General features: G+C 50.2%; 44 protein-coding genes, 1 pseudogene and 1 other annotated feature. Of the genes and pseudogenes, 24 read left to right on the top strand and 21 right to left on the bottom strand.

The window, feature by feature from the left end:
* Window positions 1–168: 168 nt before the first annotated feature.
* Both purU and RYZ59_RS18565 read right to left on the bottom strand, forming a co-directional pair.
* Window positions 169–1011 carry a formyltetrahydrofolate deformylase gene (gene purU, locus RYZ59_RS18570; RefSeq protein WP_005126391.1) on the bottom strand — a complete coding sequence of 281 codons (843 nt, stop codon included), beginning with the start codon at window positions 1009–1011 and terminating at the stop codon, window positions 169–171.
* A 55-nt stretch (window positions 1012–1066) separates the two neighbouring features.
* Window positions 1067–1522: a YchJ family protein gene (locus RYZ59_RS18565; RefSeq protein ID WP_137381698.1), complete on the bottom strand. Its 456-nt coding sequence runs from the start codon at window positions 1520–1522 to the stop codon at window positions 1067–1069.
* Window positions 1523–1633: 111 nt separating this feature from the next.
* On the opposite strand from RYZ59_RS18565, the gene rssA reads away from it, so the two are divergent.
* The 3 genes from rssA to galU all read left to right on the top strand — a co-directional run bounded on the left by rssA (window position 1634) and on the right by galU (window position 4759).
* On the top strand, window positions 1634–2542 hold the full coding sequence (gene rssA, locus RYZ59_RS18560; RefSeq protein ID WP_137381699.1) for a patatin-like phospholipase RssA: 909 nt from the start codon (window positions 1634–1636) through the stop codon (window positions 2540–2542).
* Between the two features lie 90 nt (window positions 2543–2632).
* Entirely contained in the window at window positions 2633–3646 is a 1014-nt protein-coding gene (gene rssB, locus RYZ59_RS18555) for a two-component system response regulator RssB (RefSeq protein WP_202038500.1), read from the top strand.
* Between the two features lie 204 nt (window positions 3647–3850).
* Entirely contained in the window at window positions 3851–4759 is a 909-nt protein-coding gene (gene galU / locus RYZ59_RS18550) for a UTP--glucose-1-phosphate uridylyltransferase GalU (RefSeq protein ID WP_045443617.1), read from the top strand.
* Between the two features lie 136 nt (window positions 4760–4895).
* Here the strand turns inward: galU and hns are convergent, their stop codons facing one another.
* Entirely contained in the window at window positions 4896–5309 is a 414-nt protein-coding gene (gene hns, locus RYZ59_RS18545; protein ID WP_003020723.1) for a histone-like nucleoid-structuring protein H-NS, read from the bottom strand.
* A 645-nt stretch (window positions 5310–5954) separates the two neighbouring features.
* On the opposite strand from hns, the gene tdk reads away from it, so the two are divergent.
* Window positions 5955–6572, top strand: coding sequence for a thymidine kinase (gene tdk, locus RYZ59_RS18540; RefSeq protein ID WP_005126397.1), 618 nt, complete (start codon window positions 5955–5957; stop codon window positions 6570–6572).
* Between the two features lie 223 nt (window positions 6573–6795).
* Here tdk and adhE read toward each other — a convergent pair whose 3' ends face one another.
* Entirely contained in the window at window positions 6796–9474 is a 2679-nt protein-coding gene (gene adhE / locus RYZ59_RS18535) for a bifunctional acetaldehyde-CoA/alcohol dehydrogenase (RefSeq protein ID WP_202038501.1), read from the bottom strand.
* Window positions 9475–9961: 487 nt separating this feature from the next.
* On the opposite strand from adhE, the gene ychE reads away from it, so the two are divergent.
* The 7 genes from ychE to RYZ59_RS18500 all read left to right on the top strand — a co-directional run bounded on the left by ychE (window position 9962) and on the right by RYZ59_RS18500 (window position 18001).
* Window positions 9962–10609 carry an NAAT family transporter YchE gene (gene ychE, locus RYZ59_RS18530; RefSeq protein WP_137381703.1) on the top strand — a complete coding sequence of 216 codons (648 nt, stop codon included), beginning with the start codon at window positions 9962–9964 and terminating at the stop codon, window positions 10607–10609.
* Window positions 10610–11382: 773 nt separating this feature from the next.
* Window positions 11383–13014: an oligopeptide ABC transporter substrate-binding protein OppA gene (oppA, locus tag RYZ59_RS18525; RefSeq protein WP_137381704.1), complete on the top strand. Its 1632-nt coding sequence runs from the start codon at window positions 11383–11385 to the stop codon at window positions 13012–13014.
* A gap of 233 nt (window positions 13015–13247) precedes the next feature.
* A complete protein-coding gene (gene oppB, locus RYZ59_RS18520) occupies window positions 13248–14168 on the top strand; it encodes an oligopeptide ABC transporter permease OppB (protein WP_137381705.1) in 921 nt (306 codons plus the stop codon).
* 14 nt (window positions 14169–14182) lie between these two features.
* Window positions 14183–15091: an oligopeptide ABC transporter permease OppC gene (oppC, locus tag RYZ59_RS18515; protein WP_005126406.1), complete on the top strand. Its 909-nt coding sequence runs from the start codon at window positions 14183–14185 to the stop codon at window positions 15089–15091.
* Window positions 15092–15102: 11 nt separating this feature from the next.
* Window positions 15103–16116, top strand: coding sequence for a murein tripeptide/oligopeptide ABC transporter ATP-binding protein OppD (gene oppD, locus RYZ59_RS18510; protein WP_005126407.1), 1014 nt, complete (start codon window positions 15103–15105; stop codon window positions 16114–16116).
* Window positions 16113–17117: a murein tripeptide/oligopeptide ABC transporter ATP-binding protein OppF gene (oppF, locus tag RYZ59_RS18505; protein WP_048211482.1), complete on the top strand. Its 1005-nt coding sequence runs from the start codon at window positions 16113–16115 to the stop codon at window positions 17115–17117. The genes oppD and oppF overlap by 4 nt, the downstream gene beginning before the upstream one ends.
* A 47-nt stretch (window positions 17118–17164) precedes the next feature.
* Window positions 17165–18001, top strand: a complete 837-nt coding sequence (locus RYZ59_RS18500) for an ion transporter (RefSeq protein WP_318049974.1) — start codon at window positions 17165–17167, stop codon at window positions 17999–18001.
* A 37-nt stretch (window positions 18002–18038) separates the two neighbouring features.
* On the opposite strand, the gene RYZ59_RS18495 is transcribed toward RYZ59_RS18500, so the two are convergent.
* Entirely contained in the window at window positions 18039–18368 is a 330-nt protein-coding gene (locus RYZ59_RS18495; protein ID WP_137381707.1) for an HI1450 family dsDNA-mimic protein, read from the bottom strand.
* Between the two features lie 34 nt (window positions 18369–18402).
* Window positions 18403–19863 carry a cardiolipin synthase gene (cls, locus tag RYZ59_RS18490; protein ID WP_048211484.1) on the bottom strand — a complete coding sequence of 487 codons (1461 nt, stop codon included), beginning with the start codon at window positions 19861–19863 and terminating at the stop codon, window positions 18403–18405.
* 142 nt (window positions 19864–20005) lie between these two features.
* On the opposite strand from cls, the gene RYZ59_RS18485 reads away from it, so the two are divergent.
* Complete coding sequence (locus RYZ59_RS18485; RefSeq protein WP_005126414.1) at window positions 20006–20179, top strand: YciY family protein; 174 nt, start codon at window positions 20006–20008, stop codon at window positions 20177–20179.
* A gap of 264 nt (window positions 20180–20443) precedes the next feature.
* On the opposite strand, the gene RYZ59_RS18480 is transcribed toward RYZ59_RS18485, so the two are convergent.
* Window positions 20444–21001, bottom strand: a complete 558-nt coding sequence (locus tag RYZ59_RS18480) for a hypothetical protein (protein ID WP_318049968.1) — start codon at window positions 20999–21001, stop codon at window positions 20444–20446.
* 820 nt (window positions 21002–21821) lie between these two features.
* Window positions 21822–22118: a YciI family protein gene (locus RYZ59_RS18475; protein WP_048211485.1), complete on the bottom strand. Its 297-nt coding sequence runs from the start codon at window positions 22116–22118 to the stop codon at window positions 21822–21824.
* 215 nt (window positions 22119–22333) lie between these two features.
* Here RYZ59_RS18475 and tonB point away from each other — a divergent pair, with 215 nt between their 5' ends.
* A complete protein-coding gene (tonB, locus tag RYZ59_RS18470; RefSeq protein WP_318049966.1) occupies window positions 22334–23062 on the top strand; it encodes a TonB system transport protein TonB in 729 nt (242 codons plus the stop codon).
* Between the two features lie 68 nt (window positions 23063–23130).
* Here tonB and yciA read toward each other — a convergent pair whose 3' ends face one another.
* The 4 genes and pseudogenes from yciA to RYZ59_RS18450 all read right to left on the bottom strand — a co-directional run.
* Entirely contained in the window at window positions 23131–23532 is a 402-nt protein-coding gene (gene yciA, locus RYZ59_RS18465; RefSeq protein ID WP_048211486.1) for an acyl-CoA thioester hydrolase YciA, read from the bottom strand.
* Window positions 23533–23696: 164 nt separating this feature from the next.
* On the bottom strand, window positions 23697–24236 hold the full coding sequence (locus RYZ59_RS18460) for a septation protein A (protein ID WP_003020667.1): 540 nt from the start codon (window positions 24234–24236) through the stop codon (window positions 23697–23699).
* A 56-nt stretch (window positions 24237–24292) separates the two neighbouring features.
* Window positions 24293–25036, bottom strand: a complete 744-nt coding sequence (locus tag RYZ59_RS18455) for a YciC family protein (RefSeq protein WP_040233207.1) — start codon at window positions 25034–25036, stop codon at window positions 24293–24295.
* A 28-nt stretch (window positions 25037–25064) separates the two neighbouring features.
* Window positions 25065–25151: pseudogene (locus RYZ59_RS18450) on the bottom strand (YkgJ family cysteine cluster protein); the annotation flags it as partial.
* A gap of 281 nt (window positions 25152–25432) precedes the next feature.
* Here RYZ59_RS18450 and ompW point away from each other — a divergent pair.
* The 3 genes from ompW (at window position 25433) to RYZ59_RS18435 (ending at window position 28141) form a co-directional block, all read left to right on the top strand.
* On the top strand, window positions 25433–26071 hold the full coding sequence (ompW, locus tag RYZ59_RS18445) for an outer membrane protein OmpW (protein WP_040233206.1): 639 nt from the start codon (window positions 25433–25435) through the stop codon (window positions 26069–26071).
* Window positions 26072–26201: 130 nt separating this feature from the next.
* The gene (locus tag RYZ59_RS18440) at window positions 26202–26477 is read left to right on the top strand and encodes a hypothetical protein (RefSeq protein WP_202039696.1); all 276 of its coding nucleotides are present in this window, start codon (window positions 26202–26204) and stop codon (window positions 26475–26477) included.
* 191 nt (window positions 26478–26668) lie between these two features.
* Window positions 26669–28141, top strand: coding sequence for a GGDEF domain-containing protein (locus tag RYZ59_RS18435; protein WP_318049961.1), 1473 nt, complete (start codon window positions 26669–26671; stop codon window positions 28139–28141).
* A gap of 32 nt (window positions 28142–28173) precedes the next feature.
* Here the strand turns inward: RYZ59_RS18435 and trpA are convergent, their stop codons facing one another.
* From trpA to trpL, 6 genes are all read right to left on the bottom strand, one after another.
* Window positions 28174–28980 carry a tryptophan synthase subunit alpha gene (gene trpA / locus RYZ59_RS18430; protein WP_318049959.1) on the bottom strand — a complete coding sequence of 269 codons (807 nt, stop codon included), beginning with the start codon at window positions 28978–28980 and terminating at the stop codon, window positions 28174–28176.
* The gene (trpB, locus tag RYZ59_RS18425; RefSeq protein ID WP_202038508.1) at window positions 28980–30173 is read right to left on the bottom strand and encodes a tryptophan synthase subunit beta; all 1194 of its coding nucleotides are present in this window, start codon (window positions 30171–30173) and stop codon (window positions 28980–28982) included. Before trpB ends, trpA begins: the two co-directional genes overlap by 1 nt.
* Before the next feature lie 10 nt (window positions 30174–30183).
* Complete coding sequence (trpCF, locus tag RYZ59_RS18420; RefSeq protein WP_318050096.1) at window positions 30184–31542, bottom strand: bifunctional indole-3-glycerol-phosphate synthase TrpC/phosphoribosylanthranilate isomerase TrpF; 1359 nt, start codon at window positions 31540–31542, stop codon at window positions 30184–30186.
* 3 nt (window positions 31543–31545) lie between these two features.
* The gene (gene trpD / locus RYZ59_RS18415; protein ID WP_318049956.1) at window positions 31546–33141 is read right to left on the bottom strand and encodes a bifunctional anthranilate synthase glutamate amidotransferase component TrpG/anthranilate phosphoribosyltransferase TrpD; all 1596 of its coding nucleotides are present in this window, start codon (window positions 33139–33141) and stop codon (window positions 31546–31548) included.
* Window positions 33141–34703, bottom strand: coding sequence for an anthranilate synthase component 1 (locus RYZ59_RS18410; RefSeq protein WP_318049954.1), 1563 nt, complete (start codon window positions 34701–34703; stop codon window positions 33141–33143). Before RYZ59_RS18410 ends, trpD begins: the two co-directional genes overlap by 1 nt.
* Before the next feature lie 23 nt (window positions 34704–34726).
* Window positions 34727–34821 (bottom strand) — a sequence feature (Trp leader region).
* Entirely contained in the window at window positions 34798–34842 is a 45-nt protein-coding gene (gene trpL / locus RYZ59_RS18405; protein ID WP_212734703.1) for a trp operon leader peptide, read from the bottom strand. Its footprint overlaps the feature before it by 24 nt.
* Window positions 34843–34977: 135 nt before the next feature.
* Here trpL and rnm point away from each other — a divergent pair, with 135 nt between their 5' ends.
* From rnm to rluB, 3 genes are all read left to right on the top strand, one after another.
* Window positions 34978–35856 carry an RNase RNM gene (gene rnm / locus RYZ59_RS18400; RefSeq protein WP_318049953.1) on the top strand — a complete coding sequence of 293 codons (879 nt, stop codon included), beginning with the start codon at window positions 34978–34980 and terminating at the stop codon, window positions 35854–35856.
* Entirely contained in the window at window positions 35853–36473 is a 621-nt protein-coding gene (locus RYZ59_RS18395; RefSeq protein ID WP_003833336.1) for an L-threonylcarbamoyladenylate synthase, read from the top strand. Before rnm ends, RYZ59_RS18395 begins: the two co-directional genes overlap by 4 nt.
* A 100-nt stretch (window positions 36474–36573) precedes the next feature.
* Window positions 36574–37449, top strand: a complete 876-nt coding sequence (gene rluB / locus RYZ59_RS18390) for a 23S rRNA pseudouridine(2605) synthase RluB (protein WP_003020625.1) — start codon at window positions 36574–36576, stop codon at window positions 37447–37449.
* An 81-nt stretch (window positions 37450–37530) separates the two neighbouring features.
* Here the strand turns inward: rluB and cobO are convergent, their stop codons facing one another.
* Together cobO and RYZ59_RS18380 are read right to left on the bottom strand one after the other, a co-directional pair.
* Window positions 37531–38121, bottom strand: coding sequence for a cob(I)yrinic acid a,c-diamide adenosyltransferase (gene cobO / locus RYZ59_RS18385; RefSeq protein ID WP_137381716.1), 591 nt, complete (start codon window positions 38119–38121; stop codon window positions 37531–37533).
* On the bottom strand, window positions 38118–38879 hold the full coding sequence (locus RYZ59_RS18380; protein ID WP_202038514.1) for a YciK family oxidoreductase: 762 nt from the start codon (window positions 38877–38879) through the stop codon (window positions 38118–38120). Before RYZ59_RS18380 ends, cobO begins: the two co-directional genes overlap by 4 nt.
* 221 nt (window positions 38880–39100) lie before the next feature.
* Here RYZ59_RS18380 and sohB point away from each other — a divergent pair, with 221 nt between their 5' ends.
* Window positions 39101–40147 carry a protease SohB gene (gene sohB / locus RYZ59_RS18375; protein ID WP_318049948.1) on the top strand — a complete coding sequence of 349 codons (1047 nt, stop codon included), beginning with the start codon at window positions 39101–39103 and terminating at the stop codon, window positions 40145–40147.
* A 108-nt stretch (window positions 40148–40255) separates the two neighbouring features.
* Here the strand turns inward: sohB and RYZ59_RS18370 are convergent, their stop codons facing one another.
* The gene (locus RYZ59_RS18370; protein ID WP_318049945.1) at window positions 40256–40507 is read right to left on the bottom strand and encodes a YciN family protein; all 252 of its coding nucleotides are present in this window, start codon (window positions 40505–40507) and stop codon (window positions 40256–40258) included.
* Between the two features lie 398 nt (window positions 40508–40905).
* Between RYZ59_RS18370 and topA the strand changes: the two genes are divergently transcribed.
* From topA to RYZ59_RS18350, 4 genes are all read left to right on the top strand, one after another.
* A complete protein-coding gene (topA, locus tag RYZ59_RS18365) occupies window positions 40906–43503 on the top strand; it encodes a type I DNA topoisomerase (RefSeq protein WP_318049944.1) in 2598 nt (865 codons plus the stop codon).
* Between the two features lie 208 nt (window positions 43504–43711).
* Window positions 43712–44686, top strand: a complete 975-nt coding sequence (gene cysB / locus RYZ59_RS18360; protein WP_318049941.1) for an HTH-type transcriptional regulator CysB — start codon at window positions 43712–43714, stop codon at window positions 44684–44686.
* A 311-nt stretch (window positions 44687–44997) separates the two neighbouring features.
* A complete protein-coding gene (locus tag RYZ59_RS18355) occupies window positions 44998–45138 on the top strand; it encodes a YmiA family putative membrane protein (RefSeq protein WP_220472506.1) in 141 nt (46 codons plus the stop codon).
* Between the two features lie 3 nt (window positions 45139–45141).
* Window positions 45142–45312, top strand: coding sequence for a hypothetical protein (locus tag RYZ59_RS18350; RefSeq protein ID WP_318049935.1), 171 nt, complete (start codon window positions 45142–45144; stop codon window positions 45310–45312).
* The last annotated feature ends 91 nt before the right edge of the window (window positions 45313–45403 follow it).

The raw sequence follows: 45403 nt of genomic DNA, 5'->3' as shown, positions 1-45403 counted from the left end.
GGAACCCCACCACGGGGTAATGCTATGTTACTGGCCTGCTTCCTTGGGAAGCGGGGCGCATCATATCAAATGACGCGCCGCTGTAAAGCATTCCTTTGCTTAACGTGGATCGTTTGCGTACTTTTCATCCGTAACGCAGTAAAGCTAATCAATTCATATTATTGGTGATTACAGAATAATCGTTCGGTTACCGTAAACGAAAACTCGCTGGGCCAGAACCTGATACAGCGCACGGCTTAATACGTTTTTCTCAACGTCACGGCCGGCACGCATCATATCCTCTGCGGTATAGGTATGATCCACATGAATCACGTCCTGCATGATGATCGGACCTTCGTCGAGATTGTCATTTACATAGTGGGCTGTCGCTCCGATGATCTTCACGCCGCGCTCATACGCCTGATGGTACGGGCGTGCGCCAATAAAGGCGGGCAGGAATGAGTGGTGAATGTTGATGATCTTATTTGGGAAGCGAGAAACAAATGTCGGTGTCAGGACACGCATATATTTTGCCAGTACGACATAGTCTGGCTGATGTGCGTCGATAGCGTCCGCCATTTTTTGGTCATGCTCGTCACGCGTTAATCCTTCGTGGCTGACCAGCTCAAAAGGAATGTCAAAACGCTCAACCAGGGAACGTAGCGTGTCGTGGTTGCCGATAACTGCGGCAATTTCAACATCCAGTCCGCCGTAATTGGCCTTCATTAACAGATCGCCCAAACAGTGGGCTTCTTTGGTGACTAAAATAACGATGCGGCGACGTCCCGCTGGCGTAAGCTCGCGAATGGAACCTTCTGGTAGCGCGCTGTCCAGATCGGTCAGCAGTGTGACATCGTTAAAAATGCCTTCCAGCTCGGTACGCATGAAAAAACGCCCGGTACGGTGGTCCACGAACTCATTGTTCTGCACGATGTTCAGTTCGTGCTTATAACAGATGTTAGTAATGCGTGCGATCAGACCTTTTTGGTCCGGGCAAATAGTACGCAGCACTTTTCGTTGTAATGAATGCATTTGCAGCGGAGATCCTGTTGAGAATGTTTGCATAATTGATACTGTCGGGCGTTGATTAGCCGCAGCACTTTTTAAATTTTTTACCGGAGCCACAAGGGCAGGTATCGTTTCGTCCAATTTGCGGGCGTGTACCATCGATATAGTACCACTGACCGTTTTCTTTTAAAAAACGAGAGCGTTCGATAATTGCGCCTGTTTTTCCCTGTTCAGAAAACCGTGCGACAAAACTGACATAACCGATAGTGTCGGTTTCTGCCGTCTGCTGTTCAAAAACGGTCAGCCCCAGCCATTCGGTATGGGTAAATCCTGCAATAATGTCATCCCGGAAATCGGCGGCATGGCAATCTGGATGCCAGGTTTTGACGAGGTAATCTGCGTCTTTCATCACAAAAGCACAGTAACGAGAACGCATGAGATGTGACGGCGTAGGTGCTACTTGTGCACCGGACACATAACGGTAGCAACATAGGCTATACTCGACAGCGCTACCACAGGGACAAAGCTGAGACACAAAGTACTCCCTGGAATAAAAAAACGGCGTAAAAACGCCTGGGTGGCACTATGTTAACTGAGCCGTGGCGATGTTGCTACGTCTGCAAGCCAGGGGAAGTCTGTAGGTATAATGAGAAAAATAAAAATTGGGCTGGCGCTAGGTTCCGGCGCAGCACGCGGCTGGTCGCATATTGGTGTGATCAAAGCCCTGAAACACATGGGCATTGATATTGATATTGTGGCAGGGTGTTCCATTGGCTCACTGGTCGGCGCCGCCTACGCATGTAACAAACTCCCCGCGCTTGAACAGTGGGTTTGCTCCTTCAGTTACTGGGATGTTTTACGTCTGATGGATCTCTCGTGGCGCAGGGGCGGATTATTGCGCGGCGAACGGGTATTCAATCAGTATCGGAATGTCATGCCGGTAGAATCTATCGAACAATGCTCACGTCGTTTTGCCACTGTCGCAACCAATCTCAGTACGGGCCGTGAACTCTGGTTTACCGAAGGTGATTTGCACCTTGCCGTCCGTGCCTCCTGCAGTATTCCTGGCCTGATGTCACCTGTGGCGCATAATGGTTATTGGTTGGTTGATGGTGCGGTGGTGAACCCTGTACCCGTCTCTCTGACGCGTGCGTTGGGGGCCGATATCGTTATTGCGGTCGACCTGCAACATGATGCGCACCTGATGCAACAGGACCTGCTCTCCTTCAACGTCAATAGTGAAACCGAAGCGAACGATGATGATGAGCTGTCATGGCATGCCCGCCTGAAAGAGCGCTTGAGCAACATTACGGCCCGGCGTGCAGTCACGGCACCTACGGCGATGGAGATCATGACGACCTCGATTCAGGTTCTGGAAAACCGTCTCAAGCGCAACCGTATGGCTGGGGACCCACCTGATATTCTGATTCAGCCGTTTTGTCCGCAAATATCCACGCTGGATTTCCATCGCGCCAGTGCAGCAATTGCTGCCGGGCAGTTAGCGGTCGAGAAGAAAATGGATGAGCTTCTGCCCCTGGTAAAAACCAACGTTTAACGCATTTTTTATCAACACTTAAGCAAATTCTGACAGGCGTGAGTTGCAATAGCATGCCACTATTTACTAAAGCCAGTCAGGGGGGAGAATATGACGCAGCCATTGGTCGGAAAACAGATTCTTATCGTTGAAGATGAGCCAGTATTTCGCTCGCTTCTGGATTCATGGTTTTCCTCTTTGGGAGCGACAACAGCAGTAGCGGAAGACGGGCTTGATGCGCTGGAGTTACTGGGGCGCTTCACCCCCGACCTGATGATTTGCGATCTCGCTATGCCGCGAATGAACGGCCTTAAACTGGTTGAGTATCTGCGTAATCGTGGCGATCAGACACCTATTCTGGTGATCTCCGCAACGGAAAATATGGCCGATATTGCCAAAGCATTACGACTCGGTGTGGATGATGTTCTTTTAAAGCCTGTGAAGGACCTTAACCGCCTGCGAGAAACCGTTTTTGCGTGTCTTTATCCCAATATGTTTAACTCTCGCGTGGAAGAAGAAGAGCGCCTGTTTCGTGACTGGGATGCGATGGTGGGCGATCCTGCAGCTGCTGCAAAACTGTTGCAAGAATTGCAGCCCCCCGTGTCGCAGGTCATCTCGCATTGTCGGGTCAACTACCGCCAGTTGGTCGCCGCTGATCAACCTGGGCTGGTACTGGATATTGCCCCATTATCGGACCACGATCTCGCCTTCTATTGTCTGGATGTTACTCGAGCAGGGGATAATGGTGTCCTGGCTGCATTATTACTGCGCGCGCTGTTTAATGGTTTGCTGCAAGAACAGCTCACCCATCAAAATCAACGTTTGCCTGAGCTCGGTGCGCTATTGAAACAGGTGAATCATTTACTGCGTCAGGCTAATTTACCCGGACAGTTTCCACTGCTGGTGGGGTATTACCATAGCGGATTAAAAAATCTGATTCTGGTATCGGCTGGGCTGAATGCGACATTAAATACCGGTTCACATCACGTACAAATCAGTAATGGTGTTCCGCTGGGCACGTTAGGTAATACGTATTTGAATCAGCTAAGTCAGCGCTGTGAATCCTGGCAGTGCCAAATTTGGGGGGCAGGCGGTCGCCTGCGCCTGATGTTGTCTGCGGAATGAACAATCGAGAGGGGAGTGAATGAAATTGGTTTACCTCCCTTACGCTGTGAGTGCTACTATCAGCGGCAGATTTATTCGTATTTATCTTAATTATACCGACGTGCGTCCTTTTCAGACCAGAAGCTTACTGCGGTACTGATATACTCGGATGCGAAACAGATTGATGAACACGTTCAATATATGAACAGTCCAGGAGAGTTTTAAATGGCTGCCCTTAATTCAAAAGTCAAAAAGGCCGTTATCCCGGTTGCGGGATTAGGAACCAGGATGTTACCGGCTACGAAGGCAATCCCGAAAGAGATGCTACCGTTGGTTGATAAGCCATTAATTCAGTACGTCGTAAACGAATGTATTGCTGCGGGCATCACTGAAATTGTACTCGTGACTCACTCGTCTAAAAATTCAATTGAAAACCACTTTGATACCAGCTTTGAACTTGAAGCGATGCTGGAAAAACGCGTAAAACGTCAGCTTCTGGAAGAAGTGCAATCTATTTGTCCTCCGCATGTCACTATTATGCAGGTGCGTCAGGGGCTGGCAAAAGGTCTGGGGCACGCGGTATTGTGTGCCCATCCGGTTGTTGGCGATGAACCCGTTGCGGTCATCCTGCCGGACGTTATTCTTGACGAATACGAATCTGATTTATCCCGTGACAACCTTGCTGAAATGATCCACCGTTTTGATGAAACAGGCAGCAGCCAGATTATGGTTGAGCCTGTAGCAGACGTAACGGCTTATGGTGTTGTTGATTGCAAGGGCGTTGAATTAACGCCTGGTGAAAGCGTACCGATGGTTGGCGTGGTAGAAAAACCGAAAGCAGACGTTGCGCCCTCTAATCTGGCCGTTGTGGGGCGTTATGTTCTCAGTGCGGATATCTGGCCTCTGCTGGCAAAAACACCTCCGGGAGCAGGTGATGAAATTCAGCTGACCGACGCTATCGATATGCTGATCGAAAAAGAAACGGTAGAAGCCTATCACATGAAGGGCAAAAGCCATGACTGTGGCAATAAGCTGGGCTATATGCAGGCGTTCGTTGAATATGGTATTCGCCATAATACGCTTGGCGCTGAATTTAAAGCATGGCTTGAAGATGAGATGGGTATTAAGAAGTAACCTCGCGGTATTATAAGGACAGAACGGCGCTGCTAATCCAGCGCCGTTTTTTATACCTAATTTGGGTAGGCGATGGGCGAAGTACGGGTAAAAAAAATCCCGCCAGTGGCGGGATTTTAAGCAAATTATTTCTGAATTATTCCTTGATCAGGAAATCGTCCAGTTGTTTACCTTGTTCTTCCATCGCTTTTTTGATCACAGCCGGTGTACGACCCTGGCCAGTCCAGGTTTTAGTTTCACCGTTTTCGTCAACGTAGCTATATTTAGCCGGACGCGCTGCGCGTTTAGCTTTGGTGCCGGACTTAACCGCTGCCATGCTATTCAGCAGTTCGTTCGGATCAATACCATCAGCAATCAACATTTCACGATATTGTTGCAGTTTACGAGTACGCTCTTCAACTTCAGCAGCAGCAGCGCTTTCTTCTTCGCGACGCTCGCTAACTACAACTTCTAATTTTTCCAGCATTTCTTCAAGCGTTTCCAGAGTACATTCTCTCGCCTGCGCACGAAGAGTACGGATGTTGTTCAGAATTTTAAGTGCTTCGCTCATTGTAGTAATCTCAAACTTATATTGGGGGTGGTTTGTTGAGCTAATAATAGAGCGATAAATTCAGTTGTGCAATAGCCAGGAATGTAAGGAATTCAAAATTGCTCTTTATTTAGTGTCTGTATTAATTGTTCTGTCTTAATTTTACGACGCGGTCGGGCATAAAAAAGGCTTATTGGTATGCGAGCTTCCCGGCTGCAGCGAGTAAAAATTCAAGATTCAGGTCACATTTCATAGTGTACAAATAGTATCTCTTTGCAGTGATTTCAACCTTTTGTATTAGTTTTGCTTACGGGAATCCCCTATTACAAGGTGGCTATCGTTAGAGGCAATAACAATAAGGGCAGGGTTTCTTTATTGCACGGTGTTGATAAGTGACGTTGATGAATTTCAGGAGCACTATTTGTGAAAGAATGTGTATATACACATCATACTTCAGGTTGTGTGTGCTTTGGCTGCGTGCTTTCACTCTATCGTGCCCATGAGAAAGTACTCAAGGGCACTTCCGCGCGGCGAGGTATTTAGACGAAACAGGGCGATGTTCGCACGTTCTTTTATACATCCCGGATGTCACGCTGCACCGACATGTTTGTGAAATATGATACAATCCTGTCCATATTTATTTTCCCCGGTGAGGGCCGATACACAATGGCACAGCTTTATTTTTACTATTCTGCAATGAATGCAGGCAAGTCGACGGCATTGCTGCAATCTTCATACAATTATCAGGAACGTGGGATGCGTGCCGTTGTATATACAGCGGAAATTGATGACCGTTTTGGCGCGGGAAAAGTAAGTTCACGTATAGGCCTGTCATCACCAGCAAAATTGTTTAACCAAAATTCATCATTGTTCGAGGAGATTCGTGCGGAGAACGCGCAGCAACGAATTCACTGCGTGCTGGTTGATGAGTCTCAGTTTCTGACGCGACAGCAGGTTTATGAATTATCAGAGGTTGTTGATCAACTGGATATTCCCGTGTTGTGTTACGGCTTACGCACCGATTTTCGTGGTGAGCTATTCGGCGGTAGTGAATACCTGCTTGCATGGTCAGATAAGCTGGTTGAATTAAAAACGATTTGTTTCTGTGGCCGTAAGGCCAGCATGGTATTACGTCTTGATCAGGCCGGAAGACCTTATAACGAAGGTGAGCAGGTCGTTATCGGCGGAAATGAACGTTATGTATCGGTGTGCCGCAAGCATTATAAGGAAGCACAGTCTGAAGGCTCTCTGACGGCCATTCAGGAACGTCACAGCCACGACTAGCTCTCTTGTTCTCCTGCTGAGTTAAAATCGCAGGGTAGGTCTCTGCTTTAGCCAGAAGCACTACCCTGCGGCATTGCCTTCTGGTGCCACTCTCACACCTATTTCCCTTGCGCCTTTTCACCACAATGGCTGACGTCTGCATAGCCTGGTTTTGGCTGAGTATGGCAAAAAAAAACGGCCCAAAAGGGCCGTTTATGAAGATACTAAAACTTATGTGAGTGCATTAAGCGGATTTTTTCGCTTTTTTCTCAGCTTTAGGCGCGGCTGCTGGCTCAGTTTTAGCAGCAGTTTCACCTTCGCTGTACTCACGACCGTAGTAAGTATCCAGCAGGATCTGTTTCAGTTCAGAAATCAGCGGGTAACGCGGGTTCGCACCGGTGCACTGGTCGTCAAACGCATCTTCGGACAGTTTGTCGACGTGTGCCAGGAAGTCAGCTTCCTGAACGCCAGCTTCACGGATAGATTTAGGAATACCCAGTTCAGCTTTGATTTCTTCCAGCCATGCCAGCAGTTTCTGGATTTTAGCCGCAGTACGGTCGCCCGGTGCGCTTAAACCCAGATGGTCTGCGATTTCAGCGTAGCGACGACGAGCCTGAGGGCGATCATACTGGCTGAATGCAGTCTGTTTAGTCGGGTTGTCGTTCGCGTTATAACGAATGACGTTGCTGATCAGCAGGGCGTTCGCCAGACCATGAGGAATGTGGAACTGAGAACCCAGCTTGTGCGCCATTGAGTGACATACACCCAGGAAGGCGTTAGCAAACGCGATACCGGCGATGGTTGCTGCACTGTGAACACGCTCACGCGCTACCGGGTTCTTAGAACCTTCATGGTAGGATGCAGGCAGGTTTTCTTTCAGCAGTTTCAGCGCTTGCAGAGCCTGACCATCAGAGAATTCAGAAGCCAGCACGGAAACGTAAGCTTCCAGGGCGTGAGTCACCGCATCCAGACCACCGAATGCACACAATGATTTCGGCATATCCATAACCAGGTTGGCATCGACAATTGCCATGTCTGGGGTCAGCGCGTAGTCAGCCAGCGGATATTTCTGACCCGTTGCATCGTCGGTAACAACCGCAAACGGAGTCACTTCAGAACCGGTACCGGAAGTGGTGGTGACGGCGATCATTTTCGCTTTCACGCCCATTTTCGGGAACTTGTAGATACGTTTACGGATGTCCATAAAGCGCAGTGCCAGCTCTTCGAAATGGGTTTCCGGATGTTCGTACATCACCCACATGATTTTCGCGGCGTCCATCGGGGAACCACCGCCCAGTGCGATGATAACGTCAGGTTTGAAGGAGTTAGCCAGCTCAGCACCTTTACGAACAACGCTAAGAGTCGGGTCAGCTTCAACTTCAAAGAACACTTCGGTTTCAACGCCGGATGCTTTCAGCACGGAGGTGATCTGGTCAGCATAACCGTTATTGAACAGGAAGCGGTCGGTCACGATCAGAGCACGTTTGTGACCATCGGTAATCACTTCATCCAGCGCGATTGGCAGTGAGCCACGACGGAAGTAGATAGATTTCGGAAGTTTGTGCCACAACATGTTTTCAGCTCGCTTAGCAACGGTTTTCTTGTTGATCAGGTGCTTAGGACCAACGTTTTCAGAGATGGAGTTACCACCCCAGGAACCACAACCCAGAGTCAGGGAAGGTGCGAGTTTGAAGTTGTACAGGTCGCCGATACCACCCTGTGAAGCCGGGGTGTTAATCAGGATACGCGCGGTTTTCATCATCTGACCGAAGTAAGCAACGCGTTCTGGTTGGTTGTCCTGGTCAGTGTACAGGCAAGAAGTGTGGCCGATACCACCCATCGCAACCAGTTTCTCTGCTTTGTCTACCGCATCTTCGAAATCTTTCGCACGGTACATCGCCAGCGTCGGGGACAGTTTTTCGTGAGCAAACGGCTCGCTTTCATCAACAACTTTCACTTCACCGATCAGGATCTTAGTTGTTTCCGGAACCGAGAAGCCTGCCAGTTCAGCAATTTTATAGGCCGGCTGACCAACGATAGCGGCGTTCAGTGCGCCATTTTTCAGGATAACGTCCTGAACAGCTTTCAGCTCTTTACCCTGCAGCATGTAGCCGCCGTGACTAGCGAAACGTTCACGAACTGCATCGTATACAGAGTCAACAACCACAACGGACTGTTCAGAAGCACAGATTACGCCGTTATCGAAGGTTTTAGACATCAGCACAGAAGCAACAGCACGCTTAATATCCGCAGTTTCGTCGATAACCACAGGGGTGTTACCTGCGCCTACGCCGATTGCTGGTTTACCGGAGCTGTATGCTGCTTTAACCATGCCTGGACCGCCGGTCGCAAGGATCAGGTTGATGTCCGGGTGATGCATCAGAGCATTAGACAGTTCAACGGAAGGTTGATCGATCCAGCCGATCAGATCTTTCGGTGCACCCGCAGCGATAGCAGCCTGCAGAACGATGTCAGCCGCTTTGTTAGTGGCATCTTTAGCACGCGGATGTGGAGAGAAGATGATTGCGTTACGCGTCTTCAGGCTGATCAGCGATTTGAAGATAGCGGTAGATGTCGGGTTAGTGGTTGGAACGATACCGCAGATGATACCAATCGGTTCAGCGATGGTGATAGTGCCGAAAGTGTCGTCTTCAGACAGAACACCACAGGTCTTTTCATCTTTATAAGCGTTGTAAATGTATTCGGAAGCAAAGTGGTTTTTGATCACTTTGTCTTCGACGATGCCCATGCCGGATTCGGCAACGGCCATTTTCGCGAGAGGGATTCGAGCGTCTGCGGCTGCCAGAGCGGCGGCGCGGAAGATTTTGTCAACCTGTTCTTGAGTGAAACTGGCATATTCACGCTGGGCTTTTTTTACGCGCTCTACAAGTGCGTTAAGTTCAGCGACATTAGTAACAGCCATAATGCTCTCCTGATAATGTTAAACTTTTTTAGTAAATCATCTGCTCGATACGAGAGTATAGACAGACTGACGAAAAATTGTATAACGTTTTGAAAATCAAACGGTTAATTAACGTCCACTTTACTTTGATTTACTAAAAGAGCTTATGCGTTAGCGTCATTTAACTCTAACGCGTTACCTCCAGGTGGCGTAAGCAAGATTACTCACTTCTGAGTAGTAATTGCGTGATCTGGATCAAGTTTCCGCGAAGCTGACACCTTTCAGCAGGCCCTTTTAGCGTTTCTTGGTAAGTGTTAAAAAATTGATGTAATGAATGAGGTTAACATTAGCATATTTAATACATATTAATAACACCGAGTAATGGTAGCGTATTTACGTAGATATACGCAGATAGCAGGTGAAGTATGCTGACAAAAGGCGTATCTTCAGCGCGGATTTCATCAATTTTTATGACTCATTTTATCCGGCTAACGCTTCGGAGCTAACCGTGATCCATACGCTATTCGATTTTCCTGTCTATTTTAAATTTTTCATTGGGTTATTTGCCTTGGTCAACCCGGTAGGGATCATCCCTGTCTTTATCAGCATGACCAGCTACCAGACCGCTGCCGCACGTAATAAAACCAACCTTACGGCAAACCTATCGGTTGCTATCATTCTGTGGACCTCTCTGTTTCTGGGGGATGGAATTCTGCAATTGTTTGGTATCTCAATTGATTCGTTCAGGATTGCCGGTGGTATCCTGGTCGTCACTATCGCGATGTCGATGATCAGCGGAAAACTGGGGGAAGATAAGCAAAACAAGCAGGAAAAGTCGGAGACGGCAATACGCGAAAGTATTGGCGTAGTCCCGTTAGCGCTGCCGTTAATGGCGGGGCCGGGGGCGATAAGCTCGACCATCGTCTGGGGCACGCGTTATCATAGTGCCATTAATCTGTTTGGTTTTTTCGTGGCAATTGCGCTGTTTGCGCTGTGCTGTTGGGGATTGTTTCGAATGGCGCCGTGGCTGGTTCGCCTGTTGGGACAAACCGGCATCAACGTCATCACACGTATTATGGGGTTGTTACTCATGGCGTTGGGCATTGAGTTCATTGTGACCGGAATCAAATCCATTTTCCCGGGTTTACTTGCCTGAATCCACCCAATCAATATAAACGGAGCTGCTCTCTGGCTCCGTTTCCCTCCATTATCAGTAAAACTTCTCACTAAAGTTGAAATGCGCCATAGCAATAATAAAAAATGCTGATAGCCAGCTGCATTTTTATGTATTGATTTTAAAGACAATTGTCTTTTCAGCAGAACAGATGAACCAGGGCAGCATTGTTATTTTATTAACATCATACTCTTGGGCTTGCTGAAGGATTATCGAAATGTTATTAGTTATTTCAGCACCTAATTTAGATGAATGTGCTAATTAATAACCAATTGTTAAATTTATGTGCATTATGACGTCTCTTCGATGTCGAACAGGGTGATGAGCCGTGCGTCTCACGCAATGTATTGAATTAATTAATATTTTTGTTAAAAAATCGCTTTTTTTCTGCTTTTGTTGTGCGGTTTTTTTTCAATAAAAGAGAATTGGTTAACAAATCTGTAAAATGTATTGGCGGTGAAGAAACGCATTTGATACTTTCCGGCCAGGTATTTGGCAGAAGATTTCACGTTGATGAGAATCATTTTCAGTTAGTTTCTCTCAACAAGGTAATAGCGTGCTTCCGGCAGGGGAGGTACGTAGATAATCGACGCAAGGCGATCAAACGAATCGCCAGAATAAATAAAGTCGGTGATAGCGAGCAGTAAACAAAAAAACACCTGACGGCAGAAAATCTCCGGTGCCGTACAGGGATCCTGACAGGATTAACAGTCTGGTTATAAAACCAGCCATAATAATGAGGGAGTACAAACACAATGACTAACATCACTAAAAAAAGTTTAGTAGCTGCGGGGATCCTAACTGCGCTAATCGCTGGAAATGTTGCTACAGCAGCAGTGGTACCAGCAGGCGTACAGTTGGCAGAGAAGCAGACTCTGGTGCGTAATAATGGTTCGGAAGTTCAGTCACTCGATCCGCATAAAATCGAAGGTGTACCGGAATCCAACATTAGCCGTGATTTATTTGAAGGTTTATTAATCAGTGACGTTGATGGCAAACCATCGCCGGGCGTGGCTGATAAATGGGAAAATAAAGATTTTAAAGTCTGGACATTCCATCTGCGTAAAGATGCCAAATGGTCTGATGGCACGCCCGTTACCGCACAAGATTTCGTCTATAGCTGGCAACGTCTGGCGAACCCCAATACCGCTTCACCGTACGCCAGCTATTTACAATACGGGCATATTGTCAATATTGATGACATCATCGCCGGTAAGAAGCCAGTTACCGATCTCGGTGTAAAAGCGATTGACGACCATACCTTTGAAGTCACTCTGAGCGAACCTGTTCCTTATTTCTACAAACTCCTTGTGCACTCCTCTCTTTCCCCTGTGCCTAAAGCCGTGGTGGAAAAATTCGGTGAAAAATGGACCCAGCCGGCTAACATCGTTTCTAACGGCTCTTATAAACTGAAAGACTGGGTTGTCAACGAGCGTATTGTACTTGAGCGTAATACCCAATACTGGGACAACGCGAAAACCATTATTAACCAGGTCACATACCTGCCAATTTCTTCTGAAGTGACTGACGTGAACCGTTATCGCAGCGGTGAAATCGACATGACCTATAACAACATGCCGATTGAGTTATTCCAGAAACTGAAAAAAGAGATCCCGAACGAAGTCCACGTTGATCCTTATCTGTGCACCTATTATTACGAAATTAACAACCAAAAAGCACCGTTCAACGATGTTCGTGTTCGTACCGCCCTGAAGCTGGCGCTGGATCGTGACATTATCGTCAACAAAGTGAAAAACCAGGGCGATCTGCCTGCCTATAGCTTTACCCCGCCATATACCGATGGCGCTAAACTGGTTGAGCCAGAGTGGTTCAAGTGGTCACAGGAAAAACGTAACGAAGAAGCGAAAAAACTGCTGGCCGAAGCTGGTTTTACCGCGGATAAACCGTTGACCTTTGATCTGCTGTATAACACATCCGATCTGCATAAAAAGCTGGCTATCGCTGCTGCATCCATCTGGAAGAAAAATCTGGGTGCGAATGTGAAGCTGGAAAATCAGGAGTGGAAGACGTTCCTCGATACGCGTCATCAGGGCAACTATGATGTTTCACGCGCAGGCTGGTGTGCGGATTATAACGAACCAACGTCTTTCCTGAATATGGTGCTGTCTGACAGCTCCAACAACACCGTCCACTATAAGAGCCCTGCATTTGACAAGTTGATTGCTGATACCCTGAAAGCAACTGATGACGCTCAGCGCAGTGAACTGTATTCGCAAGCAGAACAGCTGCTGGATAAAGACTCTGCGATTGTACCGGTGTTCTACTACGTTAACGCCCGCCTGGTGAAACCTTGGGTAGGCGGATACTCCGGTAAAGACCCGATGGATAATATCCACGTTAAAGACTTGTATATTATCAAGCATTAATGGCAAGACGTGGGGCAATCATTTTTGCCCCACAGTGTCTTTTTCTTCGAACTTTAAATACCTCCTTAGACAAAGAGAGGTATACCCTAAATAATTCACGTTGCAGGAAGGCGGCAACGCAGCGAATCGCCAGGAGCTTACTTAAGTAAGTGACTGGCGTGAGCGAGTAAAGCCAACGCACCTGCAGCTTGAAGTATGACGGGTATAAAGGCACACGCCAGAAGGTACGGGCAATGTTAAAATTCATATTACGCCGCTGTCTGGAAGCGATTCCGACGCTATTTATTCTTATTACGATTTCATTCTTTATGATGCGTCTGGCGCCGGGGAGCCCATTCACCGGGGAACGCGCGTTACCGCCAGAGGTGCTGGCGAATATTGAAGCGAAATATCATCTTAACGATCCTATCTCGACGCAGTATTTCAGCTATCTGAAACAGCTGGCGCACGGTGATTTTGGGCCATCCTTTAAATATAAAGACTACACCGTTAATGACCTGGTCGCGTCAAGCTTTCCGGTTTCTGCGAAGTTGGGTGCGGCAGCCTTTATTCTGGCGGTACTCGTCGGCGTTAGCGCCGGAGTGATAGCCGCGCTGAAGCAAAATACACGTTGGGACTACACGGTGATGGGGGTGGCAATGACCGGGGTAGTTATCCCCAGTTTCGTGGTCGCTCCCTTATTGGTCATGATATTTGCCATAACCTTGAAATGGCTACCCGGCGGGGGCTGGAACGGCGGGGCGCTGAAATTTATGATCCTGCCCATGGTGGCGTTATCCCTGGCCTATATTGCCAGTATTGCGCGTATTACCCGCGGCTCGATGATTGAAGTACTGCACTCTAACTTTATTCGTACCGCGCGCGCTAAAGGGCTGCCGATGCGACGGATTATTTTCCGCCATGCGTTAAAACCTGCGCTGTTGCCGGTGTTGTCCTATATGGGCCCCGCGTTTGTCGGCATCATTACCGGTTCGATGGTTATTGAAACCATCTATGGTTTGCCGGGCATTGGCCAGTTGTTCGTCAATGGCGCATTAAACCGCGATTACTCGCTGGTACTGAGCCTGACTATTCTGGTCGGTGCGCTGACCATCGTGTTTAACGCGATTGTCGATGTGCTGTACGCCGTAATCGACCCGAAAATCCGTTACTGATACTGGAGCTCGCTATGATGTTAAGTAAGAAAAACAGCGAAGCGCTGGAAAATTTCAGTGAGAAGCTGGAGGTCGAAGGCCGTAGCCTGTGGCAGGACGCGCGTCGACGCTTTATGCATAACCGGGCGGCAGTAGCCAGCCTCGTGGTTTTGGTGATTATTGCGCTGTTTGTGACCCTGGCGCCAATGTTGTCGCAGTTTACCTACTTCGATACCGACTGGGGCATGATGTCCAGCGCGCCGGATACGGAATCAGGCCACTATTTCGGTACTGACTCGTCGGGACGCGACCTGTTGGTGCGCGTGGCGATTGGCGGGCGCATCTCGCTGATGGTCGGCATTGCTGCGGCGTTGGTCGCGGTGGTTGTGGGTACACTGTATGGTTCTCTGTCGGGCTACCTCGGCGGAAAAATCGACTCGGTGATGATGCGTCTGCTGGAAATCCTCAACTCCTTCCCGTTCATGTTCTTCGTGATCCTTCTGGTCACCTTCTTTGGTCAAAATATCCTGCTGATTTTTGTCGCGATCGGGATGGTCTCCTGGCTGGATATGGCGCGTATCGTGCGTGGACAAACGCTGAGCCTGAAGCGCAAAGAGTTTATTGAAGCAGCCCAGGTCGGTGGGGTGTCTACCGTGCGTATTGTTGTGCGCCACATTGTGCCAAACGTATTGGGTGTGGTGGTGGTCTACGCCTCATTGCTGGTGCCCAGCATGATCCTGTTTGAATCTTTCCTGAGCTTCCTGGGACTTGGCACACAAGAGCCGCTAAGTAGCTGGGGCGCACTGCTCAGCGATGGTGCCAACTCGATGGAAGTATCGCCATGGTTACTGCTGTTCCCGGCAGGGTTCCTGGTGGTGACGCTATTCTGTTTTAACTTTATTGGCGATGGCTTGCGTGATGCCCTCGACCCGAAAGACCGTTAAGGAGTGCCGCCATGAGCGTAATTGAGACCTCAACCGCGCCGCTCGCGCAACAACAGGCTAACGCACTGCTTAACGTGACCGATCTGCGTGTGACGTTTGCCACCCCAGATGGTGATGTTACTGCAGTAAACGATTTAAACTTTTCACTACGTGCCGGTGAAACGCTGGGTATTGTTGGTGAGTCTGGTTCAGGTAAGTCGCAGACTGCATTTGCCTTGATGGGCCTGCTGGCCGCAAATGGCCGTATTGGCGGTTCTGCTACATTCAACGGTCGTGAGATCCTGAACTTACCGGAGCGTGAGCTGAACAAACTGCGCGCCGAGCAAATCTCGATGATCTTCCAGGACCCCATGACCTCTCTGAATCCGTATATGCGGGTCGGCGAACAGTTAATGGAAGTGCTGATGCTACACAAAGGTATGAGCAAAGCAGAAGCCTTTGAAGAGTCAGTCAGAATGCTGGATGCGGTGAAAATGCCGGAAGCGCGTAAGCGAATGAAAATGTACCCGCATGAATTCTCCGGCGGTATGCGTCAACGTGTGATGATCGCCATGGCGCTACTGTGCAGGCCAAAGTTACTGATTGCCGATGAACCCACTACGGCGCTGGATGTCACGGTTCAGGCGCAAATCATGACGCTGCTGAATGAGCTGAAAAGTGAATTCAATACCGCAATTATCATGATTACCCACGACCTCGGGGTTGTTGCCGGTATTTGCGACAAGGTGCTGGTAATGTATGCCGGACGCACGATGGAATATGGTAGTGCGCGTGATGTCTTTTATAAGCCGGTTCACCCGTATTCGATTGGCCTGCTTAATGCCGTCCCGCGTCTGGATGCCGAAGGGGAAGAAATGCTGACTATCCCGGGTAATCCGCCGAACCTGTTGCGTTTACCGAAAGGCTGCCCGTTCCAGCCCCGTTGCCCGCATGCCATGGAAATCTGTAACAGTGCTCCGCCACTGGAAGAGTTTAGTCCGGGCCGTCTGCGCGCCTGCTTTAAACCGGTGGAGGAACTGGTATGAATGCGGTAACCGAACAACGAAAAGTACTCCTCGAAATTGCCGATCTGAAAGTCCATTTCGATATCAAAGATGGTAAACAGTGGTTCTGGCAACCGTCGAAAACGCTGAAAGCCGTTGATGGCGTGACCCTGCGTCTGTATGAGGGCGAAACATTAGGCGTGGTGGGGGAATCCGGTTGCGGGAAATCGACGTTTGCGCGTGCGATTATCGGTCTGGTAAAAGCGACCGATGGTAAAGTTGCCTGGCTCGGCAAAGATTTGCTTGGCATGAAACCCGATGAGTGGCGGGCGGTGCGCAGTGACATCCAGATGATTTTCCAGGACCCGCTGGCATCGTTAAACCCGCGTATGACCATCGGTGAAATCATTGCTGAACCGCTGCGGACTTATCACCCGAATCTGCCTGGGCAGGAAGTTCGTGACCGCGTAAAGGCGATGATGATGAAAGTGGGGTTACTGCCTAACCTGATTAACCGCTATCCGCATGAGTTTTCCGGTGGGCAATGCCAGCGTATTGGTATTGCCCGCGCGTTGATCCTTGAACCGAAACTGATCATTTGTGATGAGCCCGTATCCGCGCTGGATGTGTCGATTCAGGCGCAGGTCGTTAACCTGTTGCAGCAATTACAGCGTGAGATGGGCTTATCATTAATCTTCATTGCCCATGACCTGGCCGTGGTTAAGCATATTTCCGATCGCGTGCTGGTGATGTATCTCGGACATGCGGTGGAGTTGGGGACCTATGACGAGGTGTACCATAATCCGCTGCATCCCTATACCAAAGCGCTAATGTCAGCGGTGCCAATTCCCGATCCTGATATGGAGAGGAACAAGGTTATCCAACTGCTGGAAGGTGAGTTACCCTCCCCGATTAATCCGCCTTCGGGGTGTGTGTTCCGCACGCGTTGTCCGATCGCCGGACCAGAATGCGCGAAAACGCGTCCTGTACTTGAAGGGAGTTTCCGACACGCGGTTTCCTGCTTAAAAGTAGACCCGCTATAATCGAGAGGGCTGACACACTGTCAGCCCTTCTTTTTGGTGAGGTAAATGTGTCAGGCTTAGTCTCTTCTGTTCGCCGTACTCTCTATCGTACATTATTTGATTTAGACACCCGTTCGGGGCGCCGTTTTGAAGGCATGTGTGCACTGTTCGCATTGCTGAGCGTGATTGTTATCTTCATTGAGTCTGGGGTCGGGACGCAATACCATTTAACCTATGATGAATGGCATATTTTTGTCTGGCTGGAAGTCTTTATTACGCTGGTCTTTACCCTCGAATATCTGCTCAGATTGTGCTGCTGGGCCAATCCTGCAAAATATGTGTTTAGCTTTTGGGGAATTATCGATCTCGCGACGATTCTGCCACTGTATGTGATGTGGCTATGGCCGGAAATTAGTCTCAGTTATGTTTTCGCCTGGCGAGCGATGCGCGTGCTGCGTGTACTGCGGATACTCAAACTGCTGCGATTTATGCCGTCGCTGCGTGTGTTCTGGAGCGCAATTAAAAGTGCCCGTCATCAGTTGATGCTGTTTTACTCGTTTATTGCCATTCTGATGATTGTCTTTGGCGCACTGATGTACCTGATTGAAGGCCCGAAATATGGTTTTACTACGCTGAATGCGTCGGTATATTGGGCAATCGTTACGGTGACAACGGTTGGCTATGGTGATATTACCCCGCATACACCGCTTGGCCGCATGGTGGCGTCAGTGCTGATCCTGATTGGTTATTCGGTTATTGCAATCCCGACTGGATTGATAACAACACACATGAGTAGTGCGTTTCAGCACCGGCAAAATCAGCGCAAATGTCCACAGTGCCAACAAAGCCAGCATGAGTACAGCGCGCAATTTTGTAATCGCTGCGGAAGTAAATTGCCTGACTAGAAATAAAAAAAGCTGCGAGAGCAGCTTTTTGTTTTCATTATTCGCGCCAGAGAATGTGGCAGAGTTTGTGATCTTTTTCGCGACACAACAGAACACGTGCAAAAATATCGTTAATCTCGCCGTCTTCTGAGTCTGCCAGACCAATCACCACTTCGGCGAAGAAGTCAGGATTCAGGTCAAAATCAACGTGCTCCTGCCAGTCATCCGCAGGGTCGAATAACTCTGCTCCGCCACGCTCTTCAAACTGCAAATTGAACAGAAGGATGTCGGCCGGGTCGAGATTGTCCGCCGCCAGTTCGAGAAAAATGTCATAAGCCTGCTCGAGCGTTTCGTCTTCGGTCAGGCGGTTGTTCAAATCCATATCCATAATGACTACCTGTTTACTGTCTGATGGGCACGTTTTACAGCAACGGGCTAAAGAAGTAAAACAGTCGCTCAGCGATACGCTGCCAGAGTGGTCGTTTTACCCACAAACGAGCATCTAGCAGGCGGGAACGCGAAATATAATCATCCTGTACCGCGGCGAGGTCACCGCCGAATCCAGCATCGTCAATAACCAGTGTTATCTCAAAATTCAGCCACAGGCTGCGCATATCCAGGTTTACGGTACCGACCAGACTCAGTTCACCATCGACCAGCACGCTTTTGGTATGTAACAACCCACCTTCGAACTGGTAGATTTTCACGCCTGCCGCCAGCAACTCGGTGAAAAAAGCCCGGCTTGCCCAGCCAACCAGCATTGAGTCATTCTTGCGTGGAAGAATGATGCTGACATCTACACCGCGCTGCGCCGCTGTACAGATGGCGTGCAGCAGATCGTCACTGGGGACGAAGTAGGGGGTGGTCATGATCAAATATTCACGAGCAGAATATGCGGCGGTCAATAAGGCCTGATGGATTAAGTCTTCAGGGAAGCCAGGACCAGAGGCAATAGTGTGAATGGTGTGCCCGCTGGCCTGCTCAAACGGCATGATGTTGACATCGGGAGGTGGCGGTAAAATGCGTTTACCGGTTTCAATTTCCCAGTCGCAGGAGTAGACGATCCCCATGGCAGTGGCCACCGGGCCTTCCATTCTCGCCATCAGGTCAACCCATTGTCCGACACCGGCATCCTGTTTAAAGAACCGCGGATCGACCATATTCATGCTACCGGTGTAGGCGATGTAGTTGTCGATCATGATCATTTTACGATGCTGGCGCAGGTCCATACGACGTAAAAATACACGCATCAGGTTAACCTTCAGCGCTTCGACCACCTCGATACCCGCGTTGCGCATCATCGCCGCCCACGGACTGCGGAAGAATGCCACGCTGCCGGCGGAGTCCAGCATCAAACGACAGTGAATCCCCCGTCTGGCTGCGGCCATTAATGATTCCGCGACCTGATCGGCCATACCGCCAGGTTGCCAGATGTAGAACACCATCTCAATGTTATGACGCGCCAACTGAATATCGCGGATTAACGCCTGCATCACGTCGTCAGAGCTGGTAAGTAGCTGTAGCTGATTGCCTTTAACGCCGGCAATGCCCTGGCGACGCTCGCATAACTTAAATAATGAGGAGGCAACGCTGCTGTTTTCTTGCGCGAAAATATGTTTGCAGGCTTTGAGATCGTTCAGCCATTTAGCTGTTGATGGCCACATCGCTCTGGCACGCTCGGCGCGGCGTTTGCCCAGGTGAAGTTCACCAAAGGACAGATAAGCAATGATCCCTACCAATGGCAGTATATAGATGATCAAAAGCCAGGCCATTGCGGAGGGTACTGCGCGTCGTTTCATCAGAATGCGTAACGTTACGCCAGCAATGAGTACCCAGTAACCCAGAATGACCAGCCAACTCACCACGGTGTAGAAGGTTGTCATAAATTTAAAAATCCTTTTGAAAGCGTATTGTTAAGAGTTTACGCATCAGGAGTCATCTGGCAAATAAAAACACGGGAAAACCACTGGTCTGCATTCGGTCTGGGGGTATAATGCCCGCTCTGTGACTGGAAGAGTAGTTAACATGAAGCGTAGTAGAACGGAAGTGGGACGCTGGCGAATGCTGCGTCAGGCTAGCCGCCGTAAAGCACGTTGGCTTGAAGGGCAATCGCGCCGTAACATGCGTATCCACTCCATCAGAAAATGCATTCTCAATCATCAACGAAATTCGTTGCTGTTTGCGATCTACAGCATTTGATCCAAAAAGGGCACCGCTGGCGGTGCCCAATGTATTCCTGTCCGTTCTGTTTCTTAAAATACTTTTTGTATTGTCATTAGGCTTCCTTCGAAGAATTCCGCATAGTCAGACTGACCCCAACAAATGGACACGGCCTATCTTTGGCAGTCGGCTGTTTTAGGCTGGTTACTCGCGTAGGTAAAGAAGAGACGCTTTGCCGAAACGGTGTATTAATCTTCTCCTTATATTAATTCTTATCTATATGATTTTGTTTATTAAATCAACTTAGTGGTTGTTCGACATTCTTTCTTTTGTTTGCGGTTGGTCTTGCGCTCCTAATACAGGAAATGCGGTGTTTGATTTTTTAAGCAGCATAGATCGTTTTGGGAAGAATTTTTGTGCTGTTTCATCAGCTTCAACAATCAAAAAGTCACCTTTTTTGTAGATAGTAAAAGAGCCAAAGTATATTTTTTTGCCGGAGACCTTATCGAACGCAAAAGCATCAAGTGTGTCGCGCAGACCTCTTTCCTCACCTGAGAGGAATACGTAATCAAAAGGCATTTTGTTGGAGAGTTTTCCCGAGGTTATTGCTCCATCAATGACTGAGTTTTTAATGGTGATACAAACTTGGGAATATTCCGCTTGTTTTGTAAGCCACGTAGGAGGATTGACATCATTTTTAGTTGAGTTATCCCACTTTCCCTCTACTGCTGTAGAACCGCCGAGATAGGATTGCAATGACCTTACATTTTCCAGGACTTTATCCCCATTGACAAACGCCCAGGATAGGCAGACCACAATTATTGCTATGAATGGCCAAGCTGTGCTTTTTAAAAAACGCATATAAGTTCTCTTTATTACGTGTACCAGGTACCTGATATGTATATTTCATCGAATACCGCAGCACTAAGCGTTTTTGTCGTAACGGTATGATTACACTGCCTGATATCAAACTACATTGCATTCAATATGCTAGCTTTGCGCAGTGATTATGGTCGCGGCGCTATGTGTTTTACTGGCAAACAGCCGATCTGAAATTGCTCTGTTTCAGAGTGAAAACGATGTTTTACGTAATGATAACACATTGCACAGGCAGGTTATTGCCACCAAAACTTTCAACTTCAGCCGGTTCAACCAGGTAGCAGAGAGCACCACAGCATCAGGATAGTTGAAGAGTCTCGGCCCTCACAGTAGTCAGTACAAAACTCATCGTCATGCGTGAATAGCTGAAGTGTATGGTGAAGTCGATGCTTTGTGTCGGGATTTTATCCCTGATTGTTTCTCGTTCAGAAAAAAGACATAAAACACCAGACGCAGCAGGCTGGTGTTTAGAGAGATTTTTGGTTGGCGCGAGAGGATTTGAACCTCAGTCCCCCGATACCTATGATGCTGTGTGGCCAGTACAGATAAGGTCAGTGTTCGAGTCTTTCTAAAAGTAGATGGATCGTTTTGCAGGGATATCTACACAGCGAGCAGGGCGAGATAGTGCTCTTGTGTCATTGATTGTGCAAAGCGTCTACACAGAGAATTTTCCAGCCAAATGTCAGACTGAAAGTATAGGCGGTAGATAAAAGAGAGGACGCTTAAGCAAATGCGCCCTCAATTTGATAAGTGGATGAGTTTTTATTTCTAATGCTTTGAATAGTAAAGGTATACCTTAAATTTAAAAAACCTTTTTGTACGGTTTGACCGAAACCTGCGCATAAACGCCTGCAGCCACATACGGGTCGGCATCTGCCCACGCCTGCGCTGCTTCTAAAGATTCAAATTCCGCAATCACCGTCGAGCCGGTAAATCCCGCCGCACCCGGATCGTTACTGTCGACCGCGGGCATGGGACCTGCGGTCAGTAGACGACCTTCATCATGGAGGAGTTGCAGACGGGCCAGGTGAGCAGGGCGCACGGAAAGACGTTTTTCGAGAGAATCTGCGATATCTTGAGCATAAATAACATACAGCACGGGTAGAGCTCCTTGATCGGTATAAAGTCGCGTTTACGTTATTGGAAAGCCCTGGTAACTGCAACGTAAAGATAATAGCTTTGTTAAGGCCATATTAAGATAATGGTTTTTTTACATGAAATTGCGTTTTAAATGCGGCTTACTGTCATGGGCTTATTGAATATGATTGCTATTTGCATTTAAAATCGAGGCCTGGTTTTATAACTGAAACGATTATGACTGCAATGACCCTTGATTTACCTCGTCGCTTTCCCTGGCCGACGTTACTTTCCGTCGGCATTCACGGCGCTGTAGTGGCGGGTCTGCTGTATACCTCGGTACATCAGGTTATTGAACTGCCTGCACCCGCGCAGCCGATCTCTATCACGATGGTCGCACCTGCTGATCTTGAGCCACCTCAGGCAGTTCAACCACCGCCGGAGCCTGTCGTTGAGCCTGAACCGGAACCTGAACCTATACCGGAACCGCCAAAAGAGGCGCCGGTGGTGATTGAGAAACCGAAACCTAAGCCAAAACCGAAGCCGAAACCGATGAAAAAGGTTGAAGAGCAGCCCAAACGAGACGTGAAACCGGTTGAGTCGCGTCCAGCATCGCCGTTTGAGAACACGGCGCCGGCTCGTCCGGCAACGACCAGTAACGCGCCGGCAACCAGTAAACCTGCGGTTAGCGCACCGTCTGGGCCACGTGCTTTAAGTCGTAATCAGCCACAGTATCCGGCGCGCGCGCAGGCTCTGCGCATTGAAGGTCGGGTGAAGGTCAAGTTTGATGTGACATCAGATGGCCGTGTGGAGAATGTTGAAGTACTTTCCGCACAGCCTGCCAATATGTTTGAGCGTGAAGTGAAAAATGCGATGCGCAGATGGCGTTATGAGGCGGGCAAACCGGGATCTGGCCTGGTGGTTAATATCGTTTTCCGTCTGAACGGTACGGCGCAGATTGAGTAACTGACGTGCCGGAGTTGGCGTCAGGCCTTCTCCGGCAAGCAGGTTTGATAACGGTGTCAACGTGGTTATCAGACCTGTGTTGGTATCGGACGGGGTTTTCCATCTTTATCAACAGCGACGTAGATAAACAGGGCTTCAGTGGCTTTGTAACGCTGGCCGATGGGTTCCGAAGCGACTTTCTTCACCCAGACTTCAATATTAATGCTGATTGACGTCGTCCCGCGTTTTACGCAGCGTGCGTAGCAACAGACCACATCACCCACGGCAACCGGGCGCAAAAAGCTCATTCCTTCAACTCGCACCGTCACCACACGACCGTGTGCGATCTCTTTGGCCTGAATAGCGCCACCAATATCCATCTGTGACATCAGCCAGCCGCCAAAAATATCACCGTTTGCATTGGTATCGGCAGGCATGGCCAGAGTGCGTAAAACCAGTTCACCCTGGGGGGTGTTATTCGTTGTTGTCATTGTAGAACCGACTGTAGAGAAAGATTACAGGCGGGATGCTACTAGAATTTACGGGCGGAGAACAGGGGGGATGCAGTACGCGGTGGGAAGTAAGCGAGCTTGTCTGCCACGAAGAACGCAGGTGGATAAAAATTCGCCAGATCCGCAGATCTGGCGAACACATATTACGATTTATCTTCCTGCGGCAGATGGCGGTAGATGTAGACGCCGCTCAGCAACGTGAAGAATAAGGTCAGGGCGGTTAATCCGAACACTTTGAAGTTGACCCAAATGTTCTGCGGCAGCCAAAACGCAATATAGATATTGGCCAGTCCACACAGGATGAAGAAGACGGCCCAGGCCAGATTCAGCTTCGACCATACCGGCTGCGGCAGCGTCAGCTCTTTTCCTAACATGCGCTGAATCAACGGCTTTTTCATCACCCACTGGCTAACCAGCAGTGCACCGGCAAACAGTCCGTAAATCACCGTAACCTTCCACTTAATGAATTCATCGTTGTGGAAGAAAATCGTCAGGCCACCGAAGACGGCAACCAGAACAAAGGTGATTAACGCCATCTTCTCGACCTTGCGATAGCGAACCCAACTGTAAATCAGTACCACAGCCGTTGCGACAATAAGCGCCGAGGTTGCCGCGTAGATGTCATAGAGCTTATAAAAAGCAAAAAAGACAACCAGCGGTAAAAAATCAAGAAACTGCTTCATTCTTCGAGTCCGTAATCAAAAAGCATCGGGTAACACGCCCGGGATGCGTTCAGGGTTTATTGACGAATCAGCATATACAGGCGGAACAAATAGATCAGCAGCACAGCAGAGATCATATTGCTCAGCGTATTCGCCAATACCGCGCCTACGTTTGGCGTTAGTACTGCAAAACTTGGCGCAAAAAGCAACAGCAGCGTTTTTGCCAGTAGCCAACCGATCACTGCCGGCGCTACCAGTCGCATATTAGACCACGCCAGACGCATACTGTTGCGCATAGCGGCAAAGACGCCCATTTTATCCTGCACGACCATCACCGGCGCGAGGGCCAGCAAGATAGCCAGCAGAATACCAGGCACGACAACCAGCATAATACCGACCTGTACCAGCAGGGTAGTCAGAAAAATCAGAATAAACAATTTAGGTAATACCGGCGCGCTGGCGCCAATGGCGCGTAATGCGCTAACCCGATGACCCGCCGAAATCAGTTGAATCATCAGGATGATGCCTCCTGCAAGGATGGCATTACCAATCAGCCCTGAAAACGTCGATGCTGCAGAAGCGCGGAGCAAAATTTGCTGCTGCTCCGGCGTCATATTCTGCACCAGATCGAACAGGCCCACACTGCTGGTTAGCTGATCCCCTTCGCTCAGTTGCGCGATTTGCGCGTCGCTGGGAGAAAAGGCATGCCCTAGCACCACTGTGATAAACGCGCACAATAACGATACCAGCAAGATGGTAATAAATTGATTACGGAAAAAGTTTCCCGTGTCACGGTAAACGGATTTCGCCGTGATAGACATGCACTCTCCTTGAGTTTTGCAGGTGTTCATTTGCGCGCAATTGTACCCTGGATAACTCTACAGTGGCAGCATCGTGCGATGTATGGAAAAGCATATCTTTGTAAAGCTCCGGTAATTTTTGGCCAGGACTTCAGCAACTTGCAACATTGTTGTTTGTTCTCTGTACATCACGTTCAAATAACCAACATTTCGTGTCGGAGTCAAAGGTACTTGCATAGTGAAAATATATCAAAATTGATCTGAATTAATTTAACCAGGATTTTGAATGCAAGTTCTAACTTAATCTGGATCAATAAATGTTAAATTATCAAACTCAATGTGATCTAAGTTAGATCACTTATTACTCCATTGTGGGTATATTCGTTCCGCTTTTATAACCATAACGATGGAGCGGACATGAAAAAATTAACAGTTGCAGCATTGGCTTTAACAACTCTTCTCTCTGGGAACGCATTTGCGCATGAGGCCGGAGAGTTCTTTATTCGTGCAGGTTCGGCAACCGTCAGACCGACGGAAGGCGCGGGTGGTACGCTGGGAAGCCTGGGTGGCTTTGATGTCAGCAACAATACGCAGCTGGGCCTGACATTCACGTATATGGCAACCGACAATATTGGCGTTGAATTACTGGCAGCCACACCGTTCCGCCATAAGATCGGCACCGGGGCAACCGGTGATATTGCCACCGTTCATCATTTACCGCCGACGTTAATGGCGCAGTGGTACTTTGGCGACTCCAGCAGCAAACTGCGTCCTTACGTTGGCGTGGGTGTGAACTACACGACTTTCTTCGATGAAGGTTTTAACAACAACGGGAAAGAGGCGGGTTTATCCGATCTGAGCCTGAAAGACTCCTGGGGTGCAGCTGGACAAGTCGGTATGGACTATCTGATCAACCGCGACTGGCTGATTAACATGTCAGTCTGGTACATGGATATCGACACCACCGCGAGCTATAAAATGGGTGGCGTCCAGCAGCGCGACAGCGTACGCCTTGATCCGTGGGTGTTTATGTTCTCTGCGGGTTATCGTTTTTAAGTCAGTGATTCCAGTCTGAAAGGCTGGTCGTTTCGCGGCCAGCTTTTTCCCCTCTGTTTTTCCCTTCCCGACTTTCTCCCCTTTGATGTAATGCTACTCTTTAAGCAATCTGGCTTTGAGGGTATTGATGATGATATTGACCCGTCAGTTACTACAACAAAAAATTTCCCTTATGGAAGCATCCATAGACGATGATACGACAGAGTTTGCCGTGTATGCTGCGCGCGAATTATTGAATTACATGAGCAGGGTGGAAGCCCTGGAAAAGGTCATCGCCACACAAATCACACTACCTTATTGCAGCGCCAGTCCGGTTTGTGAAATCGAAGCTGGGTATGCCGCAGGAGTGAGCGACTGTCGGGAAGCGATTCGGCGTGCCGGCTATCCGATTGCCGGGGATGACTAGTTTGCATTTTTGTTAACAAAAATGTTCTTTTGTTGTATAAATCTGTAACTTAGGTACACGGGAGAGACGTTATTTTCATCGATTATCAGGGCCACAGGACGATCAATATTATTTTTAATACTCAGCGCTGTTATGCAACAACATAAACGGGTAACCGGTTTGGCATCACCGTTAACTATCAGGGTGGACTCGTGAAGATTGTGCAAGATAAGCTCAGGAACAGGCAGGCACTGCTGGTATCGGGGCTGATTACGCTGATATTTACCTCATTGTTTCTGTTTATCATCTACGAACAGCGTATGGCCACGGCCAGCGAAGGGATTAACCGCCTGCAGGCCCGTATGCTGGATATCTTTAACGATAATGAACTCATCGCCGATGCAATTGGTGAGCGCTACCATCACATTAAAAATGACGATCAATGTGATAATGCAGCGCAGTTTGTTCCGCGAAATGCCGGTGAATGGGGAATTAATGCCGACCCAAAGCGGGTGCATTCAGCGACAGGGACGATTATCGCCCGAGAAGCCAACCTTAAAGCTATATGTATGTATACGGCAGCGGAGTTTATTCGCGGCATGGTTAATGAGTTAAATCCTGGCAGTTTTGATGCGCATCGTTACATCATTGCCAAGAATGCGGATTATTTTTACTGGTTTATGCCTTCTGATTCGCGCAATTTTACGTTCTCTGATTCTGAAATGGCACAGGACATTACCGGATTTTTCTATCCGCCAGTCGATTTTTATACCCGTCTGCTGCAAAAAAACATTAAGAATAAAGCGCTCAGCTCAACGAATTTTTATACCGACAAAATTACCGGTGAAAAAGCCTACAGCGTGGTGAGCTATATCTATGACCTTTCCGGGAAAGAGATATCGGATCAAATCGTCGCCTATCTGGTCTATGACCATTCAAAGCCGGAGTTGCAGGAGGCGCTGGCAAATGCTTTTGACTATCAAATGCCACCGGGCCTGAATGTGGCTCTGGTGAATTTATCCAATAATGAGCGCCTCTGTTTAGCTGGCAAATGTACGGGTAAAACGCGCATTATGGTGCGGAAGTTGTCAGAAAAATATGCGCTGTACTATTCGATAGCATTAGGCCGGTTTATGGTGCGCGATACGCACGCCGGAATTGTGATACTGCTGGCACCGTTCTTCTTTATTATGATCAGTATCTCGCTGAAGTCGTGGCTGAATCAAAGCGACCTCAAGGTCTATATTGATTCGCTGACGGGCTGCTTTAATCGGCGAATTCTCGACATTATTAAGCGTCGGGACTTATCACATTGTTCTGTGGTGCTGCTGGATTGCAATAAGTTTAAGGCAGTCAACGACACCTGGGGGCATGCCGCAGGCGATCGTGCGCTGCAAACTATTGCCAACAGAATGTTGTCAAACACCCGTACCAGTCACGATCTCGTGATTCGTACCGGTGGGGATGAATTTATGATCCTGCTGTTTCGCTCCCAGACAAGTGATGCTATCGCGATTGCGCAGCGTATCAGTGGTCAGGTCAACAATCACGTTTTTGTGGTGGATGGCCACACCGTACCGCTGTCGGTGTCATGGGGAGTCGCAGAGGTGAAGGGCGACCTGGATGTGGCAATCCAGAATGCGGATAACGCCATGTACAAAATGAAGCAGGCAAAGGACGGGTAAAACCGCCAGAAGTCTCTGGCGGTTATTTCAGCTTACTGATGGGTCGCGGTTTTCATTGCACTGACAAAGGCTTTCAGCTCAGCCAGCATTTGCTCTGGTGCTGCAACATTCTTCTCAATGATTTTGACAATCGCCGATCCGGAAATAGCCCCCGCAGCACCTGCTTCAATGGCGCCTGTCACCTGGTCCGGTGCAGAGATACCAAAGCCCTGCAAAGAAGGCGGGGCATTGAATTCTTTCAGCTTTTCGACCAGATGATGCAACGGTAACGCTGCACGATTTTCGGCGCCTGTAACACCTGCGCGTGACAATAGATAGGTATAACCGCGGCCATGAGCGGCAATCTGGCGCAGCAGTTCCTCGTCAGCGTTAGGCGGGCAAATGAAAATTGGCGCGACATTATGGCGTAATGCCGCCGTTCTGAATGGCGCAGATTCTTCAACCGGCACATCGGCGACTAATACCGAATCTACGCCGACCTTCTCGCACTGCGCGTAAAATTCGTCAATACCTTTACTGAACACCAGGTTGGCATACATCAGTAAACCAATTGGAATGGTTGGGTGTTTTTGCCGAATCAGCGCCAACATTTCAAAGCATTGTGACGGTGTGACGCCTGCCGCGAACGCACGTAATGTCGCTTCCTGAATGGTTGGGCCGTCGGCCAGCGGATCGGAGAACGGAATGCCCAGCTCAAGCGCATCGGCACCCGCTTCGATCAGCGTATCAATGATTTTCAGTGACTGTTCAACAGAAGGATCGCCCAGGGTCACGAAAGGGACAAAAGCGCCTTCTTTGCGGTCCTTCAGTTGTGCAAACAGGTTTTCATAACGTTCCATCAGATTTCCCCTCGCGCTTTCAGAATATCGTGTACGGTGAAAATGTCTTTGTCGCCGCGACCAGAGAGGTTGACCACCAGTAATTGTTCTTTCTCCGGGTTTTCCCGCATCATTTTCAACGCATGTGCCAGGGCGTGGGAAGACTCCAGCGCCGGGATAATCCCCTCATGCAGACACAGCGTTTTGAAGGCTTCCAGCGCTTCATCATCAGTAATCGAAACATAGTCAGCGCGTCCGATACTGTTCAGATAAGCGTGCTGTGGCCCGACTGACGGGAAGTCCAGTCCCGCAGAAATGGAGTAGGACTCTTCGATTTGCCCTTCAGTTGTCTGCATCATTGGCGACTTCATGCCGAAGTAAATCCCAACACGACCATGCTTCAACGGTGCGCCGTGCTCGCCGGATTCGATCCCGTGACCACCTGGCTCAACGCCAATCAGACCAACGCTGGTTTCATTTATAAAATCGGCGAACATACCGATCGCGTTCGAGCCGCCACCCACGCAGGCGATCACGGCATCCGGCAGACGACCTTCTTTTTCCAGAATCTGCGCCTTGGTTTCTTCACCGATCATGCGCTGGAACTCACGCACAATAGTCGGGAAGGGGTGCGGACCAGCCGCCGTACCCAGCATATAGTGCGCGGTATCGTAACTGCCAGACCAGTCGCGCAACGCCTCGTTACAGGCATCTTTCAACGTGGCAGAGCCGCTGTGTACCGGAATAACCTCAGCACCCATCAGACGCATACGGAAAACGTTCGGGGACTGACGCTCGACGTCTTTCGCACCCATATAAATGCGGCACTTTAAGCCCAGCAAGGCGCTGGCAAGGGCAGACGCCACCCCGTGCTGACCCGCGCCGGTTTCTGCGATGATTTCTGTTTTCCCCATGCGTTTCGCCAGTAACGCTTGTCCCAGTACCTGGTTCGTTTTGTGCGCGCCGCCGTGCAGCAGATCTTCACGCTTGAGATACAGCGTCGTCCTGGTGCCGTTAGTGATGTTCTGACATTTGGTCAACGCGGTAGGGCGCCCGGCATAGTTTTTCAGCAGGTCAGTAAACTGGGCCTGAAACTCAGGGTCTTTTTGTGCACTGACGAACGCTTCTTCCAGTTGGCGCAGCGCAGGCATCAGAATCTGTGGCACATACATACCGCCAAATTCACCAAAATATGGATTGAGTAATGTTGTCATGTCCTTTTCCTTAATATGCGCGCAGCGTCTGAAAGACTGAAGCCAGCAGACGTGCATCTTTGATGCCCGGCTGTGACTCTACGCCAGAATTGAAATCGAGCCCGGCGCAGCCGGTTTTAGCCGCGTCGACGCAGTTATCTGCACCGAGTCCGCCGGCCAGTAAAACGTTATCCAGCGATTGTCCGCTTAGCAGCGACCAGTCAAAGCGCTTACCGCTGCCGCCCTGGCCGTTATCAAAAACGTATTTATCAATATGTTGATAGCGACGAGCGGGCAGTGATTCGCCAACGCTCAGTGCCTTCCAGATTTGCACCTGCGCGGGCAGCACCTTGCGCAGAGCATCGACATAGGCCTGATCTTCGCTGCCGTGTAGTTGTACGGCGGTCAGCGACAGTGCGGTGACTTTTTCGTGGACGTCGGCGATGTCGGTGTTACGGAACACGCCGACATACTGTAACGGTGCACCTGTCATAACGTCTCGCGCCTGCTCAACGTTGACAGCGCGCGGGGAGGTCGGGACAAAAATTACGCCGCCATAAATGGCCCCGGATTCGTACGCTGCTTTTGCATCCTGTGCACGGGTCAGTCCGCAGACTTTATTTTCGCCAAGCAAAACACGACGCACGGCGGTATGCAGGTCATCATGGGACATCAGCGCAGAGCCTATCAGAAATCCGTTGGCGAAATGGCTGAGTTCGCGAACCTGACCATAGGTGTTGATCCCGGATTCACTGATGACGGTGACGCCATGGCCCAGACGTGGTGCAAGCAGGCGGGTACGATTGAGGTCAATCGACAGGTCCCGTAAATCACGGTTGTTAATGCCGACGACTTTCGCACCCAGCGCAATGGCGCGCTCCAGCTCTGCTTCATTGCTGACCTCGGTCAGCACGCCCATTTTCAAACTGTGGGCGACGGCAGCGAGCTGACGATACTGTTCATCATCCAAAACCGACAACATCAGCAGGCAGGCGTCCGCCTGGTAGAAACGTGCCAGATAAATCTGGTAAGGATCGATAATAAAGTCTTTACACAGAATCGGCTGTGGTGCGATGCGACTGACGATGGGCAGGAAATCAAAGCTACCCTGAAAATATTTCTCGTCCGTCAGCACGGAAATTGCTGACGCGTAATGTTTGTATACTCCCGCAATCTGTGCCGGGTCGAAGTTATCACGGATCACGCCTTTTGACGGAGAGGCTTTTTTACACTCCAGAATAAAAGCGGTTCGTGTCCCTTGCAGCGCATCGTAGAAATCACGTGTGCTGGGTTGAACATCATTTTGAAAGCTGGCCAGCGGTTGTTGCTGTTTGCGGGCTTCTACCCAAATCGCCTTGTCAGCGACAATTTTCGCTAAAACGGTTTGCATCATTTACCCTCTTGCGGCCAGTGCAGTGACACGGTCGTAAGCCGCACCGCTGCGCAGCACATTAATCACGGTTTGCGCGTTGGCTTTTAAGTCTTCTTTACCGTGCAGGCGCATTAACATGGCGACATTCGCGGCAACAGCAGCCTCATGAGCGGCCTCACCTTTACCTTGTAACAAGCGACTCAGAATGTCACGGTTTTCTTCCGGCGTGCCGCCAGCCAACTGTTCCTGATGATATGGCGTCAGGCCAAAGTCTTCCGCCGTTAGCTGGTAGCTCTTGATTTCACCATCATGCAGTTCCGCCACTATGGTCGGCGCATGCAGTGAAACTTCATCCATTCCGCCGCTATGTACCACGGCTGCCCGTTGGTATCCCAGCACGCGCAGTGTTTCGGCAATCGGCAACACCAGTTCCGGGCTGTAAACGCCGATCAGCGCCAGCGGTGGATGCGCCGGATTTATCAATGGCCCAAGCACATTAAACAACGTGCGGGTTTTCAACTGCTGGCGTACCGGCATCGCATGGCGAAAACCTGTGTGATATTTCGGTGCAAACAGGAAGCACACGCCCAGGTCATCGAGCGCCTGACGGGACTTATCGGCGTTCATATCCAGATTGATACCAAATGCCGCCAGCAGATCCGAAGAGCCAGATTTACTGGAGACGCTGCGGTTGCCGTGTTTGGCAACTTTCAGTCCGCAAGCTGCCGCAACAAAGGCGCTGGCGGTGGAAATATTGATGCTGTTACTGCCGTCACCACCGGTCCCGACAATGTCGGCAAACAGATAATCCGGGCGCGGGAACGGGGCGGCATTTTCCAGCAGCGCGGTTGCCGCACCGGCGATTTCATTCGGATGTTCGCCACGAATTTTCATACTGACCAGCGCTGCAGCCAACTGTTCCGGCTTCAGTTCACCGCGAACGACAGCAGAGAACAGCTGGTGGCTTTCCTGCTGGGACAGCGTCTGAGCCTGGTACAGTTTTTCCAGCATGGGCTGCAGCGTATTGGTTTGTTCGAGCTTCTGTTGCGCCCAGGCCAGCGTTTGCTCCAGCAGGCGCGCACCCTGAGTGGTCAGAATCGATTCCGGATGGAACTGGAAGCCGCATACGCGATCGGTATCGTGACGAACTGCCATGACCATACCGTTAAAATGCGCGTTTATGGTCAATCCGGCTGGTACGTTGCTGCCAACCAGCGAGTGATAGCGCGCCACCGGCAGCGGATTCGCCAGACCAGCAAACATCGCCTGACCGTCGTGTTCAATGCTGGAGGCTTTGCCGTGCAGGATTTCTCCAGCCTGACCGACATATCCACCATAGGCTTCAACAATCGCCTGATGCCCCAGACAAATACCGATAATGGGCAGTTTGCCGCGCAGGCGGGTTAACAGCTCGGGCATGCAGCCCGCTTCACTGGGTGCGCCAGGCCCCGGAGAAAGCATCAGCACAGGGTTTTTCATCGTCGCTAAACGGTCAATTAACGTCTGAGCCGGAATATGGTTACGGTAAATCACCACGTTGTGACCGTTAGTGCGCAGCTGATCTGCCAGGTTGTAGGTAAATGAGTCGATGTTATCGAGCAGCAGAATGTCAGCCATTAGAAAGTCTCCTGTGCGTGGTGCGCGGTGGCAATAGCACGCAAAACGGCACGCGCTTTATTACGGGTTTCATCGGCTTCAGACTGCGGAACAGAATCCAGAACAATCCCGGCACCGGCCTGCACGGTGGCGATGCCGTCTTCCACCAGGGCTGAACGGATCACAATGCAGGTATCCAGGTCGCCATGGGCGGTAAAGTAGCCGACTGCGCCGCCATAGCTGCCCCGGCGGCGACCTTCTGCCTCGGCGATTAATTGCATTGCGCGAACTTTGGGCGCGCCGCTCAGCGTGCCCATGTTCATACAGGCGCGGTAAGCATGCAGCACATCCAGATCGCTACGCAGTTCGCCCACCACACGGGACACCAGGTGCATCACGAAAGAGTAACGGTCGACTTTGGTCAGGTCGGCAACATAGCGGCTACCTGGGGTGCAGATACGTGCGAGATCGTTACGAGCCAGGTCTACCAGCATCAAGTGTTCGGAAAGTTCTTTATGGTCGGTACGCATTTCCAGCTCGATACGACTGTCGAGATCGCGGTCCAGCGAGCCATCCGCACGGCGACCACGCGGGCGGGTCCCGGCAATCGGGTAAATTTCAATCTGACGGCTGGTGGCGTCGTATTTCAACGAGCTCTCCGGCGACGCGCCGAACAGGGTGAAATCGTTATCCTGCATGAAAAACATGTACGGGCTGGGGTTACTTTTCTTCAGCACATAATAGGCTGCCAGCGGCGACGGGCAGGGCAGCGAGAAACGACGAGATGGAACCACCTGGAAAATTTCACCTGTGCGAATCGCTTTTTGCAGGCCGCGTACCACGGCGCCGAACTCTTCGTCGCTCTGATTGCATTCGCATTGCATCTGCGGGATTTCAGTGACGGGCAGCGGCGGTGCGGGTTCGGTAAGCTGTTGGCTCAACTGTGCCAGGCGGGCGTTCAGTCGCTGTTTTTCCTCGTCATTTGGCGTAAAAATGCTGGCCTGAATGCGGGTGCTTTTTTTCTGGTGGTCGATAACCATCAGTGTTTCTGCCAGATAGAAGCAGTAGTCCGGGCAACGGTTACCCGCTTCAAGCTGGGGTAAATCTTCAAATCCAGCAACCAGGTCGTAGGAAAACAGACCGCCGAAGAACATGGCTTCACGTTCTTGCGCCGGAACATGGACCAGCTCCTGCAACAAACGGAACGCGTCAAATACAGAAAGTGAGCATAAACGGGCGTCTTCATCCAGCAGCGGGCTTACGCTGGGGAAGGTCAACTGACGAACGTTCGGCTGTTTATCGTTGTCAACGCCTGCGGGCAGGGCGGCGTCCAGCAGAGGAAGCAGCGACGCGCCATTTGCCGACAATGCCTGAATGGTGACAGTGTCACCCAGGGCGGTAATACGCAACGCGCTGTCTACCAGCAGCAGGCTCTTGAGATCGTCCTTGCTGTCGATATCGGCGGATTCCAGCAACAACGTTGCCGGTCGTGCGCCACACACCTGATGAAACAGCGCCGTTGGGTTCTCACGGTAGGCGGCATCGCAGGCGAGTAGTTCAAGTGTTGGTTTTTGTGTTTGCATCGTTCTTCTCATTAATTTTGTTCAAAAAAAAGCCCGCTCATGTGGCGGGCCGGGTATCTGGTTGCATAGTGCAGACGTAAGACACTGCCCGAAATCAGGAAGTGCGCCACCAACCGTGCAGAACAAAGCGTGCTTTCATCTCAGATACCTTCTTCATGTGAACTTGCGTACTAGTTAACTAGTTCGGTAGAGTAAAGTCAACACCTGATTTCAGTTAATTTGTCGAAACCGCTATGATGATCGTGATACGACATTTATTGAAACGGGAGACGCCTTGAGCGACACGAATTACGCAGTGATTTATGACCTGCACAGCCATACGACAGCCTCCGATGGGCGATTGACGCCAGAGGCCTTAGTACATCGTGCGGTAGAGATGCGAGTCGGTACACTGGCGATCACCGATCATGACACCACGGCAGGTATTGCGGCGGCAAGAGAAGAAATTTCACGTTCGGGGCTAGCGCTAAATCTAATCTCGGGTGTAGAAATTTCAACGGTCTGGGAAAACCATGAGATCCATATTGTGGGTCTGAATATTGATACCGCACATCCTATGATGTGTGCGTTTTTGGCACAGCAAACGGAACGCCGCCAGCAGCGCGCGCGCCTGATTGCAGAACGGCTGGACAAAGCGCATATTCCGGGGGCGTGGGAAGGGGCTTTGCGTTTGGCAGACGGCGGGGCCGTCACGCGGGGCCATTTTGCGCGTTTTCTGGTGGAATGCGGAAAAGCCACAACCATGGCGGATGTCTTTAAAAAATATCTTGCCCGTGGGAAAACCGGTTACGTTCCGCCACAGTGGTGTACAATAGAACAAGCTATTGATGTCATTCATCATTCTGGCGGTAAGGCAGTTCTGGCTCATCCTGGGCGGTACGATCTTAGCGCTAAGTGGCTGAAAAGACTGGTTGCACATTTTGCTGAACATCACGGTGACGCGATGGAAGTGGCACAGTGCCAGCAGTCTCCCAATGAACGCACCCATCTGGCGACGCTTGCGCGCCAGCATCAGTTGTGGGCATCGCAAGGGTCTGATTTTCATCAGCCGTGCCCGTGGATTGAACTGGGGCGCAAACTTTGGTTGCCTGCCGGCGTCGACGGCGTGTGGCAGCTTTGGGAACGGCCCGAGATCACAGAGAGGAAAGTATGAGCCAGTTTTTTTATATTCACCCCGAAAACCCACAGCAGCGGTTGATCAATCAGGCCGTGGAAATTGTGCGTAAAGGTGGGGTGATTGTCTATCCAACCGATTCCGGCTATGCGTTGGGTTGCAAAATTGAAGATAAAGGCGCGATGGAGCGTATTTGTCGTATCCGTCATCTGCCGGACGGCCACAACTTTACGCTGATGTGCCGCGATTTGTCAGAGCTGTCTACCTATTCATTTGTCGACAACGTGGCCTTTCGTTTAATTAAAAACAATACGCCGGGCAACTATACTTTTATCCTGAAAGGGACGAAAGAAGTTCCACGCCGACTGCTGCAGGAAAAACGTAAGACTATTGGCTTGCGTGTTCCGTCGAATCCCATTGCGCTGGCGCTGCTCGAAGCCCTGGGTGAGCCAATGCTTTCTACTTCACTGATGCTTCCGGGCAGCGAGTTTACCGAGTCCGATCCTGAAGAGATCAAAGATCGTCTGGAGAAGTTGGTCGATCTGATCATTCACGGTGGTTACCTTGGTCAACAACCGACGACGGTCATCGATTTAACCGATGATTCCCCGGTGGTATTGCGCGAAGGCGTTGGTGACGTTAAACCTTTCTTATAAGGGCGCGAACCGCTATACTACGCGGCCTTAAAATGGCGCTGACTGGCGCCGTTGATTCTCCTGTTCGACGCCTGTGAAGGCGACACCTAAAGGAAGCTCTATGAGCGAAAAGTTACAAAAAGTGCTGGCGCGTGCCGGCCACGGTTCTCGCCGTGAAATCGAATCTATTATTGCCGCGGGTCGTGTGAGCGTTGATGGCAAAATTGCCACGCTTGGCGATCGCGTTGAAGTGACGCCGGGTCTGAAAATCCGTATCGACGGTCATCTGATTTCGGTGAAAGAATCTGCAGAACAAATCTGCCGCGTTCTGGCTTATTACAAGCCGGAAGGTGAACTGTGTACCCGTAACGACCCGGAAGGTCGTCCAACCGTTTTTGACCGCTTGCCAAAGCTGCGTGACGCGCGCTGGATTGCCGTAGGTCGTCTGGACGTCAATACCTGTGGTCTGCTGCTGTTTACCACCGATGGTGAATTGGCGAACCGTCTGATGCACCCGAGCCGTGAAGTTGAACGCGAGTACGCGGTGCGTGTGTTCGGTCAGGTTGACGATGCTAAACTGCGTGATCTGAGCCGTGGCGTACAGCTGGAAGATGGTCCGGCTGCGTTTAAAACCATCAAGTTCAGCGGTGGTGAAGGGATTAACCAGTGGTATAACGTCACGCTGACTGAAGGGCGCAACCGCGAGGTTCGTCGTCTGTGGGAAGCGGTAGGCGTGCAGGTAAGTCGTCTTATCCGCGTACGTTATGGCGATATTCCATTGCCGAAAGGCCTACCGCGTGGTGGCTGGACCGAGCTTGATCTTGCACAGACCAACTATCTGCGTGAACTGGTGGAGTTGAAACCGGAAACCACGTCTAAAGTCGCTGTCGAGAAAGACCGTCGTCGCATGAAAGCGAATCAGATCCGCCGTGCGGTGAAACGTCACTCTCAGGTCGGCAGCAGCCGTCGCCCGGGTGGACGCAGCAATAACGGTTAATCGTGAACAGGCCTGATAAGCAAAGCGTTATCAGGCGTTAGTGGAGCCGGATGCGGCGCAAGCGCCTTATCCGGCCTGCTGTTAGTAATCAATCCCCATTTGGGCTTTAATGCCCGCTTCAAAAGCATGCTTGACCGGACGCAACTCGCTGACCGTGTCGGCTAACTCCAGAATATCGCGATGACATCCTCGACCCGTAATAATGACCGTCTGCTGGGCTGGGCGCGCGTTTAAGGCGTTGAGCACCTCTTCAAGCGGGAGGTAGTCGTAGGCCACCATATACGTCAGTTCATCCAGCACAACCATGTCCAGCTCAGGATCGGCCAGCATTCGCTTACCGTGTTCCCATACGGCCAGACAGGCGGCGGTATCAGCTTCACGATTCTGTGTTTCCCAGGTAAACCCGGTCGCCATCACCTGAAACTCTACACCATGAGGTTCGAGCAGGTTTCTTTCGCCGTTTGGCCATGTACCTTTAATGAACTGCACTACACCGACTTTTTTACCGTGGCCCACTGCGCGAGTCGCTGTACCGAACGCAGCGGTAGTTTTACCTTTTCCATTACCGGTAAAAACGATGACAATTCCACGCTCGTCCCTGGCGGCCGCAACACGTGCGTCAACCCGGTCTTTTACGCGCTGTTGGCGCTGCTGATAGCGTTCTTCACTCATTGGGCAATTCCTGGTTTACGGCCCGGCTGGGCATCAAAAGTCATACCGGTTTTACGGCGGCTGTCATCGCCCATCAGCCACAGGTACAGCGGCATAATGTCGGCGGGGGTTTTGAGTTTTTGCGGATCTTCCGTCGGGAATGCGCTGGCACGCATGCCGGTACGCGTGCCGCCTGGATTAATGCAATTTACGCGCAGATGGCGATTCTGGTATTCGTCTGCCAGGACCTGCATCATCCCTTCGGTAGCAAATTTCGAGGTGGCATACGCTCCCCAGTTAGCCCGTCCCTGGCGACCAACGCTTGAAGAAGTAAAGACCAGCGATCCTGAATCTGATTTGAGTAGCAGCGGCAGCAATGCCTGAGTCAACATAAACGTCGCGTTGACATTGACCTGCATGACATCCTGCCATACCTGCGGATTTTGTTCGCTCATCGGGCAGATATCGCCCAGCAGCCCGGCGTTATGCAACACCCCATCCAGACGTGGATAATGTGCGGCGAGGCGTTGCGCCAACTGGTGGCATTCTTCAGAGGTACAGGTCAGCAGATCCAGTGTAAACCATTGTGGTTGTGCTCCGTTTTCATCGGCGACGGTCTGGGCAACCTGACGCAATTTTTCTTCATTACGTCCAAGCAGGATAACGGTCGCACCGTAGCGTGCGTAGGTAAGCGCGGCTTCACGCCCGATGCCATCACTGGCACCGGTGACCAGAATAATGCGATCCTGTAACAGGTCTTGTTTAGGTTGGTAATGCACGGCTACTCCTCGGCGACGCTTTGGCCATCTCGTTCGCGATAACTTTTCGGCTTTATGCCTTAAACACTGGTGTTTTTCAATCAGCCAAAGGCAATAACACCGCAAAATGAACACTTTGTCATGCTTTTTGCCGATTCAGCATCGGATGGATGAAGCAAGACGGGTTTACACGCCTGTTGTACACTGAGCGAAAGTAGCGTTGTTTAACCAAGGTGGGTCTCGTGGAATTGTTGTCTGAATATGGGCTGTTTTTGGCAAAAATTGTCACTGTTGTGGTGGCTATTGCGGTGATTGTCATGCTGATTGTAAACGCGACACAACGTAAGCGTCAGCGTGGTGAGCTACGCGTTATTAATCTTAGCGATCAATATAAAGAGATGAAGGAAGATCTGTCGATGGCCTTGCTGGATGGGCATCAGCAAAAATTCTGGCATAAGGCGCAGAAAAAGAAACAGAAGCTGGAGGCGAAGGCCGCCAAGGCAAAAGCGAAACTGGGTGACAGTTCGTCATCAGATAAACCTCGCGTCTGGGTGCTCGATTTTAAGGGCAGTATGGATGCCCATGAGGTCAGCGCATTACGCGAAGAGGTGACGGCGGTGCTGGCGGTTGTTAAACCTCAGGATCAGGTGGTGGTTCGTCTGGAAAGCCCGGGTGGTGTGGTACATGGCTATGGCCTGGCTGCATCGCAATTGCAACGTCTGCGCGATAAGCAGATACCGTTGACCGTCACGGTGGATAAAGTCGCTGCGAGCGGCGGATATATGATGGCCTGCGTGGCAGATAAAATTGTCTCAGCGCCGTTTGCCATTGTGGGCTCGATTGGCGTGGTGGCGCAGATCCCGAACTTCAACCGTTTCCTGAAAGGCAAGGATATTGATATCGAGCTGCACACGGCGGGACAGTACAAACGTACGCTGACACTGCTTGGCGAAAATACGGAAGAAGGGCGACAGAAATTCCGTGAAGATTTGAATGAAACCCATCATCTGTTTAAAGATTTTGTGCAGCGTATGCGTCCAACTCTGGACATCGAACAGGTTGCTACCGGTGAACACTGGTTCGGGCAACAGGCGCTGGCAAACGGGTTGGTCGATGAGATCAATACCAGTGACGAAGTGATTCTGGGGTTGATGGATGGTCGTGAAGTGCTAAACGTCCGCTATATGCAGCGCAAAAAACTGATGGACCGTTTCACTGGCAGCGCGGCAGAAAGTGCAGACCGCTTACTGATGCGCTGGTGGCAGCGGGGACAAAAGCCCCTGATGTAAAATGGCAATTGCCGGATGGCGATGCTCACGCATCTTATCCGGCCTACAGGTTCAGAGCATCGTAGGCCGGATAAGGCAGCGCCGCCACCCGGCAAATCATTTCTCGCGTTAATCGATCAAGTGGTACTTTTCAGAAAGCATATGCGCCAGGTGTTTAAACATATTAAATACCGCAGTGCTTTTGGGCGTTGGTAGCCCTTGCTCGTCTAAAAAGTAATCTCCGCTGAAAACCAGCACGCCGTTTCGCTGCGTTACGCCGGTGGCGACAATCCCCGCCAGCGTGTCCTCATGCTCACGAATGATTTTGTTGGCTTCAATCAGCAGTGTTTCGCGATCGATGGGTTGAGTGTCTTTATGCATGATTTACTCCTTAAACAAGGACATTAGTCTACGCCGAGCCCAGCTTATGGGCAAATATTCCCTGACTTAAATGAAGGCTATAGGATGGGATTGCAACTGGCGAGATTTGTTTTTGCATGCTAATAAAGTTGCGTAACGCATTTTATCAGGTACAGTGTGACGCTTTCGTCAATCTGGCAACAGATTTGCTTGACATTCGACCAATACTCCGTCGCGCTAAAGCGTTTGTGTGCGAAAAAGCCTGTTAACTCAGTTACATGAGAGTTACATTACAAGCGCAAATCAGTTTAAGGGGTTGATATCCGCCGACGCAGAGACCATATCGATGTCTCGTCGCCAGCGGAAGGTGAATCAACGTGCGACGCATTCTGGAAGAATCAAATTAGGTAAAGGTGAATATGGGTAAAGCTCTTGTCATCGTTGAGTCCCCGGCAAAAGCCAAAACGATCAACAAGTATCTGGGTAATGACTACGTGGTGAAATCCAGCGTCGGTCATATCCGTGATTTGCCGACCAGTGGCTCAGCAACTAAAAAGAGCGCCGACTCAACCTCAACCAAAACGGCTAAAAAGCCCAAAAAGGATGAACGTGGCGCTCTCGTCAACCGCATGGGCGTTGACCCGTGGCACAACTGGGATGCGCGCTATGAAGTGCTGCCTGGTAAAGAGAAAGTTGTCTCTGAACTGAAACAACTGGCTGAAAAAGCCGACCACATCTATCTCGCAACCGACCTTGACCGCGAAGGGGAAGCCATTGCCTGGCACCTGCGGGAAGTTATCGGTGGCGACGATACCCGCTACAGTCGCGTGGTGTTTAACGAAATTACTAAGAACGCTATTCGTCAGGCGTTTGAAAAACCGGGCGAGCTGAACATCGACCGTGTAAATGCACAACAGGCTCGCCGCTTTATGGACCGCGTTGTCGGCTATATGGTGTCGCCGCTGCTGTGGAAAAAAATTGCCCGTGGCCTGTCTGCCGGTCGTGTACAGTCGGTTGCCGTGCGTCTCGTTGTTGAGCGCGAGCGTGAAATTAAAGCATTCGTCCCCGAAGAGTTCTGGGAAATTGATGCCAATACCACGACGCCAGCCGGTGATGCATTGCCGCTGGAGGTGACGCATCAAAATGATAAACCGTTCCGCCCGGTAAATCGGGAACAAACGCTTGCTGCCGTTAGCCTGTTGGAAAAAGCGCGCTATAGCGTCCTGGAACGTGAAGATAAACCGACCAGCAGCAAGCCGGGCGCGCCGTTCATTACCTCCACACTACAGCAGGCTGCGAGCACGCGTCTGGGCTTCGGTGTGAAGAAAACCATGATGATGGCGCAGCGTTTGTATGAAGCGGGTTACATCACCTATATGCGTACTGACTCAACTAATCTGAGCCAGGATGCAGTGACCATGGCTCGCGATTACATCAGCGATAATTTTGGTAAGAAATATCTGCCGGAAAGCGCGAATCAGTACGCCAGCAAAGAGAACTCGCAGGAAGCGCACGAAGCTATCCGTCCTTCCGATGTCGCCGTACTGGCGGAATCGCTGAAAGATATGGAAGCTGATGCGCAAAAACTGTACCAGCTAATCTGGCGCCAGTTTGTTGCCTGTCAGATGACGCCAGCCAAATATGACTCCACCACACTGACCGTAGGGGCTGGTGATTTCCGTCTGAAGGCGCGTGGTCGTATTCTGCGCTTCGATGGCTGGACGAAAGTGATGCCAGCACTGCGTAAGGGCGATGAAGATCGCATCTTACCGGCGGTGGATAAAGGCGATACGTTGACGCTTATCGAACTGACGCCTGCGCAGCACTTCACCAAACCGCCTGCACGCTTCAGTGAAGCTTCGCTGGTTAAAGAACTTGAGAAACGGGGTATTGGTCGTCCGTCAACGTATGCCTCGATCATCTCTACGATTCAGGATCGCGGTTATGTTCGCGTTGAGAACCGTCGCTTCTACGCGGAGAAAATGGGTGAAATTGTCACCGATCGTCTGGAAGAAAACTTCCGCGAATTGATGAACTACGATTTCACCGCGCAGATGGAAGACAGCCTTGACCAGGTGGCGAACCACGAAGCCGAGTGGAAAGGTGTGCTCGACAACTTCTTCAGCGATTTTACTCAGCAACTGGATAAAGCCGAGAAAGATCCCGAAGAAGGCGGCATGCGTCCGAACCAGATGGTACTGACCAGCATTGATTGTCCGACATGCGGACGCAAGATGGGTATCCGTACCGCCAGCACCGGTGTATTCCTTGGGTGTTCCGGCTATGCGCTTTCACCGAAAGAGCGTTGCAAGACCACCATTAACCTGGTGCCAGAAAACGAAGTATTGAACGTCCTGGAAGGCGACGACGCGGAAACGAACGCATTGCGCGCCAAACGCCGCTGCCAGAAGTGCGGTACGGCAATGGACAGTTATCTCATCGATCCTAAGCGTAAATTGCATGTGTGTGGTAATAACCCAACTTGCGATGGCTACGAGATCGAAGAGGGTGAATTCCGTATCAAGGGTTATGACGGTCCGATCGTAGAGTGCGAAAAATGTGGTTCTGAAATGCACCTGAAAATGGGACGTTTCGGCAAGTACATGGCGTGTACTAACGACGAGTGTAAAAACACCCGTAAGATCCTGCGTAACGGCGAAGTGGCTCCGCCGAAAGAAGATCCTGTTCCGTTGCCGGAACTGCCGTGTGAAAAATCGGACGCGTATTTCGTATTGCGTGATGGCGCAGCAGGTATTTTCCTTGCCGCTAACACCTTCCCGAAATCACGTGAAACCCGTGCGCCATTAGTGGAAGAGTTGTACCGCTTCCGCGATCGTCTGCCGGAAAAACTGCGTTACCTGGCCGATGCACCGCAAACTGACCCGGATGGTAACAAGTCCATGGTTCGTTTCAGCCGTAAAACCAAGCAGCAATACGTTGCCGCTGAGAAAGACGGTAAGGCGACTGGCTGGTCCGCGTTCTTCGTTGACGGCAAATGGGTAGAAGGGAAGAAATAACAGCATTCTGGCTGAGTTCCTCCTCAAAGGGTCGCGTAAGCGGCCCTTTTTGTTTATGGCATATTATTTTTTGTCATACCTATACAGCGTACATATAAATGATATAGTGGTTATAGTTAACAAGCTTTTTATTATTAAATCGTATTAGCAGCGCCCACGAGCCTGCACAGAAACGATGATTTGATGGCGCAAATCGGGATGGCATAACATGAAATTACAGCAGCTTCGCTATATCGTTGAGGTGGTAAACCACAACCTTAATGTCTCCTCAACGGCCGAAGGACTCTATACCTCCCAGCCAGGGATCAGTAAGCAAGTTCGTATGCTGGAAGATGAGCTTGGCATCCAGATTTTTGCCCGTAGCGGTAAGCACCTGACGCAGGTGACTCCGGCAGGGCAGGAAGTTATTCGTATTGCCCGCGAAGTCTTGTCTAAAGTGGATGCCATTAAGTCGGTTGCTGGTGAACATACCTGGCCCGACAAAGGTTCATTGTATATTGCTACCACACACACTCAGGCGCGTTACGCGCTGCCCAACGTGATTAAAGGTTTTATTGAGCGTTATCCTCGCGTTTCGTTGCATATGCATCAGGGATCGCCGACGCAAATTGCCGAGGCCGTGTCGAAAGGGAATGCTGATTTTGCCATCGCGACGGAAGCACTGCATCTGTACGATGATCTGGTGATGCTGCCATGCTATCACTGGAACCGTTCGATTGTTGTTACGCCAGACCATCCGTTGGCGGGCAAAGTCTCCGTATCCATCGAAGAGCTGGCGCAATATCCGTTGGTGACGTACACCTTTGGTTTTACGGGGCGCTCAGAGCTGGATACCGCGTTTAATCGCGCGGGTCTTGAGCCACGTATTGTTTTTACCGCAACCGATGCTGATGTGATAAAAACCTATGTCCGACTGGGGCTCGGCGTGGGCGTGATTGCCAGCATGGCAGTTGATCCTGTCTCTGATCCGGATCTGGTGCGTGTTGATGCTCATGATATTTTCAGTCACAGTACCACGAAAATTGGTTTTCGTCGCAGCACGTTTTTACGCAGCTACATGTATGATTTTATTCAGCGTTTCGCACCGCATCTGACACGCGATGTGGTGGATACGGCGGTGGCACTGCGTTCCAACGATGATATTGAAGCTATGTTCAAAGATATTAAATTGCCAGAGAAATAATAACGGAAGTTGCCTCGTTGGTATCCTGGTTCTCCAGCCATACCAGCGGGGCGGTTGAATGTATTCATGATTTTTTATTTGTCTATTATCCCTATATTATTTATGGAAAATATTCTCCAAAGTAGTTTCAAATGAGTCAGCCTGCCAAAATCCCTTTCAAATATTTATAACCGATCAAACAATTAAGTTATTTATAAAGCTGGTTTCGAAAATTAGCTGGCTTTTTCAGGACGTTTTTATTAGGATTCCTCTTATCTGATGATTAATTGTACCGATTGTTTGGTGCCTAAATGATAAGTGATTTCGATAGTATGAGGTTAGCAATGCCTTCTGGAAACCAGCCTGCGCGCAGAGATCCCGTGATGAAACGTAAAGCATGGTTCACCGTGTTTCTGGGCTCCGCCGTGTTCTGGATCGTGGTTGCTCTGGTGGTCTGGAAAGTGTGGGGGTAATTGATGTCCACACAGGAACAACGCTCCAGTGCTACACCTGCTCATCATGATAATGAGCAAGCGAATGAAACCGTTGTAGAAAAAAAACAGGATATTCCCGCTTCGTGGGATCTTTCACCTGAGCAACGGGCATTTATTGATCTGTTCATTGAAGATGATAAGCAGGAACGATAAACAATACGTTTTTTAGGTGATGCTGCCAACTTACTGATTTAGTGTATGATGGTGTTTTTGAGGTGCTCCAGTGGCTTCTGTTTCTATCAGC

The sequence above is a fragment of the Citrobacter sp. HN-141 genome, from assembly GCF_033341895.1.
Lineage (GTDB): Bacteria > Pseudomonadota > Gammaproteobacteria > Enterobacterales > Enterobacteriaceae > Citrobacter.
This window is presented reverse-complemented; position numbering and strand designations above follow the sequence as displayed.

Bases quoted from the DNA above. Each gene is read 5' to 3' on its own strand.
- purU (WP_005126391.1), bottom strand. From the start codon at position 1,011: ATGCATTCATTACAACGAAAAGTGCTGCGTACTATTTGCCCGGACCAA.
- rssA (WP_137381699.1), top strand. From the start codon at position 1,634: ATGAGAAAAATAAAAATTGGGCTGGCGCTAGGTTCCGGCGCAGCACGC.
- rssB (WP_202038500.1), top strand. From the start codon at position 2,633: ATGACGCAGCCATTGGTCGGAAAACAGATTCTTATCGTTGAAGATGAG.
- galU (WP_045443617.1), top strand. From the start codon at position 3,851: ATGGCTGCCCTTAATTCAAAAGTCAAAAAGGCCGTTATCCCGGTTGCG.
- hns (WP_003020723.1), bottom strand. From the start codon at position 5,309: ATGAGCGAAGCACTTAAAATTCTGAACAACATCCGTACTCTTCGTGCG.
- tdk (WP_005126397.1), top strand. From the start codon at position 5,955: ATGGCACAGCTTTATTTTTACTATTCTGCAATGAATGCAGGCAAGTCG.
- adhE (WP_202038501.1), bottom strand. From the start codon at position 9,474: ATGGCTGTTACTAATGTCGCTGAACTTAACGCACTTGTAGAGCGCGTA.
- oppA (WP_137381704.1), top strand. From the start codon at position 11,383: ATGACTAACATCACTAAAAAAAGTTTAGTAGCTGCGGGGATCCTAACT.
- oppB (WP_137381705.1), top strand. From the start codon at position 13,248: ATGTTAAAATTCATATTACGCCGCTGTCTGGAAGCGATTCCGACGCTA.
- oppC (WP_005126406.1), top strand. From the start codon at position 14,183: ATGATGTTAAGTAAGAAAAACAGCGAAGCGCTGGAAAATTTCAGTGAG.
- oppD (WP_005126407.1), top strand. From the start codon at position 15,103: ATGAGCGTAATTGAGACCTCAACCGCGCCGCTCGCGCAACAACAGGCT.
- oppF (WP_048211482.1), top strand. From the start codon at position 16,113: ATGAATGCGGTAACCGAACAACGAAAAGTACTCCTCGAAATTGCCGAT.
- RYZ59_RS18495 (WP_137381707.1), bottom strand. From the start codon at position 18,368: ATGGATATGGATTTGAACAACCGCCTGACCGAAGACGAAACGCTCGAG.
- cls (WP_048211484.1), bottom strand. From the start codon at position 19,863: ATGACAACCTTCTACACCGTGGTGAGTTGGCTGGTCATTCTGGGTTAC.
- RYZ59_RS18485 (WP_005126414.1), top strand. From the start codon at position 20,006: ATGAAGCGTAGTAGAACGGAAGTGGGACGCTGGCGAATGCTGCGTCAG.
- RYZ59_RS18480 (WP_318049968.1), bottom strand. From the start codon at position 21,001: ATGCGTTTTTTAAAAAGCACAGCTTGGCCATTCATAGCAATAATTGTG.
- tonB (WP_318049966.1), top strand. From the start codon at position 22,334: ATGACTGCAATGACCCTTGATTTACCTCGTCGCTTTCCCTGGCCGACG.
- yciA (WP_048211486.1), bottom strand. From the start codon at position 23,532: ATGACAACAACGAATAACACCCCCCAGGGTGAACTGGTTTTACGCACT.
- RYZ59_RS18460 (WP_003020667.1), bottom strand. From the start codon at position 24,236: ATGAAGCAGTTTCTTGATTTTTTACCGCTGGTTGTCTTTTTTGCTTTT.
- RYZ59_RS18455 (WP_040233207.1), bottom strand. From the start codon at position 25,036: ATGTCTATCACGGCGAAATCCGTTTACCGTGACACGGGAAACTTTTTC.
- ompW (WP_040233206.1), top strand. From the start codon at position 25,433: ATGAAAAAATTAACAGTTGCAGCATTGGCTTTAACAACTCTTCTCTCT.
- RYZ59_RS18440 (WP_202039696.1), top strand. From the start codon at position 26,202: ATGATATTGACCCGTCAGTTACTACAACAAAAAATTTCCCTTATGGAA.
- trpA (WP_318049959.1), bottom strand. From the start codon at position 28,980: ATGGAACGTTATGAAAACCTGTTTGCACAACTGAAGGACCGCAAAGAA.
- trpB (WP_202038508.1), bottom strand. From the start codon at position 30,173: ATGACAACATTACTCAATCCATATTTTGGTGAATTTGGCGGTATGTAT.
- trpCF (WP_318050096.1), bottom strand. From the start codon at position 31,542: ATGCAAACCGTTTTAGCGAAAATTGTCGCTGACAAGGCGATTTGGGTA.
- trpD (WP_318049956.1), bottom strand. From the start codon at position 33,141: ATGGCTGACATTCTGCTGCTCGATAACATCGACTCATTTACCTACAAC.
- RYZ59_RS18410 (WP_318049954.1), bottom strand. From the start codon at position 34,703: ATGCAAACACAAAAACCAACACTTGAACTACTCGCCTGCGATGCCGCC.
- RYZ59_RS18395 (WP_003833336.1), top strand. From the start codon at position 35,853: ATGAGCCAGTTTTTTTATATTCACCCCGAAAACCCACAGCAGCGGTTG.
- rluB (WP_003020625.1), top strand. From the start codon at position 36,574: ATGAGCGAAAAGTTACAAAAAGTGCTGGCGCGTGCCGGCCACGGTTCT.
- cobO (WP_137381716.1), bottom strand. From the start codon at position 38,121: ATGAGTGAAGAACGCTATCAGCAGCGCCAACAGCGCGTAAAAGACCGG.
- RYZ59_RS18370 (WP_318049945.1), bottom strand. From the start codon at position 40,507: ATGCATAAAGACACTCAACCCATCGATCGCGAAACACTGCTGATTGAA.
- topA (WP_318049944.1), top strand. From the start codon at position 40,906: ATGGGTAAAGCTCTTGTCATCGTTGAGTCCCCGGCAAAAGCCAAAACG.
- cysB (WP_318049941.1), top strand. From the start codon at position 43,712: ATGAAATTACAGCAGCTTCGCTATATCGTTGAGGTGGTAAACCACAAC.
- RYZ59_RS18355 (WP_220472506.1), top strand. From the start codon at position 44,998: ATGAGGTTAGCAATGCCTTCTGGAAACCAGCCTGCGCGCAGAGATCCC.
- RYZ59_RS18350 (WP_318049935.1), top strand. From the start codon at position 45,142: ATGTCCACACAGGAACAACGCTCCAGTGCTACACCTGCTCATCATGAT.